This window comes from Chitinophaga sp. G7 BAM 1005 (genome assembly GCF_057126945.1).
In genome coordinates, this window is the sequence record NZ_CP181478.1 from 5,187,092 (window position 1) to 5,244,762 (window position 57,671).

Genomic DNA, 57,671 nt, shown 5'->3' on the forward strand with positions numbered 1-57,671 from the left:
TATTCCCTACCTTCTTGTTCACCGTCAGGATGCCTTTGCTCACCAGCCATTCTGCGGGTTTCTCCCGGTCGTCGGTCATTACCCACTGATCCAGGTTGCTGCCGTCGAACAATATGATGGCATCTGAAGGCGCTTCACCACATTTTTTCCCGGGCTTTACTTCCGGTGGCACCGGGGTATACACCTCTGTATCTTCTGGTTTTGCTTTTTCCTGGGCATTGGCGGCGCCAATTCCTCCGGCCAGCAGCATGGTAACTAAGATTCTCTTTTTCATAATCAATATTTAACTGGAACTAATTTATGGGTCAAAAATGTAACCGGCGTCACAATAATATATAAAATAGTATCGGTAAGCAAGCATTTTTATGTCAGCGGCAGCTGGTTTGGTAACATACAGTTAACACTAAAAAACATTCTTTGCGGATTGATTACACTTAATTAATACGTGCTGTCATTACAAATGAAACGGGTTTTTCAGTTTATCGTACTATGCTTATCTGCCTTTCCGGTAATCGCCACCGCGGCGCAGGACACGCTGCAGATGCAGCTCGCTGCCGCCGGGAAGCTCAGCCAGGAATCACCGGATGCCGCCTTTCTCGCCCTGCGCAAAATGCATGATGCAGCTATCAGTAATAAAGATGAAGCCACTGCCGGCAAATGCCTCCGCCAGATGGGAAAGATCTGCTTCACCCTGGGCCACTACGCCAAATCGCTGGAATATTACCAGCAGGCAGCCACCCTTTTTACCACCACCGGGCATAAAGCGTCCGAAGCAGCCGTGCTCAATGACATGGGTCAGCTGTATTACCGCAATATTAATAAGCCCGGCGCTAAAATGCAGTATGATAAAGCCCTTCAGCTGTACCGGCAGGTAAACGATCCCGGCGGCATAGCCGCTACCTATGGCAACATCGGCCATTATTATGAAAAGCAACAACAATACGACAGCGCCCGGTACTTCCAGCAACTGGCGCTGACACAATACCAGGGCGCACGCGATACCTTCGGGATGGCCGGCATCTATGAAAACCTGGGCACCATTTATGAAGACCTCGAAAAATACGATACCGCCTTATCGTCTTTCCGCATGGCCCTGCAACTCTTTGAGGTAAGCCACGAACGCATAGCAGGCATAGAAGTACTGAATAATATAGGTGACGTACTCCGGAAAACCGGCGATGTTAAAAACAGCCTGCCATATTCCAGGGAAGCGCTGGCCCTTGCACAGCAAACCAATAACAAATACCAGGAAGCCGCAGCCTGTAAAGACATTGCCAAGGCATTCAATCTCCTCGGACGGAACGACAGCGCCTTTTATTATATGGAGTACAGCCGTAAATGCCTGCTCGACATCTACTCTGCCCAAAACAACCAGCAGATGAACTTCCTCCAGATCCTGTATGATACCAATAAAAAGAACGACGAAATCCTCCAGCTGGAAAACAGCCATAAAATAAACCGCATCATTTACACGGCCGTAGTGATTGTGGTGGTATTACTCATCATCCTTTGCCTCCTCACTATCTCCCGCCAGAAGCTGAAAATCAGCCAGGCCCAAACCGTATCTGAACGGAATGCCGAAATAAACCGGGTGCAAAAAGACCAGCTGGAATTGAAAAGTAAACAACTGGCTACCCACACGCTGGATGTAATCCAACGGAACCAGTTCCTCGATGAACTCCGTAACACTCTCTCCGAAATGGTACAGGAAGATAAACGGGACCAGAAAAAACAATTGCAGCAACTGGTGCTAAAAATTAACCAAACGGTAAATCACGAGAAACAATGGAAGGAATTCACCGGCATCTTTGAACAGGTACACCAGGTGTTTTTTGATAAACTCAATGCGCTGTACTGCGATCTTACCAACAACGATATCAAATTACTGGCGCTCCATAAAATGAATATGGACTCAAAAGATATGGCTACCATTCTTGGTATTTCACCCGACAGTTTACGGGTGGCCAGATACCGTCTCCGGAAAAAATTAAACATCCCGGAAGGCGATACGCTCAACACTTTTGTACAAAGCCTGTAATGCATAACACTCCGGTAACGTTGCGGTAACATAATGGTAATGGCGGTTCTTGTTACAAATAAATACCTAATTACCAATCATTTACATCCTGTTTGTATACGCTGATCACGCTTTGTTTACGGTGTTGTTAACGCTGTTTACGTTTTGCTTACGCTGCTTCTTTGTATTTTTTTTTGCAGCAGCCCACATTTGTGATGCAGTTCGCCACTAACACGAACGGCATCAAATTCACCAAAGATGAAGACACTTTTAACAACGCTTTTATGTCTGCTGCTAAGCGTCACATTCGCCAGCGCCGGCAGTCTGAAAGGACATGTGTACGATCAGAAAACAGGGGAACCGCTGGTAGGCGTCACCATTGTAATGGATCAAACCAAACTGGTTGCCCTCACTGGTCTCGACGGCTCCTTTGAATTCAAAAAGATTACGGCAGGAAAATTCACCCTGCACATTTCCCATCTTACCTACAAAACATTAACAAAAGAAGTTACCATACTGGAAAGTGATAACCCGGCACTCAACATCTACCTCAGTGAACGCAGCAGCAAAAACCTGAGTGAAGTAGTGATTGCCGGCGGCTCTAAGGCCTCCTCGGAAAACACCGCCCGTAAACTGGAACAGAAATCCATCCAGGTGATGAACGTAGTATCCGGTCAGGCGATAGAAGTATCTCCCGACCTCACCGTTGCGAACGTGATCCAGCGTGTTTCCGGTATCTCCATAGAACGCAGCAGCAACGGCGACGGACAGTACGCCATTCTCCGCGGCATGGATAAAAGATACAACTACACCCTCATCAATGGGGTGAAAATACCCAGTCCCGATAATAAATTCCGTTACGTGCCGCTCGACATTTTCCCGTCGGAGTTGCTGGACCGCCTGGAAGTATACAAGTCCTTAACCCCCAACATGGAAGGCGACGCCGTAGGCGGCGTAGTGAACATGGTGATGAAAGACGCCCCCGGCAAGTTGTCGCTCAATGCCAACGTAGCCACCGGCTATAGCCAGATGGTACTGGACAAAGGCTTTACTTCTTTTGAAGCCGGCAACATACAATCCAAATCACCTTACGAAGTCCACGGTAAAAGCTATAACGCCACCCCGGCAGATTTTGCCACAGGTACACTGAACTATAAAAACAAGAACTTCGCGCCCAACCTGGTAGCAGGTTTATCTATCGGCCAGCGTTTCCTGCATAATAAGCTGGGCGTGATCCTCGCCGGTAGCTTCCAGAATACTTATCGCGGTACTACCAGCACGTTCTATAAGAATGATATGGACACCGGGCATTACTCTGTGCTTACCAGTATGCAAAACAGGCAGTACAGCGAACAACAACAACGCAGCGGCCTTCATGGAAAGATCGACTATGTGTTTAATGAAAATAATAAGCTGTCGCTTTACAATGCCTACATGAACCTGCAAAGCTTCCAGACCCGTGAAGGCATCACCACCAATTTCTCCGATGGCATATTCGATCCGGCAGCCGGAAACGCACAGCTTACCTATGAGAGCCGTTCCAGGAAAACTACCCAGCAGATTTACAATTCCACGCTGCATGGTGATCATCAGATCGTTCCCGGTAAATTAAAACTGCAATGGTCTGCCGTATTTTCTTCCGCTAAGAATGAAGTACCGGATAATACCAATATTTCTTTAAACGGGGTTCGTAACAACTTCCAGGAAACACGCACTACTATAGATGGAAGCAGCCGTCGCTGGGAACGCAATACTGATGATGATATAGCAGGTTACCTTGATCTGACTTACACTGCCAGGATAGCCGGAACTAAAGTAGATTTCTCCGCAGGTGGCCTGTACCGCGACAAACAACGCAGCAGCTTCTTTAATAACTATACCTTCAGGCCAGCCAATATCGACGCATTATATGGCAAGGATTTCACCAGCTATACAGATATTGTATGGGATATCCAGAACCCCGGCGGCGCAGTAGGCAACCCGCTTACTTACGACGCTTCTGAAAAAACAACCTCCGGATATGGTATGTTTAAATTCGAAGTATCCGAACTGGAAATAACCGGCGGCGTACGTGTGGAACATACCAACCAGGGTTATCATATGTTTTTTCCACAGGGAGAAGACCGTCCTACCGGCAGCCAGATGTATACCGATGTGTTGCCCAGCCTGAACCTGAAATACGAATTATCCGAACACCAGAACTTACGTGGTTCTTATTTCCGCTCACTGAACCGTCCGGGTTTCTTTGAAATTGTTCCTTCTAAAATTGTACTGGAAGACTACCAGGAACGCGGTAACCCGGACCTGAAGCGCGCCATCGCTGATAACTTCGACCTGCGCTATGAACTGTTTCCGAAGCGTTCCGATCAATTATTGGTAGGCGTATTCTACAAAAGGATCCAAGATCCGATTGAAAATACCATCCGCGCAGATGCTACCCGTCCGCAGGACCAGTACTATTCTGCCGGTAACTTCGGTACCGCCCGCAACTACGGCCTGGAAACAGACTATATCAAATTCTTCAGCAAGATAGGTTTCAAAGCTAATTATACTTACACCCATTCTTCTATCACTACTTCCAAAAGTCTGAGGACAAGGGATGAAAAAGGCGACGTTAAAACCATCGCGGTAGATCAAACACGCCCGTTGTACGGACAGTCCGAACATATCGGTAACCTCTCTGTATTGTACAAAGACATTCAGCATGGATGGGATGCACAGCTGGCCGGCGCTTACACCGGTCCGCGTATCGTTACCGTTTCCCAGTACGTCGACAATGATCTCTGGCAGAAAGGATTTATACAGATGGATGTCTCTGTAGAAAAGAGATTCAGGAATAACTTCAGCATCTTCGCCAAAGCAGGTAACCTGCTGAACACGCCCGCAGAAATATTTATCAAAGGAACTGATCCCGCCAACACCAATATGCCGGGACAGGGAAAGGCCAATGAAACCCTGATCAAGAAAGAATACTACAAACAAACTTACCTGCTGGGTGTACGTTACAAATTATAAACTCATTCCAAAATATTCATCATCATGAAATATAAAAATATCCTCTTTTACGCCGCATTAATCCTGACTATTGTCAGCGGCTGTAAAAAAGCAAACAGCGATGTAGACCTCAGCGAAAGCATCATTGGCTCCGGCACTGTTCACGGCGACGTGTGGGGCATCTGGCCCAAAGGCAGTATTCAACGTGTTTCCGGCGATATCACTATTCCTGAAGGTAAAACACTGGTGATCGAAGAAGGGGTGCTGGTGATCATGGATACCCTTGTGAAACCCGAAGTGATTGTAAAAGGAAACCTGTATTCAATGGGAACAGCTGAACAACCGGTGAGATTTACTATTGAAGAAAACTACCGCACCGACAGCCGCAAGTTTGGTAAACAATGGGGAGGTATCCTTGCAGCGCCATCCTGCGCAGAACTGCTGTTGGATAATACCATTCTCGAATATGGAGGCGCTGTTACCACCGAATCGTCTGCCTCTGTAAAACTGGGACTGTATAAAGCCGTAAGCGGCGAAGCACTGCCCGCATTATGGTACAGCAACGTAAATGGTAAACTGGTGGTGACTAACTGTATCTTCCGCAATTTTAATGAGGACTGCACCTACATCGAAGGCGGTAAGCTCATCTTCTCCAATAATAAATTTTACACTACCGGTATCACCGGCGGAGAAGGCATCAACATCAAATCCGGCTGTATTGCAGACGTGAGTTATAATCTCTTTTACTCTACCAATACCAACGCGCTTAAATTATCTAACTCCGGCGAACGCACGCCACAGGCGCATGTAATTGCCTATAACAACACCATGCTCAACACCGGCTGGAGAAGACCTACTGTAAAAGGCGGTTCCATCTGGGTGGAGGCTACCGTATTCGTGGAGCTGCACAATAACCTGTTTGCCAACACACGTTTTGGTATTAAGAGAGATACCAAAAAAGTAGAGGATAGTCGCTCGGTGATCAGCAACAATCTTTATTATGGCTTTAACCAAACAACCGTAGACCAGTTCCAGCCCGCAAAAGATATCGTTAGCGGCGCCAACGATGTTATCGGTACAAAGGCCGGTGAGCATGATCCGAAATTTGTAAATTATCCGTTGAACACACCCACCGATAGCCCGGATTTTAATACCAGCTGGGACTTTCATTTACTGGCCGGTTCACCTGCGCTGGGCGCCGGTACCACCGCCTTTACCCGCAACTTTCCGAACGGACTGGAGCTGAACGGCATTAACTACGCCTCTCCCGCTCCCTCTTCTTTTATTGGCGCCTTTGGCACTAAAAACTAAAACAGCGATCTCACAGTAATGACTACACGCAATATATTATTCTCCGCAGCAGTTCTTCCCGGACTGCTGTGTTTTCTTGCCTGCGCACGACCCGCAAGCCGGGCTAACGGGCAGGTATATACGGACACTACCGCCATTCAGCCCGCAGTTATCACCGAACATGTAAAGTTTGATTCAGACGATCCTGCCATCTGGGTAAACCCGCAAAACCCCGCCCAAAGCCTGGTGATAGGCACAGACAAATCGGCCGATGGCGCCCTGTATGTGTTCGATCTCGAAGGAAAGATTAAACAGGTAGTGCCCAATCTGCAACGTCCCAACAATGTGGACATCGCATATGGACTGCTTCTCAACGGAAAACGTATAGACTACGCCGTTACCACTGAACGCATCACGCATAAGCTCCGGTTCTATTCATTGCCTGATATGCAACCCATCGACGATGGCGGCATCCCGGCATTTGAAGGCGAAACCGGAACACAATACCGTGATCTGATGGGAGTGGCCGTTTATACTAATAAAAAGAACGAACACTATGTAATTGCAGGCCGCAAAACCGGTCCGCAGGATGGTACCTATTTATGGCAATACCGCCTTACCGATAACGGCGCAGGAAAGATAAAAGCCACACTGGTACGTAAGTTTGGCCACTACAGCGGTAAAAAGGAAATAGAATCTATTGCGGTAGATAATGAAGCCGGCTATGTTTATTACTCTGATGAACAGTACGGCGTAAGACAATATTATGCCGACCCGGAAAAAGGTAATGAAGAATTAACAGTTTTCGCCACCACCGGTTTTACAGAAGATCATGAGGGCATCTCCATTTATAAAACCTCTCCCACCAAAGGATATATCCTGGTATCTGACCAGGGTGCCAACAAATTTCATATCTTCAACCGGTCAGGAACAACACATACGTTGCTGAAAGTAGTGAAAGTAAGCGCCGGCCACAGCGATGGCTCCGATATGGTAAATGTGCCACTGAACAATACTTTCAAACATGGATTATTTGTAGTGATGAGCGACGACCGTACCTTCCATTATTATCGCTGGGAAGATATTGCCGGTAAAGAGCTGGAATCAACGCCAACAAAAAAATAGTGTCCCATATATGAAATCTATCTTTCTCGCTTCCCTGTGCCTGTTCGCCGGTTTACACCTGGCGCAGGCACAGGATGCCGCTGCTACGAAAGCGCCCATCGCTGCAAAGCTGATCCGTGGCCCTTACCTGCAGGCAGCAGGTACTCAGCAGATGCTGATCCGCTGGCGCACCGATGCATCTGCCCGCAGCCGTGTGAAATACGGCGCCGCGCCGGATAAGCTGGATCAGCAGGCAGATGATGCCAACCTGGTAACAGAACATAAAGTACTGCTTACAAACCTGCAACCAAACACCCGCTACTACTATTCCATTGGTGGCTATAAGGATGTATTGCAGGGCAGCGCAGACAATTACTTTATGACCCTCCCCGAAGCCGGTAAAACAGACCTGTACCGCATTGCCGCGCTGGGCGATTGCGGCGACGGCTCTCCCAACCAGCAACTCGTAAAGGAGCAACTGGTAAAATACCTCGGCAACAACTACCTGAATGCATGGATATTGTTGGGTGACAACGCCTATCCCAACGGTACGGACGCGGAGTATCAAAGCAAGTTTTTTAATGTTTATAAAGATGACCTGCTGAAGAAATATCCCCTGTTCCCGGCGCCCGGAAATCATGACTATCATGATACCGATATCTCTGCCGCCTTTGCACAGCAGTCGCACCAAACAAATTATTACCAGAACTTCTCCATGCCATCAGAAGGAGAATCCGGCGGGTTGCCTTCCCACACCGCTTCTTTCTACTCTTTTGATATCGGAAATATCCACTTCCTGTCGCTGGACAGCTACGGTAAAGAAGACAGCGCTTACCGCCTGTACGACACTACCGGTCCGCAGGTAACCTGGATAAAGAAAGACCTCGCCGCCAATAAAAACAAGGGCTGGGTAATTGCCTACTGGCACCACCCGCCGTATACAATGGGTTCCCATAATTCTGATGAAGAAGATGAACTGGTACACATCCGCGAAAACTTTATCCGGATACTGGAACGCAACGGGGTAGACCTGGTATTGAATGGGCATAGTCATGATTACGAAAGATCCAGGATGATCAAGGGACATTATGGCCCTGCCAATAGTTTTGATCCTGCCAAACATAACGTGAGCAATTCTTCCGGCCGGTACGACGGCGGCAACAATTCCGCACCGTATATCAAAGACAGCATCCGTACTACCGGTACCGTATACGTAGTGAGCGGCTCCGCCGGGAAACTGGGCGGCAAACAAACCGTTTACCCGCATAATGCCATGTATTTTGCAGATGCAGAACATGGCGGCTCCAGCATACTCGAAATACAGGACAACCGCCTCGAACTGAAATGGATCTGCGCAGATGGCGCCATCCGCGACCAGTTTACCATGATGAAAAATGTGAACCGGCACACGGATATCCGGATCAAAAAAGGAGAAACAGCCACATTAACCGCTTCCTTTATTGGCGCCTATAAATGGAATAACCGTAAGGAAACTACCCGGAGTATTACCGTAACGCCCACCGCGTCCACCACAAAATATACCGTAGTGGATGCGTACAATAATGTAAAAGATACCTTCACCGTATATGTATCGAAATAAGATCATCTGGCTGTTATTCAGCCTGCTGGTAGCTTATAGCTTTACACCCTCCACGGACAACCGTGGTGTTACCCATACCATTGCCATTTTCAGGGAAGGCGCCAACGGGTTTTCGGCGGCTTCCCTGGAACTGGAACAAGCCATACAGGCGATTGATAAAGATGATACAGCCAGCATTGCTGCTGCCAAAGAAGCACTGAAAAAATGCCGGTTACAATATAAAAGGATCGAGTTTTTCCTCGATTACTTTTTCTTCTCTTCCTCTATGGTATATAACCGCCCGGCCAAAACGGAAATAGATGAACCTTACATGGAATACCAGGCGCCATCAGGGTTACAGCAGATAGCGGTACTGCTGTTTGAGAAAGATCCTTTCTCCCGGAAAAAAGAACTGGTGACAGAAGCACTGGTGATCCGTACTGCCGCAGCCGATCTTACGTCGTTGCTCTACCAGTTCACCACCAGCGATAAAGCCATTATGGAAAGTATCCGCCTCGAACTGGTACGCCTATACGCAGGAGGCATCACCGGCTACGATGCACCGGAATTAAAAACAGGTATTGCAGAAACCGCACAATCCATGCGCACCATCCAGGCAGTGATGGAACCCTGGCTCAGCACATCTTCTCCTGAAACAAAATCCGTAGCACATCACCTGGCCCTTTGTATACAATACCTCGACGCGCACCCCGGCTTCGACGACTTCAACCGCCTGGAATTTCTCACCACCTGCGGCCTGCCCCTGCAGGAAAGCACCGGCGTACTCATTCGTGCTTTACAACTGGATCAGCATACCCGTAGTGCGCTCAACTACAACGCAACAAACCTCTTCAGCAAAGACGCTATAGACCTCAAAGCATTTACTAACGGTTCAGTATATACGGAAAAAGAAAAGCTATTAGGAAAGCAATTATTCTTTGAAAAAGCGCTCTCCGGTAACAACACCCGCAACTGTGGTACCTGTCACCGCCCGGAACTATACTTCAGCGATGGCCTGCGCACCAGCATGGCGCTGGATAATAAAACGACGGTGAGAAGAAATGCGCCGGGCCTCACCTATACTGCATTCCAATATGCACAGTTCTGGGACGGCAGAGCCGGTACCTTATCAAAACAGATACTCACCGTGATCAGCAACCCCGAAGAGATGAATGGCCATCCTGCCACAATCATCGGCCGGTTAAAAGACAGCGCCCATTACCGCAACGCCTTTGCTGCGGCCTTTCCTGAAGACACCGCCGCTGTAACCATGCCGCACCTGGCCACCGCCATCGCTGCCTATCTCACTACCCTCGCACCCATGAACAGCGCAATGGATGAATACTTTGCCGGCAACAAAAACGCCCTGACGCCGGCACAGATCCGGGGCTTCAACTTATTTACCGGCAAAGCGCAATGCGCTACCTGTCACTTTGCCCCCCTGTTCAACGGCCTCACGCCACCCTTATACCAGTTCACCGAATTTGAAAACCTGGGCATGCCCGCCAACGATAATCTCCAACATCCGCAACACGATACCGACGCCGGCAGGTTTGAATTTTTCCCGATCGCATATTACCAGCGCGCCTTCAAAACGCCCACGGTGCGCAATAGTGCTATGACCGCCCCTTACATGCACAATGGCGCTTTCCGTGATCTTGAAAAAGTAATGGAATTTTATAACGCCGGTGGCGGCAATGGAGTGGGTATGGCTGATCCTTATCAGACGCTTTCTTCCACGCCGTTGAACCTTCGTGAAGCGGAGATAAAAGACCTGATTGCGTTTATTAATGCGTTGACGGATAAGCCCATCGCAAATTAGCCTGGCATTACGTTTTAATGACAAATATCCTCCTTTCCTTCATTCTTTGATTTATACAACTCTTTCTGTTATTTTCACAATTTCAGGATCAGCCGTTCCCCCTACCTTTGATTCATCAAATCATAAAAAAATGGAAACAACACAAATATCTCCCGCCACCACCTTTCTCTTAGGAGGTGAATTCAATATTAACCGCGTGGGTTATGGCGCCATGCAATTAACCGGTAACGGCGTGTTTGGCGACGCAACCGACCGCCCCAACGCCATCAGGGTATTGCAACAGGCAGTGGCTTCCGGGGTAAACTTTATTGATACCGCAGCGGCTTATGGTCCTGGTACCAATGAACGCCTCATTGCAGATGCCCTGCATCCATATCAAAAAGGGCTCATTATCGCTACCAAAGGTGGCTTCCAGCGCCCCGGACCCAACCAGTGGGTACCTGATGGCCGCCCGGAATGGATTGCCAAAGACATCGATGCCAGTCTCAAAAATCTGAAAACAGAAGTGATAGATCTCTGGCAGCTGCACCGCATAGACCCCAACATCCCGGTGGAAGAAACCCTGGCGCCGGTAGTGGCGGCTGTGAAAGCGGGTAAGATTAAGCATGTGGGACTATCTGAAGTAAGTATTGAACAGATCCAACAGGCGGAAAAAATACTTCCCATTGTATCGGTACAAAACCTGTACAACCTCGGTAACCGCCAGTGGGAATCCGTACTGGATTATACCGCTGAAAAGGGCATTGCCTTTATTCCCTGGTATCCGCTGGCTTCCGGTCCGCATACGCTGGAAGAAAAGATCAGTAAAATTGCCGCCCGCCACAATGCTACCACCGCGCAGATTGCGCTGGCATGGCTGCTGAAACGCGCCGGCAATATCCTGCTGATCCCAGGTACTAAAAGCATTGCCCACCTGGAAGAAAATCTTAAAGCAGGAGCGATTGAATTATCTGAAGAAGATTTTCAATTACTCAGCAAATAACGGTCAGTTGCTTTTAAGAAAGGGGAAGGCGGTTACCAGTGAGTTATAATCATCGTAATCGCCTTTCAGCACTGCTACGCCCTTTACCTGTAAGGCCGCCGCTTTATCAGGATCTCTTACCAAATACGGCAATGTTGGCCACGTCTGTTCTTTTCAGTAATTCTTCCGTTACTACTTTTCCGAGGCGGCCGGTGGCTCCTGTTACCAATATTCCGCACATGTTACATTTCAGTTTTATTTTCCAAAACTACTTACCTTTGGTAACTATCTGTTCAACCTTACCTGGAGGTTACTACTAACCTCCAGGTAAGTTAAAATATATGCAAGTGGATAAAAAACGTCATCCTTCATCGGAAGTATGTGCCGCCTCTCTCGCAGCAGTGGGGGACGCGATGTATGCCATTGGTGGCAAGTGGAAACTGAAGATTATTGTAGCCCTTATTGACCACAGGCGGCGGTTTAATGAACTACAGCGTTTAGTGGAAGGAATTTCGGCAAAGGTGTTGTCGAACGAGCTGAAAGACATGGAGATGAATGGTTTTGTGAGAAGAATACCGGTAGCGGAGGGCAGTACCCTTATGGAGTATGAGCTGACTGATTACAGCGATACCCTGGGAGATGTGCTCCATTCATTAACAGTATGGGGAGCCATGCACCGGAGAAAGATCACAGGGCGCAGCATGGAATTGCCCGCCCTGGAAGTGGCATCAGTTGATTAAAGTGGCTTTAACAGGCAATTGCAGCTGATAGCCTTTGCTGCCCATGTATACATATCTTTTTAACGCCGTAAACCGTATTTTCTAGTTCCCTTAATCCTGTTAACTGATTACCACGATGAACCGCTTCGACCGCTTAACCGCTATCCTCATACATCTGCAATCCAAAAAACTGGTGCTGGCCCAGGAAATTGCCGACCGCTTTGATGTGAGTCTGCGTACTGTTTACCGCGATGTCCGTTCGCTGGAACAGGCCGGGGTGCCTGTTATCGGCGAAAAAGGACTGGGCTACTCCATCATGGAGGGTTACCGCCTGCCACCGGTCATGTTTACCGAAGAAGAAGTAATTGCTTTCCTCATGGCAGAAAAAATGCTGGAACATCATGCCGATCTCCAAAACAGCGAGCGCTTTAAAGGCGCTATGTTCAAAGTTAAAGCCGTGCTGCGTAATGCACAGAAAAAAGTGCTGGAAGACCTGGAAGAAAATATTGCCGTTAAACATAAAGTATCCGAACATAATCATCTACTTAACGACACCCTTCCGCTGCTCATCAGGGCAGTAGGTGAGAAGAAAGTGTTGCATATCCAGTATGCCACCGAAACCGGTATTAATGAAAGGGATATAGAACCCATCGGTATTTTCCGGGAAAATGGCAGCTGGAATGCCATCGCCTTCTGTACCACCTCCAGGAAGTATCATCCTTTCAGAACAGAACGGATGCTTTCTGTAAAAGATACCGGCCGGCCATTTCACCGGCAACACATCTCCCTGACTGAATACCTGGCAAACAAACCAAAAGATAACGGGCAGTCGTTCCCGGTAGTGATCAACGTACATAACGATATGGCCCGGTATCTTACAGAACAGAAATATAACTATGGCTTCACCAGTGAGAAAGCAGGCAAAACGCACACCCGCATGGAGTTTGAGGCGCCCTGTATACAGGCATTTTCCCGATGGTATATCACCTTTGCCGATCAGGCTGACATTATTAGCCCTGCACCCCTTAAAACCCTGGTAAAAGACAGGCTGAAGGAGATGCTTAAAAAAGTTTCCTGACCCGTTTTCCCAACTGACATACCGTTGTCACACCTCGCCGGTAATTTTGGAATATGAACAGTCCGAAGATCATACAACACCGGCTACATCAACAGCAGCTCCTCCATTCCCGTTTTACCCGGTCCGCCGACCTGGTACGCTGGATGGGCTGCATACAGGCCCAGGATTATGCAGGCGCCAAATGGGCCATCGGCAACCGTATTAAAGGCAGTACCGACGCCTCCATTGAAAAGGATTTTAATGAAGGGAAGATCCTGCGCACCCATATCCTGCGCCCCACCTGGCACTTTGTAGCCCCGGAAGATATCCGTTGGATGCTGCAACTGACCGCTCCCAAAATAAAAGCCTTTAATAAAAGGCTGCACATAAAACTGGGCATCTCCGATAAAGACCTGAAACGAAGCAACACCATTATCACCAAAGCGCTCAGCGACCATAAATTCCTCACACGCACGGCCCTCCTTCCGCTGCTCGCCAAAGCAAAGATCAACACCGATGATATCCGGCTGGGATTCCTCCTGATGGATGCGGAGCTGGAAGGACTCATCTGCAGCGGGCCCCGGCAGGGGAAACAATTTACCTATGCGTTACTCTCCGACCGCGTACCCGATACGCCTGCACCCCTCCGCGAAGAAGCTATTGCACGCCTCACAGATTGCTACTTCAGCAGCAGAGGCCCCGCCACCATCCAGGATTTCCAGTGGTGGAGCGGGTTAAATATCGCCGATATCAAAACAGGACTGCACCTCAACAAAGAACATCTCTCCCACACCGTTGCTAACGGGCAAGCCTATTGGTTTGCTGCCGGCACACCGGTAAATAAACGCACAGTTCCCTCCACGTTTCTCCTGCCCTGCTACGATGAATATGCCGTGGCTTATAAAGACCGCTGCGATATCCTTCCTGCTGAACACCAGTCCACCGCCGGTTATGGCATCTTTAAACCTGTAGTGCTGGTTAACGGGCAAGTGAGCGGCATCTGGAGCCGGAAAGAAAGTAGTCGGCATATTACCGTGACCACACAACTGATCTGTCCCGGCAAAAAAGCGGCGGTAAACACCGCAGCTGCTGCCTACGCGGCTTTTATGGGGAAGAAGCTGCAAAGCATAACCTCCATATAAAGCCCAACGGCAAAAAGTGCCTGATATTTGGTTACTTTGTTTGACTATAGACTCATATTAAGAAAACGATAACCAGATTATCAGATGATAGACGATATTCAACTTCAGCTAAGAACGGTGAATGTAACCCGCTACGTAACACCGTTACGTGAAGGTGGTTCGCTGCCGGCCATCGCCGAAGCAGACGACGGATTCCTGTATGCCCTGAAGTTCAGGGGCGCAGGTCAGGGCGTTAAAGCACTCATCGCAGAATTAATCGGCGGCGAACTGGCCAGGATACTCAAACTGAAAATACCGGAACTCGTATTTGCCCATCTCGATGCGGCCTTTGGCCGTACAGAACCCGATGAAGAAATACAGGACCTGCTGAAAAAAAGTGTGGGCCTCAATCTTGCCCTGCACTATTTATCCGGCGCTACCACCTACGACCCTACGGTAAATACCATCGATGCATTAACAGCATCAAAGATCGTGTGGCTCGACTGCCTCCTGACCAATGTAGACCGCACCGCCCGCAATACCAATATGCTGATGTGGCGCAATGAACTGTGGCTCATTGATCATGGCGCCTCGCTCTATTTCCATCACTCCTGGCAAAACTGGCAGGAACAATCCCTCCGGCCCTTTGTACAGGTAAAAGATCATGTGCTGCTGCCACAGGCCGGTGAGCTGGAACAGGTAGATGCCGCCTTCAACCTGATCCTCACACCAGAGCGGATACGCGCTGTTGTAAACATCATCCCTGAAGAATGGCTGCGCAGTGAAGACAGCAACGATGTTACACCCGAAGAAAGACGCCAGGTATATTTTGAATTTTTAACAACCCGGATCAGCCACTCCGGAATTTTTGTAAAAGAAGCACAACATGCAAGACAATCACTTATATGAGTACGCTGTAATACGGGTGGTGCCAAGCGTAGAGCGGGAAGAATTTCTGAATGTTGGTGTTATTCTCTATTGCAGGCAACAAAAATTTTTACGGGCAGTATATACCTTAAACGAAGAAAAATTACACGCACTTTCTCCGGAAACAGATATTAACACCATCCGCCCCTACCTGGATGCTTTCGTGGAAATTTCCAAAGGCAGTAAAGCAGGTGGGCCAATCGGGGCGCTTGATCTTGCCAGCCGCTTCCGCTGGTTAACTGCCACACGCAGCAGTGTGGTGCAAACATCGAGAGTACATCCCGGATTTTGCAGCGCTGATGCGGAAGATACGCTGATGCGGTTGCACCGGCAGCTGGTGCTGTAAACGCGGATTTTGTCTTTCTCAGGATTACGCTGATTTTACTGATTTTATTTTTTGAGATTTTTATAAAAAGATAGGGAAGATAAAAGCGAATTTATCCGCTTCTGTCTTCCCTAATATTTAAAAAATAAAATCAGTAAAATCAGCGTAATCCTGAGAAAGACAAAATCCGCGTTTACTTCTTCACAAAAGTATACGTCTTCCCCGCCTGTGTATCCAGGTCGTACAATATCGTATTCGGCAAAGGCAACTCCTCCACCTTTGCTTTGTCGCTCACCAATGCAGGAGCAGTTGGCGTTATTTCAAAGAAAGGATTGGTTTGATCACCACCAGCCGCTTTCAACTGTCCGTTTTCCTGTAATGCATTGGGTACGCGCAAACGGCAGTTGCCACCAAGCGTGGAGCGGATGGTGATTTTACTCAGCTGACCATTTTCCCACACCATTTCCCGGATCTCAAAACCGCCTCTGGCACGCAAGCCACTCACACGCCCGTTCTTCCAGTCGTCCGGAAGGGCCGGCAACAGGTGGATGGCGCCATCCTGGCTTTGCAGCAGCATTTCACAAATCCCCGCAGTACAGCCATAGTTCCCGTCGATCTGGAAAGGAGGATGCGCATCAAAAAGATTGGGATAAGTACCTCCGCCACTGTTCTCTCCTTTATTTACGCCCGCGGGGGTGAGCTGGTCTTTAATCAGTTTCCATGCATGATTGCCATCCAGCAAACGCGCCCAGAGGTTCACTTTCCAGCCCATCGACCAACCCGTAGACACATCGCCACGTTGCAGCAGCGAGGTACGTGCAGCGCTGAACAAAGCAGGCGTGCGATAGGGAGAGATCTGGTTGGCAGGATACAAACCAAATAAATGCGACACGTGACGGTGCTTATCATTCGGATTGTCCAGATCCTGCAGCCATTCCTGCAACTGGTTGTGCTGGCCCACCTGCATAGGCGGTAACCGCTTACGTGCCGCTTTCATTTTTTCCACCAGCGCTTTGTCTGTTTGTAAGATTTCTGCGGCATGGATGGTATTGGTAAACAGATCAAACACCAGTTGATTATCCATCGTGGCGCCTGCCGCGATAGATATGCCAGGATAAGCTTTCGGACTATTTTCCGGCGACATGGATGGCGATACCACCAGCCATTTATGCACAGGTTCTTCTACCAGAAAATCGAGGTAAAACCGGGCAGCGCCTTTTAATGCCGGATATACGGTTTGCAGGTATTTCTTATCGCCGTTAAACAAATATTTCTCCCACGTATGCCGGCTTAACCACGCGCCTCCCATTGGCCACATAGCGGAGTAAATACCGTCTACCGGACCTGTAATACGCCACAGGTCCGTGTTATGATGCGTTACCCATCCGCCGGCGCCATACATTACCTTTGCTGTTTCCCGGCCGGTAACAGATAGGTCCTTTACCATTTGTATCAATGGCTCATGCATTTCAGAAAGGTTTGTTTCTTCCGCAGGCCAGTAATTCATTTCTGTATTAATGTTGATGGTATACTTACTTCCCCACGGTGGACTCATCAACGGGTTCCAGATGCCCTGCAGGTTTGCCGGCTGGCCACCCGGTTGTGAAGCGGCTATCAGCAGGTACCTGCCAAACTGGAAGTACAGCGTTACCAGCTGCGGATCATTGCCGTTCCTGAAATCCCTGACGCGGATGTCAGTTGGATTTTTGATAGAATCGGTGGTCCCTAAATCCAGCTGTACCCGGTTAAAGAAGTGCTGATAGGCCGCTATATGATCTTTCAAAAGACCTGCGAAATGCTTCGGCCATACCTTCGACATATACGCCGTGGTACGCTTTACTTCATCGCCGCTTACATCGGCATAGTTTACAAAGTTGGTGGCAATTGACACGTAGATAGTTACCGCATCGGCCCCGGTAACGCTGATAGTATTACCACCGGCGGCTGCTTTACCACCGCTGGTTTTAAACTTTACCTGCGACTGGAACTTTACCTTACCTGGTACGCCATCTCTATCCCCGCTGATACCGGATAACACCAGTTCATTATTTCCACTGGCGGCTACATTTGATTTTTGCGGGCTCTTCATGCCGGCGTTGAAAGTAATGCTGCCGGGCTTACTGGCGGTAAGTTGTATAATAATCGCCTGATCCGGTATAGAGGCAAATACCTGCCGGGTATACTTTACCCCGTTCACAGTATAACTGGTAGCGGCTACTGCTGTTTGCAGATCCAGCTCCCGTTCATAACCGGTATATTGCTCATGACCGGGAAATGCCAGTTCCAGGTCGCCTACCGGCTGATAGCACATGCCATTGATCTTTTCTGCCTGGATATTTTTTGCCGCCATCTCGCTGGCTTCTTTCATTTTGCCATCGAAAATCAGCTGGCGGATTTCCGGTAAGGCTGCCAGCGCATGCGGATTATCATTGCGGTTGGGACTGCCGCTCCACACCGTATTTTCGTTTAGCCGTATCAGTTCGCTTCCGGGATTACCATATACCATTGCAGCCAGGCGGCCATTGCCTACCGGCAATGCAGCTTCCCATACTTTGCCCGAAGGGCGGTTGTACCTGAGTTTCAACTCCGTGTGCTGCGCCAATGCGGGCAGCGATGTTAGCAATGCTATAACGCAAACGGCTATAGTGTGTTTGTTCCTTCGCATGAGTTTTTACAGTTAAGTGGAATAAAATTACTCCGGCTGGTTTTCTTTCAAAACGCCGAACTGATTACCGGGCTTATTGCCCATCATTATTTTTAAAACACCTCCTTTTAAGATATCGGTATGTAATCTACCACAAAAGGTTTTCCGCCGCCGGTATGGATCACGGCTTTATCCACCGACCGGCTGCCGATCACATATTTCCCGGAGGCCGGGAACACCGCTTGCCGGATCAAAATACAATTTATAATTGGCTGCGCGCTGTTGAAAATAATGATAGTCGTTCGTATATCCTGATTTCTTTGCCATCAGGGCCGTGCTGCCATCGCTGATGGCATACTCCAGTGCGGTGGCTACAGAGCGGCGGTACAAATCATTCGGAATTACCCTGAAATCCCTTACATACAGTACCTGCCAGCAGCAAGGCAAAGCAGGCATTCAAAACACTTTTCATATCGCTTCTATTAATAGCTAATCCCCTGCGTGATAACAGGGGATTATAATAATATTCTCCGTTGATCTATCTGGCAGATTGCTCCAGTTCTTCCAGCGTCCAGAATTTATCACGGCTGGCGGTAGCCACTCTCATTTTCTTTACACTTTCTACATCCACTACCGGTGACTTTCCCTTTTCATTTTTCCCGAAGTTATAACGCACATAACTTAAGATAGAAGCTATCCATTCGTCGGTGTTGGTAGCGCCAAAGGGCGCCATCACGTCGGTGTAGGTTTTCCCATCAATAGGACCGGATAAACCGTTGAGCAGAATTTTCATCATCAGTTCCTTATCGCCGCTTACCCGTTTGGAACCTACAAAAGGCGGTGCAGCAGCGGTACCGCCGCCAACAACAATACCTTTGCCATCCGGACCGTGACAGGTGGAACAAAGCTGTTTGTAAATATTAGCCCCATTCAGGATAAGATTACGATGTGCTGCCGGCATGTTGGCCAGGCGGCGGCCAAACAGTTTGGTGTTGTTATTTACTTCCAAGCTGTTAGCAACGCTGCCCAACATTTTTGTGTAAGCGGAATTACTCACCATCGCGGTTTGCAATACTTTTGCTTTTTCAGATTTACTTACAGATAAAGACAACGCCAGCTGTATCTGCACAGCGGCTGCCGGATCATTTTGCAGCGAAGCCAGTTTGCTGATCACAGCTTCATCATCCTGTTTCAGGTAGATTTCGCTGATCCATACGGCAGCTTTTCTTACCTGCGCATCTGTATCGCCAAAGGCGGTAAACAATGTTTCTTTATCAATGGCATGCAAACCTTCCAGTGTCCACAGGGCGTGAATACGTGCCAGTGCGCCGTTGGTTTTTCCAATGGTAGCATGTTTACCCGTGGCAATAAGTTTTAATGCAGGTACTACAGACAGGTCGCCATTGGCAATAATTTCCTTCTGTGCGTTTTCTCTCCACCAGCCATTGGCATGATCAAGCCAGGTGATCAGCGTACTGCCGGGCGCATCCAGCAACTGCGGCTTTGCATCCGGTTTATAACCATCATGCACCAGCCGGTAGATCCGGCCGCGGCCAATATTTTTGTCCAGTCCCTTTTGCAGAATGCGCGGGCGCAGGAAGCTGCCTTCAGCTGTCCAGGTGGCTTCCTGGATAATTCCGCGATACATATCCACGATATACAAACAACCATCCGGACCGGTGGCAGTATTCACCGGGCGGAAGTTCATATCATAGGAGGTGATAAATTCTTTCTGACCGTCGTATGCGTTCTTCAGGGTGATCTTACCATCCACTTCGGATACTTTCGCACGGCGGATCAGGCGGCCTACCGGCTCACAGATCAGCAGATCGCCTTTCAGATCGGCGGGTAACGCATCTCCCCTGAACACCGACTGCCCGCAGCTGGCGGTAAAATGATTGAGCGTAGTGTCGGGGCGTAACCTGTTCATACCTCCCTGTACATCCGGGGTGGCAATGATGGGCCATACTGCCAGGAAATCGCGGTCGTACTGATCGTTGGGATTCAGGAAACCGTAAGCAGGATTGATCTGGAAACCCAGTGCCGGAATTTCTGCGCCTGCACTGGAGAAATACAATCTGCCGTAATCATCATTTCCTAATCCCCACTGGCCGCCGGGTGAGTTGGTTAAACTATCCGGTACCAGTTTACCGCTTACATAACGATAACGCACCGGGTCGCAGCTCACATAAATCCAGTTGTCCATATTCCACACGAGGCCGCTTTTCTGGTGTTCCAGGTTACGGGTATCGGGCTTATCGTTTTTATACACCAGCTCGCTGGCATCTGCTACGCCATCGCCGTTGGTATCTTCATAACTACTGATATTATAGGTAAAAGTTTCGTTTACCAGCAGCTTATGGCCTACACACAGCATCATGCGGGGCAGTACCAGGCTGTCGATAAAGGTGGAACTTTTATCCATCGTACCATCGTTGTTGGTATCTTCCAGTAAGGATATGCGGCAAATGGGCTGCCGCTGCCCGGTACCGTTGATATCCTGCATATAGGTGCGCATTTCTGCCACGTACATCCGGCCGTTGCCGTCCCATACAACAGCTACAGGTTCTTTGATCATTGGCTCGCTGGCCACCAGTTGCAGGTGATAACCGGCCGGCGCCTGGATGGATTTCATACTTTCTTTTACCGTTTGATACGCAGGGGAAGGATGCGGGTTCACTATAATATTGCCGGCTGCATCCTTTTTCAGGCTGCTGGTTTTACTGGATACCCTGCATTGATAAACAAAGAGGCTGAAGCCGGCCAGCGCGATTGCCAGTAATGAATTTCTTTTCATGAACGCGGAACTTTATTTAGCATTTAAAGAAAGAATATACGTGACCATTTTCTTTGCATCTGCGGCCGTCAGCGCGGGATGCGCCGCCATAGGCACTGCGCCCCAGGTACCGGAGCCGCCGTTGATGATTTTGGACGACAACAGATCTACGTTCGCAGTAGAGTACGGATACTTCTTTGCCACATCAGCATAAGCCGGCCCTACTACTTTGGTATCCACTTTATGGCAGGCGAGACAATCAGATTTAGTCAGTAACATTTTACCTTCTTCAATATCCTGCGGTTTAATAACCGGTGCAGTGGTTGTTTTGGGAGAAGCTTTGACAGTCGCCTTTTTGGCAGCCGGTTTCGTTTGGGCGTGAACGGCTCCCATGATACACATCAGTAAAAAAAGAGGAATAGCTAAACGTTTCATATCGTAATAAAGAATTATAAATAATGTGGAATAGAATGTTGGTGCAAGTAAAGCGGAAGGGCATAATAAATGATTAATAAAAGCTTAATCCGGATGGTTTCCGGAAAAAAAAGACAAAAAAGACTGTTAACGCATTAACAAACGCATTAATTTCCACAGAGCAGGGTACTCATGATAAGATAAGAATATGCTGACGCTATTCTGCCCGCATGCTTTTTACCGGGTCTGCCAGCGCGGCTTTCAGCGCCTGGTAGCTGATGGTGCCAATGGCAATGATACCGGCAATAATACCGGATACGGCGAATACCCACCAGCCGATACTGATCCGGTAGGCAAATACCAGCAGCCATTTGTGCATAAAGTACCAGGCTACCGGTGTAGCTATAACAAAAGAGATTAATACCAGTTTAAGAAATTCTTTTGATAACAGGTTCACGATATCTGTTACAGATGCCCCCATTACCTTACGGATGCCTATTTCCCGTGTACGTTGCATGGCGCTGTAGGAGGCCAGTCCAAGTAAACCAAGACAGGAAATAATAATAGCCAGCAGGGCAAAGTTGAAGAAGAGTTTTCCAAACCGTTCTTCCGTGCGGTATTGCCTGTCGAAAAATTCATCCAGGAAATAATAGCTGAACGGCCGGTTGGGCAGCAGCGTTTTCCACTTACGTTCAATGGCGGCAATAGTGCCGGATAAATCTCCGGGAGCTACGTTTACCGACACCATATCACAATCCTGCGGTTCCATCCGGATGGTAAGCGGCTTAATATCCTGCTGCAGCGAGCGGAAATGGAAATCCTTTACCACGCCAATGATGGTGCCTTCGTGGCCCCACTGCCGGTAACCCCTGCCTATGGCCTCTTGCGGAGTAGCGTAACCAAATAGCTTTGCGGCCGCCTCATTGATCACCAGGGCATGCGAAGAGTCGCTGCCAAAGTCGCGGGAGAATCCGCGTCCGGCTACTATCTTCATTTTATACTGCTGTAAAAAATTATAATCCACAGAATACAGGTCCAGGTTGGCTACCTGCATATCCCCCTGCTTGTTCTGAATTTCTGAATAAGCGCCATTGGTTGTTCCGCCGGGAATACCTGATGAGATGGTAACGGAATTTACTTTCGGAATATCTTCAATAGATGTTCTGAAAGTGTGTTTTGCCGGATCTCCATGTGTATCGATCACCAACACCTGGTCTTTATTAAAGCCCAGGTCTTTACTATGTATATAGTGCATTTGCAGATATACCACAATGGTACCTGTGATCAGTGCAATGGAAATAGCAAATTGTGTTACCACCAGTCCTTTGCGGAGAAAAATGCCTTTGGTACCCGTAGAAAACCGTCCTTTCAATACCGTTACCGGTTTAAAGGACGACAACACCAGCGCCGGATACACGCCCGCCAGTAAACCAATGCCGATGGCGGCGGCCAGCAATGCTCCAATATACCAGCCATTGGCAAACAAGCCGGTACTAATCGTTTTACCCGCCAACAGGTTAAAGGATGGCAGCAAAACTGCGAATAGTATAATAGTGAATACAAACGCCATCAAACACAACAACACACATTCCCCGATAAACTGCCGGATCAGCTCCACCCGGGTAGCGCCCACCACTTTACGTATGCCGATCTCCTTTGCGCGCTCCACCGATCTTGCAGTAGTAAGATTGATGAAGTTAATACAGGCGATAAACAATATAAAAATGGCAATAATGGAAAAAATGTACACATTTGTCATACTGCCATTCTCAAAAGCAGGTCGTTCGGAATGCAGGTAAATCTGCTCCAGTGGCTGCAACAAAATGGTATAAAACATTTTGGCTTTTCTTCTCTCATCGCCATTATGCCGCTCCACGAAGTCCGGGAATTTTGCTGTCAGCGCAGCAGGATCAGTGTTGGGCTTCAACAGCAGGAAAGTGTTTGCACCAAAATTGCCCCATGATTCATCGAGACGCGGATTCAGTTTAATCAATGAACTCATCGACACCAGCATATCCGCCTTGATCTGTGAATTCTCCGGCATATCTTCCATCACCCCGGTAACGGTATTTGGTATTAAATCACCGGTAAGCATTATGGTTTCTCCCACCGGGTCTTTATCCCCGAAATATTTCTTCACCGCTGTTTTACTCAGCACCACACTATTCACTTCTTTCAGCGCCGTAGCAGGGTTCCCATAAATCAGTTTAAAATCAAATACCCGGAAAACAGATGAATCCGCAAACAACGAATGCTCCTCCTGGAAACTCAGGTTCCCCTTCTTCACCAACAGGTTGGCGCCGCTAAACCGGGTAAAGGCTTCCACCTCCGGAAAATCATGTTGCATATTCGGCGCAAACGGCCAGGGCGTAATTCCGCCCTTTATCATTTCACTGGGCGTTTTTATATCACAGGTAACCTGGTAAATACGATCCCCTTTACTATGAAATTTATCATAGCTCAGTTCAAAACGTACATAGAGGAAAATGAAGAAGCAGGCAGTAAGACCTATAGTGAGGCCCATTACATTGATAAAAGAAAAAACTTTATTTCTCCATAGATTGCGCCAGGCAATTTTGAGATAGTTTTTAAACATTAGCGGGAAAGTTGGATTTTGAAAGATATCAACCTCACGGGACCGCCGGGGTTGCCGCGAAGAAAATGCCAGCGGATAGAGGTATTAGGATCAGGTGGAACTGAATAAGTTAAATTTATAATTTGTCCGGATTTAAGACAGAGGTGTCCGGAAATGGACGGAGCAGTAAAAAGAAACAGGGGTTTTCCACGTGGGAAAACCCCTGTTTGAAATAATGATTACCACACAAAAGTAGCTACACTCCCCGCAGGCAACACAGGTATCACCTGTTTACCCTGATACTTCAGGTTAAAAGAAGTAGTTGCATTGTTATCATTCAATACAATCAGCGCCTTTTTTCCGTCGGGCCGTTTAAAGGCCACTGTGTACAAATTCCCTTCGCTGTTGCTGCCAATCCGAACCGAGCCTGCAGGCACAAATTTAGACGCATGTGCAATGATGTAATACGCAACATTCCGCGTAATGTTGCTGCCACTGATGGTAAGCGCACCTTTGCATTCGGTACATCCACCGGGCGTATGCGGGCCGTAGTTGGGATCGTTGGCCAGGTTCCATTCCAGCGCAGTACGACTGTAATTACGCATGCTTCCGATGATCACATTTTTTATATGCCATTTCAGGTCGCCGTCGAAACCGCCGGTGGCGCTGGTCCATTGTTCGGTAAAATACAACGCTTTACCAGGCGCCGCGGCGTGTACGGTGGATAATGCGCTGATATCGCCTGCGTATAAGTGAAAGGCGCTGCCGTTTACAAACTTCGCGGCCGCTGCATCGGCCAGGATGGTCAACGGGTAATCCGGATGATCACAGTTATGATCGTATACAATAATTTTGGTGGTGAGCCCTGCTGCTGCGAAGGCGGGTCCCAGGTTGTTTTTGATAAAGTCGCGCTGCGCTTCGGCCACCATTTTCAGGCTGGGGTTATTATCAGGATTCAGCGGCTCATTCTGTGGTGTGATGGCATCAATAGTAACACCGGCGGCTTTCATTTGCTGCAGGTATTGTACCAGGTACTGCGCATACACTTCATAATATTTTGTTTGCAGGACACCGCCTTTAAAAGAACCATTGTCCTTCATCCATACCGGTGGACTCCACGGCGTTGCGAGTATTTTCAGCTGTGGATTGATCAGCAGTATTTCTTTCAGCAGGGGGATCAAACCTGTGCCAGTAGCCATGTCGGCATCCAGTGAAAAATGTGTCAGTGATAAATCGGTTTGTCCTGCCGGTATATCATTATAGGTGAAGGGCATGGCATTCAGATCAGAGGCGCCTATGCTGATACGCAGGTAGCTGATGCCGATACTGTTCGCGGTATTACCAAACAGCTCCTGCAACAGTTGTTGTTTCGCGGTGGCATTCATGGCATTGACCAGTTGTGCGCTGCCACCGGTAAGGGTATAGCCAAATCCATCTACTTCCTGGAAAGTGTTGGCGCTGTCCACTTCAATAGTCGTATAACCGTTGGTGTCAGGAGTACCGAATACCGGCTGTGCGTTTGATTGCTTCAACAGGCTTTGCTGATCTCCGGTAGTAATCCAGTAGTTTACTGTGGCGCCATTAGGGCGACTGGTATCTGTTGGTATAATCGGTTGCGTAATGCCTTTACTGCCGGAGCAGGCAAAGAGCGCCAGGCCGCCGGCAAATAATATATGACTGAATATTTTCTGCATGTGGAAAGGGTATTTAAACAAAGAGCCTGGTGTTATCCAGGCTCCCGTTCCGTTTTCATTTTATAATTCCAGTACTTATTTGTTGATGTTTGGATTACTGTCTATTTCGTCCTGTGAAATAGGGAAGTATAACTTATCCGCGGTTACATTGTAGTTCAGGTTGTTACCGTTGCCGTCTTTTTGTGCATTCATTACCGGGATAGCGCGGTTGGTGCGGATGAGATCATACCAGCGGTGGCCTTCAAAAGCCAGTTCCAGTTGTCTTTCCTTTTCCACCGCCAGGCGGAGTTCGGCCTGGGTTCTGGCCGGTGTATCGCCCAGCTTCGCACGATGCCTGATTTTATTGATATAATACTGCGCCCCGTTGGTAGTGTTGTCCAGTTTGTTCAGCTCTGTTAACGCTTCTGCTTTCATCAGCAGGATGTCTGCATAGCGCAGGCGGTAAGTATTACTTTTACCATCTGCATCATTATATTTATAGATCACGGGAACCGGTTGTTTCCAATAGTCATCTGTCCAGGAAACATTCACAAACTTAATGCTGGCAGCTTTTCTCACGGTGTCGCCTTCTGCATCAAACGCAGCTACAATCGTATGTGAAGGAATATTGAATTTCTTCCAGTCGCCCCACATAAACGGTGTATTCATACCCGTTACCCAGTTCTGGTGTAAGATACCATCAAACTGTGTTTCCCAGATAGATTCGATATTATTCTTTCCGGCCACGGTAAACAGGGTAGCAAAATCCGGTACCAGGTCATAACCGCCGGCGGCTACGGCATCGCAATAAGTAATCACTTTGTTCCAGTCGGGGTTTGGTTTCTGCGCATATACTTTTGCGAGCAAGGCATTTACTGCTCCTTTGGCCACTATGCCTTTGTTACCGGCAGGCGGATTATCACGTACACGGGCCAACGCATATTCCAGGTCCTGTATGATCAGCGCATATACTTCTTCCGCAGGCTTTTTAGCCACGTACATGCTTTGCAGATCCGTTGGTATAGCAGTAATGATTGGTATTTCCTTCCAGCTCCTGATCAGGTTAAAATAATGCCATGCACGCAGGAAAGACGCCTCTCCCATGATCTCTTCACGGCGTTCAGGCGTTAGTCCTTTATCATCCGTAGTTGGCGTTATGCTCAGGATCAGGTTACAGTTCTTTATATCAGTGTACAGGTATTTCCAGTCTCTTTTCACGTTGCCATTGATGGAATTAACCGTGAATTTATCAATGGAAAAGTTAGCTGCGTTATCACCGCCTGCATAACCATTATCTGCCGATACATCTCCGTTGGTCAGGAAGTCGGAGGTGTAATACTCATCATACATATTATCATAGGCGCCCAGCAGCAGCGACTCTGCAGTGGCGGTTTCTGACTGGGAAATTGGCTTCTTGTCCAGCAGATCCTTTGTGCAGGACGAAAGCAAAGACACACTGAGAAAACCGGTTGCTATATAAGAAGTGAATTGTTTCATACTTGGAATAATTAATTGTTAAGACTAAAACTCAGCATTCAAACCAAAGATAAAGGCGCGCGACTGTGGATAGGTTCCATAGTCGATACCCATAGCCGGGCCGTTAGCAGCATCTTTGCTTACCTCCGGATCCAGTCCTTTGTACCTGGTAAATGTCAGCAGGTTTTGTCCTGTCACATACACATTCAACCGGCCAACACCGATATGTTTCAGCAGATCATTTGAAAACTTGTAGCTCAGCGTAGCTGATTTCAGGCGCAGGTAAGCACCATTTTCCACAAAGCGGGAAGACGATGCACTGTTGATTGTATTTCCTTTTTCTGCTTTTGGAATATCTGTAACATCGCCTGCCTGTTTCCAGCGGCGCAATACCGCCGTGCTCTGGTTCTTGGAGTCGTACAAACCTTCCAGCTCCATACGGGTAGCATTGAAGATCTCGTTGCCCTGGATACCCTGGAAGAAAAGGTTCAGGTCAAAGCCTTTGTAACTGATACTATTGGTAAGACCATAGATAAAGTCGGGCTGTGCATTGCCGATCCAGGTGCGGTCACCATCAGATAATTTCTTGTCGCCATCCAGATCTGCGTAGATCATGTTACCGGTAGCAGGATCAACACCCTGTGCCACGTAACCATAAAACGCACCGAGGGGATGACCCGGTTCTACGCGGATAGCGTTACCTCTTTCATATACATCTCCATAACCTAAACTCGGTGTAGGGCCGAGGTTCAGTACTTTATTACGGTTCATGGAAATATTACCGTTGGCATTCCATTTCACTTCCTTATCGATGATCAGTGCATTCACACTCAGTTCCACCCCTTTATTTTCTATGCTGCCGACGTTGTAACGTTGTGTTCCAAAACCCGAACTGGCGGGTGGCTGAATATCCACCAGCAGGTCATTGGTTTTCTTGATATAGGCATCCGCTGTAATGTTGATGCGGCTGTTCAGGATACTAAGATCCACGCCCACGTTGCTTTGGGTGGTCTTTTCCCAGGTCAGGTCGTTCTTTGGCAGGTTGGTGAAGTTCAAGCCACCGGTACCATTGCTGGTGAACAGCCGGCGCCAGTCGTAATCGCCGATTCCGTCGTTCCCGGTTTTACCCCAGCCCGCGCGGATTTTCAGGTCATTCACTATACCATCTTTGCTGAAGAAATCTTCGTTGGAAATACGCCATGCTGCCGATACAGACGGGAACCATCCGTAACGCGCATCCGGTGCAAACCTGGATGAACCATCATAACGCATGGTAGCAGTGAACAGGTATTTATCGGCATAGCCATAGTTCAGGCGGCCCAGGTAAGACCGTTTACCCCATTGATTTTTGGTTACTTCCTGTTTCTCACGGATAGTAGAACCTGTCAGCGTCGGGATCTTATCGCTGGTATATCCTTTGGCGATATCATCGGTGAAATTATAATCAGATTCCTGCATGGTATGACCTACCATTGCGCCCACATTGTGTTTACCAAACTGTTTGTTATAGCTCACAGTGTTTTCCCATAACCATACAAAACGTTCGATCGACTGGGACTTGCCATAACCCATTTTTTCCTTTGCGCCATAGTCAGTAGAATAGGGATCGAGGAAATAGTCATAACGGTAGCCTTCCGATTCAGCGCCGAGGTTGGAACGGAAATGCAGTTCCGGTAAGATGGTGAAATCTGCGCTTACATTACCCAGGAAACGGTTGTTGATCGCTTTCTGTTGCGGCGCAAAAGCATAGGCGATAGGATTCTGCCAGCTTTTATTATTTGGGTTAGAGGTATAAGTACCATCTGCATTATAAATACCGATTGTAGGCGGTGATGTTAAGGCCGACAGGATCGTACCTCCTCTTGCCACACCACTGTTATCCGGTACATCTACATATACTGACCTGTTGAACGACAGGTTGGAAGCCAGTGTCAGCCAGTCTTTCACTTTATTATCGATGTTGGCCCTTACAGAATAACGGTCATAATCTGCCGGCGCCACGACGCCTTTTTGTTTCTGATAACCGCCGGACACATAGTAATGTCCTTTCTCGCTACCACCGGAAACCCCTACCTGGATATTCTGCTCTCTGCCGGTTTTGAACGTTTCTTTCTGCCAGTCGGTGTTCAGGTTATTGGGATCAGTGATGCCCAGGTCGGCCATCAGCGCCTGGTACTGCGTAGTATTCAATACATCCATTTTCTTAGCGAAGTTGGACATACCGGTATACGCATTTACAAATACTTTCGACTGGCTGGTTCCTTTTTTAGTGGTAACAAGTACCACTCCATTCGCTCCGCTGGCGCCATAAATAGCTGCGGAAGACGCATCTTTCAGCACAGAAAAACTTTCGATATCACTCGGGTTCAGGAAGTCAATATTCGGAACAATCACCCCATCTACCACAAACAGCGGGTTGTTGCTGGCGTTAAGGGATGTATTACCACGGATGCTCACATTCAATCCTGCACCGGGTTTGCCGGAAGGGGCGGTAACCGTTACACCGGCCGCCTGGCCCTGTAAGCCTGCTGCGGCGCTTACAATGGGTCTGCTTTCAAAGGCATCTGCCTTTACTACAGATACTGCACCGGTAATGTCTTTCTTCCGCTGGGTGCCATAACCCACTACCACCACTTCATTCAGCTTACTGTTTTCTGCGGTCAGCTTCACGGTGATATGAGTTTGCTCTCCTACTATCAGTTCCTGCGGTTGATAACCGATAAACGAGATCACCAGCACTGCCTGTTTATCGGGAACAGACAGCGTGAATTTACCATCTACGGAAGTGGTGGTACCCGTGGTGCGGCCCTTTACTCTCACTGTAGCGCCAGGCACGGGTAAACCGTCTTCACCGGTTACCACACCGGTTACCACTATATTCTGACGGCCATCGGCAGGTGTCAGGTACAGCAGTATCTGCTGGTTATCTATCACCTTAAAGTCGATACCCATAGGCTTTAAAATATCATCAAAAAACTCCTTCAGCTGTCTGGATTTCAGCTCTACAGATATCTTCCGGTTTACATCCACCATATCGCTGCTATAGGTGAAATTCACGCCTGTCTGGGTGCGGATCTGGTTCAGCAGCTTTTTCACGGAAGTTTGCTCTGCCGAAATGGAGATCGGTTTTTCCAGCACAGACTGTGAGTGCACCTTATTGGCGTACAGCGACAGTGAAAAAACGGAAGCAAGAATAAGTTGAACAGCAGTTAATCTCATAACGTAGTAGATTACGGCAGCGAATCGCTTTTTTTTCATAACTTGTGTGGCTTTGTTTCGTTAATTGAAAGTTTGCGGACATAGCGCATTTTAACCGCGGCAAACGGTTAATTTTATTAAACTGGTAATGCCCCACATTACCAGTTTTTTCTTTTAGTGATTTTTATATAACCTTCGTTAATTACATCCTTTTCCTTTTATATAAATGGTGGTACCCTTTACTTCATATGAAGCCTGAACAGATTGGCAAATAATATCCAGCTTCTCGTATAGATGTTGTCTTGTAATATCTCCTGTAAAATGACACCGGCTGAATTGCCCGTTATCCGTTTCAATGGTAATGGCATAAGTGTTCTCCAAAGCCTTTAATACATCTTCCAGGGAAGCATCTTCATAACTGAACGTGGGCTGCTTCTCCGGTACTGTTACCGGTTTTGGGTCGTCTACCAGCGAGGTGGTAAACTGGTTGTTTTCTGTTTTATAAGTAACCTTCTGGTTGGGTGTAATAATAATGCTGTTGGCAGATGCTGTAAATAAAGTATCATTCTTCTTCTTCCGCTCATAAACAGATACTTTCCCGGTTACCACGGCCACTTCTACCTTATGACTCACCTTATCATGGCTCACATAAAAACTCGTTCCCAATACCTCTGCCAGTATGCCTTCGCTGGTGTGTACAATGAAATGCCTGCTGGCATCATGCGCGATCCGGAAGAATGCATTCCCGCTCAGGTACACATCCCGTGTATGGCCGCTGAATGCAGGCGGGTAATACACTATACTGCCGGGCTCCAGTCTCACCTCCGATCCATCACTCAACGCCACTTCCCGGTTGCCCTCCGTTTCATTGAAAACGGATACATACCCACCCGGGATAGGCTCCTGCGTAAATAAATTCTTTGGCGTAACGGCCTTTTGCCGCGACCACCAATACCAGGCGCCTACGGTAATCAGTACGAGGCAGCCCGCAATGGCCAGCCGCGCGATTTGCCGGGGCCACATGCGCACTACCGGCGTTTCCGGTTCCCCGCTGCCAACGGTGGCAGCTACATTAGACCAGATCCGGCTTTCAATCCGCTGCTTTTCTTCTGCAGATATCTCTATTTCACTTTCATTGATAAATGAGCGGTACCAGGCCAATACCAGTTTTTCTTCCTGCGGCGTGCATTGCCCCGAAAGATATTTTTCAAGCAGGTCGTCGAATTCATATTGGCTCATGGAATCAGTTTATCTGATTACATTGACGCACAACTGAATTAAATCCCTAAAAAAAATCAAAAGAATTTTACAGGAAGGAAGACATATAGCCGCGGAGCCGCTGCCGCAGCAGTTTTATAGCCTTTGTGATATGATATTCCACGGCCTTTTCGGTGAGATCGAGGTTGCCGGCGATTTCGCGGACCGACTTATTTTCAAAACGGCTCAGCCGGAAAACAGCCTGGGTTTTCTCCGGCAGCTCCCGCAACGTTTTTTCGATGTCTTTCAGGAGAAGCCCCCTGTTCACATCTTCTTCTGTAGTATTCACCAGTGGATCGGCATCCAGTGTTTCCCTGTATTTTTCTGCTGTCATCTTCCTCCGCTGGGAATCGTGCAGGATGTTTCTGAGTGAAACAGCCAGGTAAGCGCCTATATTATGAATCACCACCTTGCGCCGGTTGGCCCACAACCGCTCAAAAATGGTCTGGATCAGCTCCTCCACCTCGTGCTGGGAAGTAGTACGCTTCACAGCTGCACTATACAGTTTGAACCAGAATCTTTTATAGATTTCTTCAAACGCACGTATATCCTCACTCACCTGGAAAGCTGTCACCAAATCCTCCTCATCATATAGGGAATAATTGCTGCTGTCTTCTTTCATGTTGCTCTACCAAACCTAACCGGCAAAATAAGCACTTTTATCCCGGATGCCCAAAATACCTTTCCACTTATCAGCGCTTTCCCGCCACCACGCGATATATACGCATTTAGCAATTCCCGCACTTATCCTCTTGATAACGAAGGAATTTAGGTAGAGATTTGCTAAAGAAGCAGGCGCCATCATAACAGCACAAACAGTCCCCAAAAATTCTAATGAAGAACACCCCAAAAGCACCTGCTTTAGATTTAAAATAACCCAAAAAAAAATGTCATGAGTTACCAGTTTAAAGGCAATTTAAAGGGCCTCCTGTGCGACAAATACTGCATAGAAGCCATTGCCAATGTTAAGATCAGGCTTTACCGGGCAGCCGTTTCCCGGGAAGTAATCCTGCAGGCCACTGCTGCGGAGAAAGAAACTTTTCACGAAGTATCCGCAGAAGAAGCCAAAAAGAAAGCCGGCAACCTGCTGGCAGAAACCCTCACCGATGCGGAAGGCAACTTCGCCTTTTCTCTCGGAAGAGAAAGTAAATATGAAGGCGAAGCCTTTGAAATCGACTTCGAATGCGGCAATGTACCACGTCCCAAACCCTACCCCGGCACACTGCCTACCCTCCAGTTCCACATCACCACCCTCCAGCCACGGTGGCGCGGACAGGAAAATGATTTCTTTGCCTCCTGGGAACATGTAATCCCCAACCGCTGGTGGTGCCTCATCCGCGCTAAATATGACGCATGGGTGATCTGCGGCCGCGTGATCAACTGCAAAACCCAGAAGCCGCTGGAAGGCTTACGGGTAGCCGCTTTTGATGTAGACTGGCTCCAGGACGACCCTCTCGGCAGCCAGCTCACCGATGCCACCGGGCATTTCCGGATAGATTATACAATGGCCGACTTCAGTCAAACGCTCCTGTCGCCCTGGCTTAATGTGGAATGGCCCGCAGGCCCCGATCTCTATTTCAGCATCACGGAACCCGTATCAGGCGCTGTATTGCTAAAGGAAGACCGCAGCATAGGCCACCGCGCCGACCGCACCAACCGCGGCCCCTGCTTCTGCATAGAACTCTGCGTACCGGACGATATCACCCCTAATAATGAAGTACCCGCCCTCTTTGAAAGAGTAGGCGCCTACGACATAGGCCCTACCGGCGCCCAGTTTGATGCACAGGGTTATACCACTGATGTGCCCCGTCTCTCCTTCTACGGCCCCCTCGATCTCAACGGCACCTTGCCAAGCGGCACCAACTCCAATGAAATGGAATACCGCTTCCGCATCATCAATGCCGACACCAGCTACGAACTCAGCGCCGCACAAGTGCTCAGCGCCCTGCTGCCATTTAAGATAGGTGAGCTGCTGAAACAAACCGGCCCCACCACCTGGACACACGAAGCGGTAATTGTTACCCCCGCCCTCAACAGCGCAGGCGAAGTATGGATTCCGGTACCGCGTGGCAATAACCTGACCACCGGTATCTTCACCCCTACCAACGGTGTACTGGCCATCCTCAATACTGCCCAGCTGGCGCTCAACGCCGCCGGCACGGCCTTCGCAAGGGATAATTTTGATCTCACCGCACCTGCTGTGCTCGTGGCCGGCAACGCCGTACCACCCGCACAAAGAGCAGGCATCCATACTTTCAAAATTATCTTCGAAGCCCGGAAAGTAGGTACCACCACACTCACCGCCATCAATACACTGGAGAAAATTGTAGTATCCAATGTAAATTATAAACAAAGAAGACACCCGGGATGGGGCTACACCGGCGATGAAAATATCCTCGCAGCTGCCATGCTCGAAATCGGGGAAACTACCGGCAGTGGCCACGGCTGCGGAGGTATCACCACCACCGTTACCGCGCAATACACCATTGCCCACCCGCATATCGAAGCATTCACCATCCGCTTTGAAGGCAACCCCGTACTCCCCGCATCCTTCCACGGCGGCCCGCCACCGGCAGCAGCAGAATACCACAACAACAGCCTGGTATTCTCTACCACCGGTATGGAACCCTGCGCGTATATCCTCTGGCTGGATCTGCAATTAGGTCTTACCAACGGCTATCAGAAAATACCACAGGTACACGATCATATTGCTTTCTGCAAAACAGCTTAACACAAAAAGCAGCGAAGAAAATCTTCGCTGCTTTTTTTTATCTTTTAGTTTAATTTTTCAGGCCCGTTTTAAAACATAAAGAATCAGGAGTAAAGTGAAGTCGCCAAACTGTTCACGTAAACTTTCAAGCGCACGGTATACCAGCCTGTACGCGCCAACTATATTCATGTGCATGATGTCAGCGATCTCTTCATAAGAAAGGTCTTCATAATATTTCAGGAATACCGCTTCCCGCTGCCGGTTATTTAAAATGGTGAGCAACAGATCTACTTTGGCAGTAAGTTCCTCCATACGTTCTTTCCTCACCATCGGGTGCCCGCCGATCAGTTCCAGTTGAAAAGGAATATGTTCTCCGCTCAACTCTTCTTCATGCCGCGAAGGGTTGTACTCCAGCTTACGAAGCAGGATACGCCGGAAAGAAAGATACAGGTACTGTTTTACCACCGCCGGACTTTCAATACGCTCCCTGTTTTGCCATAGCCTCAGGAAAAGATCCTGCATGCTTTCTTCTATGCATACATTATCGGGCGTAAATTTAAATCCGTAGTTCGTGAGCGGGGAATAATAGAGTTCATATAATCCTTCCAGGGCTTTTACATCTCCTTCTTTATAGGAGTACCATAATTCATTATCATGCATGATGTTGGAATAATGGGATTAGTTCCATAACGAGGGGGCAAAATACAGTAAAAATCGTTTACGGCAAAATGCGTAACCGCTGCCGGGATGAAATTGACCGTTCTTCTTTTTTTGCCCGGGATGGTATAATAATTTTAGTTAAATTAGCCTTATACACTATGATAATGTACTGATGTAGATAAGATCCCCGGTAAGTTTTTGCTTTTTTTATCAAGTCGGAGCCATCAATAATACTGCCGGGAAGGTATAGTGATATCAACCAGAATATAAGATTAAACCCTTATTACCTCATATGCATTCAACCAAGAGATGTAGAAAGCTGGGTGCGTTTCCCTACCCTACATTGCCCGGATTATATTCAATTAAATCGCTGTTAACTATGAAGCTACTGTCCCTTTTTCTGCTCGCGCTTTCTTTGCAGGCAAGCGCCAGGGATTCCCTGGAAAAACTCCCGCCCGGCCCCTTGCGGCAAACCGTGAAAGCGGCAGCCCCTGTGCATGGCATTATCCGCAACAATAAAGGGGAACCATTACCCGGCGCCTCGGTAAAAGTAAAGGGTACTACAAGAGGCGCTATTACCAATGCGGCAGGTGCATTTGACCTGGATGTGCCGGATGGCGCCACGCTGGTGATATCTGCCGTAGGCTACAAAACCCGGGAAGTAAGAGCCACCGCTAACCTGGTTGTTTCCCTTGAAGAAGATGTAACAGAACTGGGAGGTGTGGTAGTAACCGGTTTCCAGAATATCGACCGCAAGAAATTTGCCGGCGCCGCCGTTACCCTCAAAGGTGATAATGTGAAAATAGACGGCGTACAGGATGTGAGCCGTATGCTGGAAGGCCGCGCTGCCGGTGTGAGCGTACAAAACGTTTCCGGCACCTTCGGCTCCGCCCCTAAAGTACGTATCCGCGGCGCTACCTCTATCTCCGGTGAAAACAAACCACTGTGGGTAGTAGACGGCGTAGTGCTGGAAGATATCGTAAACGTTTCCAACGAACAGCTCTCCAGCGGTAATATCAATACCCTACTGGGTTCTGCCGTAGCCGGACTGAATGCCAACGATATTGAAACCTTCGATATCCTGAAAGATGCCGCCGCTACCGCCCTCTATGGCGCCCGCGCCATGAACGGCGTAATCGTTATCACCACCAAAAAAGGTAAGGCAGGCAGGGCCGCAGTTTCTTACACCGGCAACTTCGGCGTACAACTGAAACCCTCCTACGAAAACTACGATATCATGAACTCCGCCGACCAGATGTCGGTATACGCGGAACTGGAACGTAAACAACTGCTCCAGTATTCCGAACAGATCAACGAACCTACTTCAGGTATCTACGGAAAACTGGGCCGCCTCCTTCAATATCCCGATGGCAGCGATAAATTTTCAGTACTGAATACCCCCGAAGCACGGCAGCAATGGCTCATGCAATACGCCAACGCCAACACCGACTGGTTCGATATCCTGTTCCGGAATTCCCTCACACAGGAACACTCACTGAGCCTGTCTACCGGTAACGAAAAATCACAACTCTATCTCTCCACCAGCTTCTACAACGACGCCGGCTGGACCATCGCAGATAACGTGAAACGATATACGGTAAACATGCGCGCCAACTATACGCCTAATAATAAACTGAGCTACGGCCTCCAGGTTAACGGTAACGTACGCCAGCAACGCGCACCAGGCACGGAAGACCGCGTATCTGACAATGTACAGGGTACCTACACCAGGGACTTCGACATCAACCCCTTCTCCTATGCACTCAGCACCAGCAGGGCGCTCAGAGCATACGACGAAAACGGCCAGCTTGAATACTTCACGCGGAACTTTGCCCCCTTTAATATCATTGACGAAACGAGAAATAACTTTACAGACCTCAACGTCATCGATTTCAGATTACAGGGCAACCTGAATTATAAATTCAATTCCCATTTCAACTACGACTTTACCGGCGCCATCCGCTACGCACGGACCAGTGCGGAACATAAGTCAAATGAAAAATCCAATGAGGCCAATGCCTACCGTGCCAACGGCAACAGCATTATTAACCAGCGGAATTCATTCCTCTACAAAAATCCTGACTTCCCTAACGACCCGGCAGTGGTAGTACTGCCCTACGGAGGGTTTTACCGGAGAAATGATGTGGAACTGAAAAATTATACTTTCCGTAACCAGTTTAACTATAACCAGTCGTTCAACGATGACGAACACCAGGTAGCAGCGCTGATAGGACAGGAAGTAAAATACGCCGACCGCCAAACGTCCAACAACATAGGCGTAGGTTATCAGTATAACAGCGGCGGAACACCCTTTGTAGATTATCTCTTCATCAAAAAAATGACAGAGAAAAATAAAACCTACTACGGTGTAAGCAACGACTACGACCGGTTTACCGCATTTTATGCCAACGCCAGTTATACCTATAAAAGTAAATACACCGTCCAGGCCACCGTCCGCGAAGATGGTTCCAACAGGCTTGGCAGCTCACCCAACGCACGCTGGCTGCCTACCTGGACCGTTGCCGGTAACTGGAACGTTGACCAGGAAAACTTCCTGAAAAACGCCTCAGCAGTCAGTCACCTGATGCTCAAAGCCAGCTATGGCCTGAACGCCAGCACCGGCGCGGCTACCAATACCACCGCCATCCTACGGTCGTTTGTTACTGCCCGGCCATATCTTGCCGATCAGCAAACAGCCATTCTCATACAGGCACTGGAAAACTCGGATCTTACCTGGGAGAAGAAATATGAACTGGACCTCGGCGCTGATATGGGATTTTTTGAAGAAAGACTCGGACTCACCTTCGATTACTACCGGAGAAAAAGCTTTGACCTGATCGGTTTGATTAAAACTTCCGGCGTAGGCGGACAGGTAAACCAATTCGCCAACTACGCCGATATGAAATCACATGGTGTGGATGTAGCGCTCACCGGCAAAATCATCGCACAAAAGAATGTGGGTCTTACCAGTACCTTCATCTTCAGCTATAATAATACCCTCATCACCAACGCCAGGAACAACCCGGTGATCTTCGACCTGGTAGGTGAAGGCGGCGGCGCACTGGAAGGCTATCCTGTACGCGGACTGTTCTCCCTGCAAAATGCAGGACTGGATCCCTACACCGGCGTAGCGCGCTTTATCAACGACACCGGTACCGTATCGTCCGGCGTATACCTGCAAAGCCATAATGTGAAATACCTGAAGTATGAAGGCCCCGCCGATCCAACCATCACCGGCGGATGGAGCAACACCTTCCGGTACAAGGATTTCTCCCTCAGCGCACTCATTACTTACCAGGCGGGAAATAAGATCAGGCTTACACCGGTATACACTACCAACTATACGGATTTTAACTCGCTGCCAAATGAGTTTAAAGGAAGATGGAGCTTACCCGGAGATGATAAGAAAACAAATATCCCCTCCGTGGCCGACATCTACACACAAACAGATCTGCTGTCTAATACTGCCTATCCGTATAACAACTATAACTTTTCCAGCGACCGCGTAGCAGATGGTGGATTTGTAAGATTAAAATCAGTGACGCTCAGTTACCAGATTCCCGCGCCATTGCTGGGTCGCATCGGGTTAAAAGGCGGATCACTCACGGCCACAGGAAACAACTTATGGCTTATCTACGCCGATGAGCGCCTGCACGGGCAGGACCCGGAATTTTATAATACCGGCGGGGTAGCAATGCCTGTCAACAAACAGGTAACCGTTTCACTGAGGGTAAGCCTTTAATCCAAAAAGTATTCATTATGAAAAAACTACTGATCTATATAGGCTTGTTTACCGCCGTACTAACCGCACCTGGCTGTAAGAAGTACCTCGAAACACTGCCCGACAACAGGACGGTGATCACCTCACCGGAGCAGGTGACCCAGCTGCTCACTACTGCGTATCCGCATGCCAGTTATATGCTGTTTTGCGAAGCGATGAGCGATAATGTGGAAGACAAAGGCAACACCGGGGTAGGTATTGATCCGCAAACTTTCCAGATCAATACCCAAACATTTAAGTACCAGGATGCCGATGATATTTCCGCCGATGGCCCTATTGCTTACTGGGATTCCTGTTATGCCGCTATCGCGGTGGCCAACCAGGCATTGTCCTATTGCAACGGTCCGGACTCGGCAAACTATTCCGCACAAAAAGGAGAAGCCCTGGTATGCAGAGCCTATGCCCATTTTATGCTGGTTACCCTGTTTGCCAAAGCATATAACCCGGCTACTGCCGCCACCGACCCGGGTGTGCCCTACATGACCACCATCAGCACTTCCGTTTTCAATAAATACGACAGGGGCACCGTAGCCGCGGTATACCAGAAAATTGAAAGTGACCTGACCACCGGCTTGCCCCTGCTGAAAGATGAACTGTATGCCAACGCGCCAAAATATCACTTCACCCGCCAGGCTGCAAACGCCTTTGCTGCACGGTTCTATTTATTCAAACGGGATTATGCAAAAGTGGTAACACATGCCACCGCTGTTTTCGGCAGCGCCAACCCGGCAAACCTGATCCGCGACCAGGATGCATTCTATGGCATGTCGTACGATGATATGGTGGTATACTACAACCACGCATCTAATCCTGCCAATATTTTATTGCAGGAAGCGCCCGGCACCAAATATCCAGACAACTATTATAGCTACCGCTATGGGATAGGCTCTGAAATTAACCAGGAATATTTCCTGTCAGACAATGTTACCGGCGGTAACCTGGCAGCCAGCATCTATGGTGCAGGTCCGCAGTATTTTAACTTCCCGAAATTTAAGTCGGACGTTACCGTGATGTCGCTCCTGAGCATGGATGAAGTATTGATGAACAGGGTGGAAGCCAATATCCGCCTAAAGAATTACAGCGCCGCTATCACCGACATGAATACCTGGGTAAGCAAAAATATCTCGGGTTACAATCCATCCAGCCACAACGTAACCATCGCAAAAATGATGTCTTTCTATGGGCTGCCACAGGATGAATCCATGATTGAAACCACGCTCTTTATGAAAAGGATCACTTACATGCAGGAAGGTCTGCGCTGGTTCGATATCCTTCGTCTCGATATCCCGATAGTACATACCGGCTCGCCTAATTTTAACACGACCCTGGTACCCGGCGATAAAAGGCGATTGCTGCAGCTGCCGCCGGAAGCGGTTAACGACGGCATGGCATTGAATCCGAGATAATTCATCTGTTGTAAACCTTTTAAAATGAAACCAATGAAACTACATATCATCACCGGCATCTTCCTGCTACTACTAATGGGGAGCGCGTGCAAAAAAGAAAAGGTGAACCTTACCACACCTCCTGTTGGGCTCGGCGGCGACTCTACCGCCACCACACTGGAAGATATCTTTATACATGATAGTCTGACCATACCTTATAACATCGCCGTTTATTATAAATGGCTGCCCGGTCAGCTGGACTTTCCTTATGAAATTGTTCCGCCAAAGGCAGAGAAAATGATCCCGGCACTAAAAGCCTTGCTGGCGGTTACTTTCAGACCATATAACGATCAAACCGGCAGCACCGTTTTCCTGAGAAAGTACCTGCCTAAAACGTTTAAAGTAGCGGGGTCCGCACAATACCTGAGTAACGGATCTATTATTCTCGGCCAGGCGGAAGGCGGTACTTCAATGGTACTGTTTGAATTTAATAATTTTACCACCCAGGCAAAAGACTCCAATACGCTGAAACGGATGGGACATACCATGCACCACGAGTTTGGCCACATCCTGAATCAGAATATCATAGTTCCCCCTTCCTTTAAACAGATCACACCACGGTACACCGGTAACTGGTATAATATCGCCGACCAGGAAGCGCGGATGGATGGGTTTATTACCGCCTACGCAGAATCAGACCCGAATGAAGACTTCGTGGAAATGATCGCCTCCCTCCTGATAGGCGCCGACAATGGCAACGATGGATATGACGACTATGAAAAAATTCTGGCCGATCAGACAGATGGTCCGGGAACATTTGGATATGAAGCCATCAAAGCAAAAGAAGCGGCGGTGGTGGATTATTTTGCCCGGTCGTGGTCCATCGACTTTTACGCCCTGCAACGCAAATGCCGCAGAGCCCTGGCCGCCTATTATCAATAATTGTTGATCACCCTGAATTATTATTTATGAAAAAGATATGGATATATTATTTCCTCGGCATAGCAGTGATGCTCTCTGCGTGCGACAGGAAATCAGACCTTGATATAGATGGGATACCAACGGATGTGAGAATAGCACAGGCCCTGGCCACCTATCAGCAAAAACTTACGGACGCCCCCTATGGATGGGTGGTTACCCAGTACACCAACGGTACTTCCACTAATGGCGGTGTTACCCGCAACGGACCAAAAGCGGCGTTTTCCTACTATATGAAATTCGATAAAAACAGCCAGGTGTCTATGCTATCGGATTTTAACATGGGAGCCGCTACTATTTTTAACAATACCGGCTACCGCATCAAAGCTAACCAGCGCCCAACGCTGATCTTTGATACCTATAGCTATGTTCACCTCCCCTGCGATCCGGATGGTAGCATATCCAACAGTCCCTTTGGATCGGGCTTCGGATGGGGGACCGATTTTGAATTTTCTTTTGCAGACAACGTGGCCGCAGCGGAACTGGGTGACACCATCCGTTTGAAAGGCAACCTGAATCAGGCGGAAGCGGTGATGGTAAAGGCCACGCAGGCAGAACAAACCCTGTTTACTACCAGCGGGTTCGGTTCTTACAGCACCTTCAATAAGATCCTCGAATATTTCAAACGGGTGAACGCCGGCGGCGTTATCTTCGAAATAACTCCCGGCGTAGGCGGCAGGTCGTTTGATATTAAAACAGCGGGTAGTCAAACCATTACCAATGTTGGTTGCCAGTTCGCACCGACCAGCATCATACTGCAGGAACCCGTTACTGTTGGTGGGCTCACGGTTCGCTCCCTCGACAACCTCGTTTGGAATGCAGGCAGCCGCACCATCAGCGCCACTATCAATGGTACTGCAGCTACCATTGCGCCCGCTCTGGCGCCGCTGTCGCCGGAACCAGGTATCGCGCTCGCCTTCTACAATGAAGGACTCGACAACCCCTGGCTTACTATTCCAGGCTTCCACATCAGCGGGGTGGATGACGCTTACAATATCAGGGGACTTACGTTTCCGGGCCGAACCTACTACAGGTATGTATATTACCCGGGCCTGGTAGATGCAGGTGGTGGAGAATTTTACGATGTATTGTCTCCGTTCTTCATAGGAGCCACTAACGGCTACCCCTACCTGTTTGCAGGTGGAGTGGCTTATCCATATTTACAGAGTGGCGGCCGCCTTACCTTCGAAATGCTCGACGGCGGCGACCCCATCGTGAATCCTCCCGCCATTATTTCTACCAATAACGTTTTTAATACCGGTAAAACAGCGCCGCCTTATTTTGCCAACTCCGCTGGCTTTTACATTGTACGTAAAGCAGATGGAGCTTCAATGGACATGGTGACTGCCGGCGATGCACTTGGCTGGATATCATGGAGCCACCAGTAATTTTATTATTAAAATTTTTATCAGATGAAAAAGATATTCTTCATAGCTGTTATAACCGTACTGGGCGGCAAACTGGTATATGCCCAGCAAAGCACCCCGTCGCCGGTTAACCAGGTAAAAGAAGGCTATAAGCAAACAAGAGCCAATACCGATTATAGCATGATTTACCTGAGAAACATTGCGGTAACCGATGCGCAGAAACCACAGGTAAATAAAATAATACTGAACTATCTCGACGCCAAAAGAACATTGGCGCTGGCTAACAAACAAGACCTCAGCGTTTACAGGCAGCAGCAACCTGCCCTGTTCAACGACTTTAAAACAAAACTCGCCGCAGTGCTGAACAGCGAACAGATGTCCGCATTCATGGCGTCAAAGCCACCACTCGACGATAAGAAAAACCTGTTGAGAGGATTATTCTACTAGAATAAAAAAACGGAGGGGATCATTTCCCTCCGTTTTCACTTGTATTTTTCTTTCCGAGAATTTCCGCGCGGTGCTGCTCTCCCCACTCTTTCATTGCACTAAGTACCGGCGCCAGTGTTTTGCAATGAGGCGTAATGTCATATTCCACTGTCACCGGCCGCGTATCGCATACCGTACGACTCACCAGTTTATGCATTTCCAGTTCCTGTAATTCCTTTGAAAGTACCCTCGGGGAAATGTTTAATTCTTTCACCAGCTCACGGAAACGACGCTTGCCTCCTTTATAAAATGTTAAAAGTAGCAACAGCTTCCACTTTCCGCTGATGGTTTCTAAAGTATCTCTTACAGCCATCCCGGCTGATTTGCACTCCTTCTCGTTTAAATGTTCCATGTCAGTATCCTTTTTGTAACTGGTTACACGAGGCAAACATAACCATTCCGGTACTATTTTCGCTCAACGGATGCCATCCAACTGCATACATGAAAATACTTTGCCAGCTACTTTCGGTTTTACTGATTGCCCTCATTCTTATTGCCGCAGGCGTGCCTCATACGGCCCTCATTATTTCACCGGATGCTTTGGACAGCCTCCCTGCCGATACGTTACCCATCGCCTCACCCGATAGCATGGATGCCCCCATCCATTACAAAGCGAAAGACTCTATCGTAATGCAGATACCCAAAAAACGTATACTCCTGTACGGTAGCGGCGATACCAAATACAAAGAAACCAACATCACGGCAGAACGTATCAGCTTCGACCAGGAAAACGGCATGGTGGAAGCCACCAAAGTGAACGACACCGCCGGCAAAGCCATTGGCCGTCCTGTTATGACCGACAACGGACAAAGCTTTGAGTCAGATACCATGCAGTTTAATATTACCACCCGTAAAGCAAAAATTTATAATACCCGGTCGGTATATGGAGAAGGATTTATCACCAGCCAGCAATCCAAACGGATGCCGGATAATACCATCTTCGGCTTTAAAAATACATTTACTACCTGCGACCTTGATACCCCGCACTTCCAGTTCCGCGCCCGCAAAATAAAAGTGATCCCCGATAAACTGGTGATCTCCGGTCCGGCTAACCTCGAAATTGAAGGCATTCCCACCCCCCTGTTCATCCCGTTCGCCATTTTCCCCATCACACAGGGACAACGCTCCGGGATCCTGCCGCCACAATACGTAGTAAACCAGCAAAAGGGAATAGGCCTTGAAAACGGCGGGTACTATCTGGGGCTGGGCGACAACTTCGACCTCACCACCCGGATAGACCTCTATTCGTACGGCAGCTGGGGGATCAAGGCGAGTCCCACCTACCGGAAAAGGTATAAATACAACGGCGGCTTTAACTTCGACTTTGCCAATACCCGCTTCGGCGACCCGGAAGTAAAATCGGAGTTCAGCACCTCGAAAGATTTCCGCGTAACCTGGAACCACAGCATGGACAGCAAGGCCCGCCCAGGTGTGAACTTTGGCGCCGCAGTAAACTTTGGTACATCTTCCTATAACAAATACAATGTATTTGATTACAATACCCGCGTAAACAATAACATCGGGTCATCTATCACGTTCTCCAAAACCTGGCAGGGTAAACCCTATAACCTTACAATGGGGTTGAACCACTCGCAGAACCTCAGCACCCGCGATGTATCTATCTCTTTCCCGGATGCTACCTTCACGGTGAACACCATCTATCCTTTCCAGCCAAAGGAAATGGTGGGCTCACCAAAGTGGTATGAAAAGATCGGGATCTCTTATAATACGATCCTCCGCAACCAGGCTAATTTCAAGGACTCCCTGTTTGGAAAACAAGCGATGTTTGATGCCATGCAAACAGGTATGCAGCACAATATCCCGATCTCGTTTTCTATCCCGGTGTTTAAAACATTTACATTATCACCGGGCATCAACTATACAGAATACTGGTACACCAAGAAACTTATCCGTAAGTGGGATCCCAATAAAAAGAACCTCGGATCAGATACCGCCGGTGGTGCTATTGACACCACTTACGTTCCCGGCTTTTACAGTGCCCGCGACATCAGTGCCAGCATGTCATTGTCCACCGCCATGTACGGCATGTATACGTTTAACAAAAACTCGAAGATAAAAGCTATCCGTCATGTGATGCGACCCACCATGAGCGTGAGCTACCGCCCGGATCTCTCCAGCCAGTATTACCATGAACTGCAGTACAACAAGGAAGGCGATAAACAAATGGTATCCGACTTCGACGGCGCCATCATCGGGGTGCCTTCCCCCGGTGCTTTCGGAGGTATTAACTTCGGCCTGGATAATAACCTGGAGATGAAAGTATTCTCAAAAAACGACACAAGCGGGCGCCATGAAAAGAAAATAAAACTGCTGGATGGTTTTGGAATCAACGGCAGCTACAACCTGGTGGCCGATTCCTTTAAGTTGTCCACTTTCAGCTTATATGCCCGCACCAACCTGTTCGATAAACTGAACATTTCCGCCAGCGGTAACCTTGATCCATACCAGGTAGATGCCCGCGGCCGCCGTCTTGATAAATACGTATGGCAGCAGGGTAAGATCAGCCTGGGGCGTTTAACCAACGCCAGCATCTCCATGAGCACTTCTTTCCAATCAAAAGATAAAAAAGGCGCAGCCAAAGAACAAAAAATGGATTCCCTCCAAAACGTCCAGGGAGGCGACGCCGCCTTTGCTGCGCAACAACGCCAGCTGGCACAGGTACGCAACAATCCTGGCGAGTACGTGGACTTCGATATCCCCTGGCGCATAGATCTTTCTTACAGCTTGTCGTATACCAACACCATCATCCCCGACTCCGGCGGCGTGGTAAAGCGTATTACTCAATATGTGAGTTTTAATGGCGACTTTAGTCTTACGCCCAAATGGAAGATAGGTTTAAACAGCGGCTTCGATTTTACCAATATGCAAATCGCTTACACCAACATGTATATCTCGCGCGACCTGCACGATTTCAATCTCTCCATCAACCTGATTCCGTTTGGCACTTACCGGCAATTCAGTTTCACTATCAGCGCCAAAGCCAGCATCCTGAAGGATTTGCGGCTTAATCGCTCCAGGCAGTTCTATGATCAGTAGAACAACACCTTTTCCCCGGTCAATAAACTCCATTAAAACTAAACAATATGGTACCTGTGAAAACCGTCCGCAACAGGGCGTCATAACCCCGTCCCACCATTTCTCACAACTATTGTAACGGTTGCCGGTAACGATGATACCCGTGTACGGGCACACCGCGTATCACCGTTACTGTTTTTTTGCCTGTACATTCAGTGTTACGGTGAGCTTATCATCGATGGCGTTGTCAGGTCCCACCTGGAAGTCCTTCCGGTTAATGGTAAACTTACCGGTCAGTTGCACCGCCTCAGCAGATACCACTGCCGTAAACGGAAAGGTGATGGTCCGGGTAATTCCCCTGATGGTAAGCGCTGCAGTGAGCTGGTAAGTGGAGGGCTTATCTGTAGCTGCAATACCAGTGGAAACAATCCGCATCACGGGGAACTTCGCCGCATTAAAATACTTCTCTTCCAGCAGGTCCCTGTCGCGTTTACCAATACCGGTGCTGATAGTATTTACAACAACGGTTGCATCTATCGACGACGATTTCAGATCGCGCGGATCAAAATGGATACTCCCTTTCAATCCTTTGAAATAGCCATTCACCGTAGAAGTAAAGATCAGGTGATTGATAATGGTAAACTGTACTTTGGAACCGGCGTCTGTAGGAACATAATGCTGTGCGTGTGCAGAGATACTGCAAAATGCCAGGAGGCATAACAGCCATATACGCCGTGCATTTGCGGGTGCTTTCATACCTGCTAAGTTGACTAATTCCCTGCTTATTACCAAATCATAAAAAAACAGCAGGCAGCTCTTGCAATGCCACCGGCCTTCCCCTTTGCTATTACATACTATGTAAAAAATAGTTATGCTTTCTCCGCTACTTTCTTCAGGCCGGCCAGCACCTGCCGCCAGTTGTTGCGCGAATGATCGCAGGCTTCCTGGTTCTCAAAATTTTCCTGGTTTACTGTAAGGCCGGTAGCGCCATTGCCGTTACTGTTCAGTATATAAACGATAATGGAATAGTTCTCCGGTTTATCTTCTTTACCGGAACTCAGGTAGGTGAAAGATAATTTCTTATCCTGCTCCGCTGCCAGTACTTCGCCTTTTTCTTCGTAGTGTTGTCCTTCCCATTCACCGGACCAGATCACAGGGCTGCCTACTTTCCAGTCGCTGATAACATCTGTTCCAAAAAAATATTCTTTGATCAGTGCTTTATCAGTGATGGCGGCCCATACTTTTGAAACAGGGGCGTTAATAGAGATGGTTTCCGAAAGTTTTAACTGTTTGTCCATAATACATTGTTTTTGATAGCACAATATTAAGCAACCGACCTTCCGGCGGATTGCATTTTACGGATTAATTCTAACGGAATTGGGAGTAACCCCGAATTTCTTTTTAAAAGCATTATTAAAATGTTGCGGTGTGGAATAGCCCAGTTCATAAGCTATTTCAGCAGAGGTTTTCTGGGTGTCCTGCAGGTACTGGTTAGCCAGCTGCAGGCGTTGCCCGGTGAGATAATCAAACACCGTGGAATTAAATGTTTCTTTAAAACCACGTTTGAGTTTATATTCGTTCAGTCCTACCAGTTGCGCTATTTCACTGAGGCCGGGCGGGTTACTGAGCCGGTCGTTGATCAGGTCTCTTACTGCAATGATCTTTTCTTTGTCTGTTTTATTTTTTATAAAGATGTCTTTCTTCGCCGTATAATTATATGCTTCGGCCGATAGCACCAACAATTCAATACTCTTTGACAGGAGGAATAATTTCTTCAGCTGCCCGCTAAAACGGCAGTTCAGTATTTGCCCGATCACCTGTTGGATGCCGGCATCAATAGGACCCCAGTTTTCAGACAGCAATACACTTTTTCCACCCAGCACCGCTTCACAAAACCGTTGCAGATGTTCATTACCGTTTTCGGTAAATTCCAGGAATAGTTTTTTAGAGAACTGGATCCCGAATGTTTCTATCTCTGTGGCTTTGGGTGCTATTTCGATCTCAAAGCCATTTGAATACATGATGTTATGATGCCCGCCGATCAGGTCAAAAGAGCGGTCCAGTTGTTTATAGGAAAATGCATAGTCGCCTTTCATACCGAAATGCAGGCGTACCACATCGGTATCGTTGCTGGCGCGTATTTTATCGGGTTTTGTATAACGGGAAACAGTATGCGTTAAGCGGATATCATCACAAAACCAGTCTGTGATATCGGTAACGCTGAATGCGGTAACTAACTGATGTTGTTTATCATGGTTCATAATGGGTCCTAAAAATACGAATATTACGGGGTATCTTTGATTTGCACAATTAATACTGTAATAACTACAAGTATGCAAGTATTACGCCGCCTATCTTTGCCCCGTTGAATTACCACCAACCCGAAATTACATCATATGAAGTACAGAACACTAGGAACAACAGACGTGCAATTGTCAGCCATTGGACTGGGCTGCATGGGTATGAGCTACGCCTATGGCACACCGGATGACGTGGAATCCATTGCCACCCTGGAAAAGGCCCTGGAAATCGGGATCAATTTCTGGGATACCGCGGATGTGTATGCTGCCGGTAAAAATGAGGAACTGATCGCCAAAGTATTAAAGCCTAACCGCAGCAAGATATTTCTTGCCACCAAATTTGGGTTCACTTCTTCTCCTGCATCCGGTGCAGTACAGTTTGACGCTTCACCCGCCTACATGAGAAAGGCCGTGGAAGCCAGCTTAAAAAGATTACAAACGGATGTGATTGATTTATATTATGCACACCGCATCGACCCGAAAGTGCCGGTGGAAGAAATGGTAGGCGCTATGGCCGAACTGGTGAAGGAAGGAAAGGTACGCTACCTCGGCCTCTCCGAAGCGTCGGCTACCAGCTTGCGTAAAGCACATGCTGTGCATCCTGTCAGCGCCTTGCAAAGTGAATACTCGTTATTAACCAGGGATGTGGAGAAAGAAATCCTGCCGGTGTGCAAAGAGCTGGGCATCAGCTTTGTGCCATTCAGTCCGCTTGCACGTGGCCTGGTAACCAACGACCTTGATATATCCAAGCTTGCTGACAACGACTTCCGGAAATCACTCCCCCGCTACCAGGGCGAACATGCGGAAAACAACCGCCTGCTGGCCGCCGGATTTGCGGAACTGGCTGCCGGCAAAAACTGTACCCCTGCACAACTGGCACTGGCATGGGTGTTGGCACAAGGCGAAAATATCATTCCTATTCCGGGTACTAAAAGAAGAAAATACCTGCTGGATAACGCCGGTGCAGTGGATGTAGATTTAACAACTACTGATCTGCAAAACCTGGAAGAATTACTGCAGAAGTATCCCAACACAGGGGAACGATATACCGAGGCAATGAACAAACTGGTGGATAAGAGCTAAGCATCATTGCGCTACTTTTCCTGGAAGGGGAACAATGCCGTTTCCACATGCGCCTCCTTCATACAGGCAGCCAGCCTGCGCGCAATGTCCGGGCGGGCTGCTGTTATATTCTTTGTTTCTCCCGGGTCTGTGGCAAGATCATAGAGTTCCACAGGCCCGTCAGGGTGTTGTGCTGCGTGCAACCGCACCGCTTTCCAGTTTCCCTGCCGCACTGCCTGACGGCCACCGTCTTCGTGGAATTCCCAATAGAGATAATCATGTTGCTGTTGTCCTTTTCCGTTTGTAAGAGCAGGCAATAGTGACACGCCATCTGTATAAGGTATGGCAGGGGCATTGGTGAGTTGCGCCAGTGTAGGCATAATGTCCCAGAATGCGCCCTGGAAACTATTGGTGCTGCCGGCTTTGATTTTACCGGGCCAGCGGGCAATAAACGGTTCCCGGATACCTCCTTCATACAGGTCGCGTTTAACCCCACGGAAACCTCCGCTGCTGTTGAAGAAGGCCGGATCGGCGCCGCCTTCTTTATGCGGGCCGTTATCGCTGGTGAAAATCACCAGGGTATTTTTATCTAAGCCCAGTTCTTTTAAGCGCGTCATTACCTGCCCTACGTAGGTATCCAGCCGGGTGACCATTGTGGCAAAAGTGGCATGCGGATATTGCTGGGAGGCATAGCCGGGCACGGTGGCGTTTGGACCGTAGTCGTTGCCTTTATAGGGCTTCTCTTCAAATTTGCCTTTAAAATGCTGAAAGAGGCTATCATCCGGCACCTGCAGTTCTGCATGTGGCAGGGTGTAGGTGAGATATAAAAAGAAAGGTTTGTTTTTATTGTCGTCCAGGAAGCGGAGCGCCTGTTGCTGGATGAGGTCCGGTGCATAGGTGTTCATATGTTCCAGCTGGCCGTTTTGTTCCAGCACCACTTTGGTATCGTTGTCCCACAGGTGTGTTGGAAAAAAGCGGTGCGATTCGCGCTGGCAGTTATAACCATAAAACCTGTCGGCTCCCTGCTTCAATGGATCTCCCTCTGAGCCAACCGGCCCCAGTCCCCACTTACCAAAGATACCGGAAGTATACCCGGCTTTTTTCAGTACTTCCATCACCGTTATAACGGTGTCGGCTATAGGTTGTTGTCCTTCCGGCCGGATCTCCTTGTTGCCCCTGATAAAGGTATGTCCTGTATGCAGCCCGGTTACCAGCGATGCGCGGGAGGGGGCGCATACCGATGTACCGGCGTAGAATTGTGTAAACCGCATGCCCTGCTTTGCCAGCTGGTCGATGTGGGGCGTACTGAATTTACGCTGACCATATGCACTCAGATCACCATAACCCAGGTCGTCGGCAAGAATAAAAACAATATTGGGTGGAGTCGTCGTCTTTTGCTGTGCCGCCACTGGTGTGGTTAACAGGGTGAGTCCTGCTGCAACAGGCAGTAGTGTGTTAAAAATTTTCATGTTCATTGTGCTATACTTTGCAATTACTTCACTGGTTCAAAATACAAAAGTATTCCGGTCTTTTTGCAACAACAGGACCGAGAGCAAAGCAGGGTATCCGGCAGGAAGAAATCGCCGTTGGCAGCAGCGGGCAGGGAAACAGTCCGCGAAGGATGGCTATGAAGCGGCAACGAGCCTGGTGTGAAATTGTTTAAGCGGAGGGTATGCACACCCTCCGCTTAACAATATGTTTTTACATTTTAAATACTTTACCTCCTACCATCACTTCCTGTGTAGCTTCATCGAAGGTAGCTTTCATGCCGGTGCGGTAGGCCGCATTGCCCATGATGAGTGCAATAGAGTGTGAGTAGGCTGCTTCTATCGGCGCATTGGGTTGCTTACGTTCACGCACACACGTCATCCAGTTGCGTACATGCGCATTGGTGAGCGGATCGCCGCCGGTGTTGGCGCTGGTAGCAGCAGCTACTTCGTTGCTGAGTGTTTGAGGCGTCAGCAGGTTAGCGTGCATGCCCATTTCCTGTGCTTCTTTTTCTGTGAGGCCACCGGTAGCAGTTATTTTGTTGGTAGACATATCAATAGTGCCGCCGTTGGAATAATAAATTTCTTTGGTACCACCGGCAGAGTTGTGGAAACGGCTGCTGTACATTACCTGGAAGCCATTGGAAGGATCATTTTCCGGGCCGTAGTCGAAAACTGCGGTGAGGGTATCCGGATTTTTGCGGCCATCTTTCCACATATAGATGCCGCCATTGGCTACCGCGCTGCGTGGATGTTTCAATCCGCTGAACCAATGCACCGTATCTATCTGGTGCGTCATCCACTGTCCGAAGATGCCGGAGGAATAAGGCCAGAAGAGACGGTATTCGAGATACTTGCGCGGGTCCCAGCTATCCTGCGGCCGACCGGCCAGGAATCGTTTCCAGTCGGTATCCGATTCTTTGATGGACTTTACCAGGTCCGGGCGGCGCCAGCGGCCTGGCTGATTTACGTTCCAGGTCATTTCCACCATCGTAATAGGACCAAATTTCCCCTGTTGGATAAAGTTGGCGGCGGAGTGGTAGCTCGGACCGCTGCGGCGCTGCGTACCCACCTGCATAATGCGGCCGGAGTCTTTCACGGCTTTGAGGGCGCTGCGGGCGTCTTCCATTGTTTCCGCGAAAGGTTTTTCGCTGTATACATCGCACTTATTCTTCACCGCTTCAATGGTATGGTAAGCATGCTGAAAATCGGCGGAGGCAATGAATACTGCATCCAGTCCTTTGACATTATACAGCTCATCATTATTCATACATGCCTGTACGTTATGCCCCGTTTTTTGCTGCAGAAAAGCTTTCCCTTCATCCCTGCGGCGGTTCCATATATCAGATACAGCGATCAGATCAAAGTTCAGTTCCTTGTTGTTGTTAAAGAAAGATGGCAGCAGGGCCTGGCGTGCACGATCGGAAAATCCTACCAGTCCCACATTTACCCGGTCGTTGGCGCCCATGATGCGGGCATAGCTGCTGGCAGGCATTCCCATAGCACTGATCGTGATACCAGCTCCTGCCAGTAACGACTGTTGCAGGAATTCCCGTCTTGTTTTTTTTGATTCAGACATATAAAGGCGTTTTTTATAGTGTGTGGTTTATTTGGCGTAAGCTTCTTTCAATTGACCTTCCAGGTAATCAAAGGCTGGTTTGTACTGCCTGGCAGGGTCGTCCCAGCGACATTCCATCATAATGCGACCGGTATATCCAATTTTATGCAGGGCGGCAAAATAGGGCCGGAAATCGTCTCCGGCAACACCGGGCGGCGTACGTTTATCCCGTTCCGCAATGTGGCAATGCACCAGTACCGCCTTAGCATTTTCAATGCTGGCGGGAGATTCATGCTCTTTCAGCATATGATAGATATCTGCAGTAAGCCGGAAGTTAGGATGCTGTATCGCTGTAACGATCTCATTTCCTTCGGCCAGCGTATTCACAAAATTGGTTTCCGTGGTATTGAGGTTTTCCATAGCGATGATGATATTGTACTTTGCAGCCACCACCGCCATTTTGCGACACAGTTGAATAAACTGTTGTTTGCATTTTTCCCGGTCGGCGCCTTCCGGTATTTTCCTGGCTTCCCCGCTACCCAGCACAATGAGCTTTACTCCTGCAATTTTTGCCCGTTGCATCACAGCATCCACGTACCCCAGCACGTTGGCTTCGTTTACCCCGCTGCCGGTTAGTTTCATGGTTCCCGGGATAAATACATTGCAACTCTGGATCTTACACTTGCTGCTGCGTATGGCGTGCAGCTGTTCACTGAACTGCGCCTCGCTCAGTGCGGGCGACAGGATCTTGCGGACCGTTTCTTCCAGGAAAGTAAATCCGGTGGCCGCAGCGAGGCTGTCGTTGGAAAAAGAAGTACAGATGCCAATAGCCGGTAACGACTGTGCATTCGATTGCAAAAACGAGGAGAAGATAACAGAAAAAAGCAGTAGCAACCAAGTTTTCATAACGTCTGGTAAGTTTATGTGGAAAAACGGAACAGCATTAAGATAATATCTAATTCCGGAAAAACAAAACAAAAAGACGACAAGCGGAAAAATGGGCGGTACCGTTCAATATTTTTCCCGAACTCAGCCTTAAAGAGAGGATTTGAGCTTTATAAAGGTTACTTCCTGCATACTTCTCCTATACTTCTTGGATACTTCTTGGATACTTAGGAGTCGCGTATGTGTTGTACTCCCTATACGGTTCCTATATAGTCCCCATATAGTCACTATACTCTCCCTATACAGTTCCCATACACTCACTATACACTCTTAATACACTCACTATACACTCTTAATACACTCTTAATACACTCCCAATACACTTAGGCCCCTGAGGCTAATAGTATTTTAACGCCATTTCCTACATCGGCTGGCGAAAATAATAATTTTACTCGTCTAAAACCAACACAGGCTATGACTAGTAAAACACCGGCAGGTACGCAGCGATTAACAAATCATAGCCTGTAGTTAGGTTCATCGGAATAGCCTGACGAAATAAAAGGCATTGTTGAATTTATATGGGAAGGAAAAGCAGAAAGACGCGCAGACTAATTATACTCCTGTTTTAAAAAGGTACTTAATTCCTGTTCAAGTTTTTTCTGTTCTGAATAAAATAATGAACGCCATACATTACCACTACCTGTTGTAACAAGATCCAGTAAAAAGAGAACCGCGGTGAGAACAGATGGTTTAGGAATTCTCTCAATAACAATTTCGTTTCCTTCTCTTGTTACCTGGAGAGATACTAAAGGAGATTTCTCCACAAAAATACTTTGCTTGTGACCAAAATCAAATAATTCATAAGAATATCTGCCGGAGAACTTTTGCTTCAGGGTTTCTGATAGTTCGTTAATGGAAGGAAGTATTTTTGAGGCGGTAATCTTCATCTTTTTTTATATTAATATACCCATAAATTCTGACAAACAGTAAATAAAAAAAATGGCTGTTACAAATTATCTTTCTTCATTTCATTCACTGCAAAGCCTGCAATCCTTGCCCTAGTACATCTGCCTATACTTTATCCCTTCCCCTTTGATCATCCATTCTCCTTTCTTCCACAGGATCATCCGTTGCCCCGGGAGGTAACAACTCTTTTCTGTCTTTGCGGTTTCTTACAATCAAGAACCCGATCAGCGCAATAGCTGCCAGCGCAACGATGATGATAATTCCTATACGCATATTCTTATTTTTTTACTTCTTTTTCATACTGCTTAATCCACGCTTCCGGTGTAATCTTTGCCGCCAGCTCTCCCAGCAGCTCATAAGGTATCTCCGTCGTTTTTTTAAACCGGATACAACCTTTTCCCATATCCGGTTTCTTACCGGTTGCTTCTATCCAACGGGTAGTAAGCCATTCCAGCAACTCCGGATCATACAACCCCATGTGATAAAAAGACACATAATTTTTTTGCGACGCTATATTGATAAAAGGCAAAGGCAATTTGGGGTTTGCATGATACCCGGAAGGATACAGGGAGTGCGGCACCACAAAGCCGGGCATACCATAATTCATTTCCTCCCGGAACCCTGCCGGTATGTGTTCCTGCAACACCCGGCGTAAACGGGTGAGTATTTCTTTGCGGCCGGGAGGCAACGCAGCAAAATATTCATCAGGGGTAGCGGCTCTGGATATCATAAGAAGCTGATTGTGGTATGAAGTTAAATAAAACACCCCGGTAACTTCCGGAAAACAGATTAAATTATCCATATATTTGCTTAGACCAGCATTTGAATAATGGACCCATTATCTACCCTGCATATCCGGATCATCAACCAGGTTTTTGAACTGGATAAGAAAACAAGTGCCAAACCGGAGCTGCTATCCCTGCAACGTAATATAGACCGGATCAAACAACATTTTGAAGAAGCCGGCTATACCATCCTCAACCCGCTGGGCGAACCTTACCGGGAAACACGGGTGGATTACGAAGCCAGCATCACCGGCGAGATGTCGCCGGACATGGAAATAGTAAATGTGATCAAGCCTGTGGTATATTATACAAACGGAGGACAAAAGTCCATTTTACAAAAAGGTGTAGTCATCGCCGCTGCAAAATAAACCTATGAACAACCAAATTAATTTCGGTATCGACCTGGGCACTACCAATTCCCTGATCGCCAGGTTCCAGAACGGCGCCGTGGAAATCTTCAAAAACCCGTTCGGTCAGAAAGAAACATTGCCTTCGGTGGTAGCCTTCCGGAAAGACCGGATCATTGTTGGCGACAAAGCCAGGGAGCTGATAGAGAAAGATCCGGAAAATGTATTCTCTTCTTTCAAAAGAAAAATGGGAACATCGGAATCATTCTTTGTACCTAATACAAGCGACTTTAAAACACCGGTAGAACTTTCTGCCCTGGTACTCCGCGAACTTAAAAACTTTATCTATACCGGCGAAAAACCGGAAGCAGTGATCATCACCATCCCCGCTTCTTTTGATACCATCCAGTCGAACGCTACCAAAAAAGCCGGCAACGATGCGGGCTTCAGCGAAGTAATGCTGCTGCAGGAACCCATTGCCGCCAGCCTCGCTTTTGCCAACAAACAGGCCAACGCCACCTCCCTGCAGGGCCAATGGCTCGTGTATGACCTCGGCGGCGGTACCTTTGATGTGGCCCTTGTGAAAATCGTAGATGGCGAAATGCGCGTTACCGATCATGAAGGAGATAACTATCTCGGTGGTGTGGACTTCGACATTGCCATCATAGAGCAACTGGTGATCCCCGCCCTGCAACAACAACACGCCCTCCCCGACCTGCTCACCGAAATGCGCAGCGCACGCGGGAAATATAATACCCTGTATCATATCCTGCTCAAAAAAGCAGAGGAAGTAAAAGTACAGCTCACTGCCAGTCCTTCGGCAGAAATAGAATTTGAAATCACCGACGCCACCGGCCAGCAGCAGGATATCTATCTCACCATTACCCGCGAGCAATTTGAAACCGTTATATACGACCGCATACAGTATTCCGTTGATCTCGTAAAAAAGATCATCGACCGTAACCACCTCACTGCTGCCGATATCAAAGAAGTAGTCATGATCGGTGGCAGTACGTATATCCCGCTGGTAAAAAACCTCGTCGCGGCGCAACTGGGCATCCCGGTTAACTGCAGCGTAGATCCCACCACCGCCGTAGCTGCAGGCGCAGCATGGTATGCCGGCACCAAAACAATTACTCAGTCCAAACCCGCCGCCAGCAAACATTTGGCCGCAGGCATGCCTGACATCCGGTTTAAAACAGCCTATCAGAAAAATACCGCCGATAAGGAAGAATATTTTACCGCCATTGTAACCGGCCCCGTAGCCGGGTTAAGCTACCGCATTGTGCGTACCGACGGCGGCTACGACAGCGGCATCAAACCGCTGCAGGAACGTATCTCAGAAATGCTGCTGCTGGCCGAAAATACCAGCAACGTATTTAATATCCTGGTATTCGATGCGGCACATAATGAACTGCCGGTACAAGCCCCCGTGATCGCTATTTCGCAGGGCAAGTTTAATATTCATGGTCAGCCATTGCCCAACGATATCTGTATTGAAATAGATGACCTGGAAAATAATACCACCAAACTGGAACTCATCTTTGAAAAAAACGCCATCCTCCCGCTGAGGAAAACGATTATCAAAGAAGTGATGAAAACAATCCTGCGCACCAGCCAGGACAGCCTCCTGATCAACGTGCTGGAAGGTAGCCGCTATGCCATCCCCGGCAGCTGCGTTCCCCTCGGCATGATCGAAATAAAAAGTACCGATCTCATCACCGACCTGGTGAAAGGCTCCGATGTGGAAATTACGTTGCAGATAAGCGAAAGCAGGGACCTTTCCGTGAAGGCAGTACTGCTCATGAACGAACAGGAATTTTCCGAAGTATTTAACCCGATGATCAGGAAAATCAACACCGGTAAACTACTGGACGATATCCGCCAGCTGCGCCTCAGCGCATCTGAAAAAATAAAATCATTCAGAAGAAGCCAGCAGTATGAACTGG

The 57,671-nt window shown here is 48.2% G+C and carries 46 protein-coding genes (2 of these 46 running past the window's edge); 23 read left to right on the plus strand and 23 right to left on the minus strand.

Annotation, left to right across the window (positions count from 1 at the left end):
* Nucleotides 1-274: the beginning of a 3-keto-disaccharide hydrolase gene (locus ACMXI2_RS20560; protein ID WP_483777945.1), read on the minus strand. The gene continues 500 nt to the left of window position 1, outside the view; 274 of the gene's 774 nt are visible here — the first part of the coding sequence; the start codon lies at nucleotides 272-274; the stop codon falls past the left edge of the window.
* 186 nt (nucleotides 275-460) lie between these two features.
* On the opposite strand from ACMXI2_RS20560, the gene ACMXI2_RS20565 reads away from it, so the two are divergent.
* From ACMXI2_RS20565 to ACMXI2_RS20595, 7 genes are all read left to right on the plus strand, one after another.
* Nucleotides 461-2,038 (plus strand): tetratricopeptide repeat protein, encoded by a 1,578-nt coding sequence (locus ACMXI2_RS20565; protein ID WP_483777946.1) that lies wholly within the window; start codon nucleotides 461-463, stop codon nucleotides 2,036-2,038.
* A gap of 237 nt (nucleotides 2,039-2,275) precedes the next feature.
* A complete protein-coding gene (locus ACMXI2_RS20570; RefSeq protein WP_483777947.1) occupies nucleotides 2,276-5,032 on the plus strand; it encodes a TonB-dependent receptor in 2,757 nt (918 codons plus the stop codon).
* Between the two features lie 24 nt (nucleotides 5,033-5,056).
* Nucleotides 5,057-6,322: a hypothetical protein gene (locus ACMXI2_RS20575; protein ID WP_483777948.1), complete on the plus strand. Its 1,266-nt coding sequence runs from the start codon at nucleotides 5,057-5,059 to the stop codon at nucleotides 6,320-6,322.
* 18 nt (nucleotides 6,323-6,340) lie between these two features.
* Nucleotides 6,341-7,426: a phytase gene (locus ACMXI2_RS20580; protein ID WP_483777949.1), complete on the plus strand. Its 1,086-nt coding sequence runs from the start codon at nucleotides 6,341-6,343 to the stop codon at nucleotides 7,424-7,426.
* Nucleotides 7,427-7,436: 10 nt separating this feature from the next.
* Complete coding sequence (locus ACMXI2_RS20585; protein ID WP_483777950.1) at nucleotides 7,437-9,005, plus strand: purple acid phosphatase family protein; 1,569 nt, start codon at nucleotides 7,437-7,439, stop codon at nucleotides 9,003-9,005.
* Nucleotides 8,992-10,806 (plus strand): cytochrome-c peroxidase, encoded by a 1,815-nt coding sequence (locus ACMXI2_RS20590; protein WP_483777951.1) that lies wholly within the window; start codon nucleotides 8,992-8,994, stop codon nucleotides 10,804-10,806. Before ACMXI2_RS20585 ends, ACMXI2_RS20590 begins: the two co-directional genes overlap by 14 nt.
* 130 nt (nucleotides 10,807-10,936) lie before the next feature.
* The gene (locus ACMXI2_RS20595) at nucleotides 10,937-11,788 is read left to right on the plus strand and encodes an aldo/keto reductase (protein ID WP_483777952.1); all 852 of its coding nucleotides are present in this window, start codon (nucleotides 10,937-10,939) and stop codon (nucleotides 11,786-11,788) included.
* 106 nt (nucleotides 11,789-11,894) lie between these two features.
* Here ACMXI2_RS20595 and ACMXI2_RS20600 read toward each other — a convergent pair whose 3' ends face one another.
* The gene (locus tag ACMXI2_RS20600; protein WP_483777953.1) at nucleotides 11,895-12,008 is read right to left on the minus strand and encodes an SDR family oxidoreductase; all 114 of its coding nucleotides are present in this window, start codon (nucleotides 12,006-12,008) and stop codon (nucleotides 11,895-11,897) included.
* A gap of 100 nt (nucleotides 12,009-12,108) precedes the next feature.
* Here ACMXI2_RS20600 and ACMXI2_RS20605 point away from each other — a divergent pair, with 100 nt between their 5' ends.
* From ACMXI2_RS20605 to ACMXI2_RS20625, 5 genes are all read left to right on the plus strand, one after another.
* Nucleotides 12,109-12,507 (plus strand): winged helix-turn-helix transcriptional regulator, encoded by a 399-nt coding sequence (locus tag ACMXI2_RS20605; protein WP_483777954.1) that lies wholly within the window; start codon nucleotides 12,109-12,111, stop codon nucleotides 12,505-12,507.
* Between the two features lie 115 nt (nucleotides 12,508-12,622).
* Nucleotides 12,623-13,564: a helix-turn-helix transcriptional regulator gene (locus ACMXI2_RS20610; RefSeq protein WP_483777955.1), complete on the plus strand. Its 942-nt coding sequence runs from the start codon at nucleotides 12,623-12,625 to the stop codon at nucleotides 13,562-13,564.
* A gap of 53 nt (nucleotides 13,565-13,617) precedes the next feature.
* Nucleotides 13,618-14,685 (plus strand): winged helix DNA-binding domain-containing protein, encoded by a 1,068-nt coding sequence (locus tag ACMXI2_RS20615; protein ID WP_483777956.1) that lies wholly within the window; start codon nucleotides 13,618-13,620, stop codon nucleotides 14,683-14,685.
* Nucleotides 14,686-14,769: 84 nt separating this feature from the next.
* The gene (locus ACMXI2_RS20620) at nucleotides 14,770-15,573 is read left to right on the plus strand and encodes a HipA family kinase (RefSeq protein ID WP_483777957.1); all 804 of its coding nucleotides are present in this window, start codon (nucleotides 14,770-14,772) and stop codon (nucleotides 15,571-15,573) included.
* Complete coding sequence (locus ACMXI2_RS20625) at nucleotides 15,551-15,937, plus strand: DUF3037 domain-containing protein (RefSeq protein WP_483777958.1); 387 nt, start codon at nucleotides 15,551-15,553, stop codon at nucleotides 15,935-15,937. Before ACMXI2_RS20620 ends, ACMXI2_RS20625 begins: the two co-directional genes overlap by 23 nt.
* A gap of 172 nt (nucleotides 15,938-16,109) precedes the next feature.
* On the opposite strand, the gene ACMXI2_RS20630 is transcribed toward ACMXI2_RS20625, so the two are convergent.
* From ACMXI2_RS20630 to ACMXI2_RS20675, 10 genes are all read right to left on the minus strand, one after another.
* Nucleotides 16,110-18,581: a glycoside hydrolase family 95 protein gene (locus ACMXI2_RS20630; RefSeq protein WP_483777959.1), complete on the minus strand. Its 2,472-nt coding sequence runs from the start codon at nucleotides 18,579-18,581 to the stop codon at nucleotides 16,110-16,112.
* A gap of 168 nt (nucleotides 18,582-18,749) precedes the next feature.
* The gene (locus ACMXI2_RS20635; protein ID WP_483777960.1) at nucleotides 18,750-19,016 is read right to left on the minus strand and encodes a glycoside hydrolase domain-containing protein; all 267 of its coding nucleotides are present in this window, start codon (nucleotides 19,014-19,016) and stop codon (nucleotides 18,750-18,752) included.
* 82 nt (nucleotides 19,017-19,098) lie between these two features.
* Entirely contained in the window at nucleotides 19,099-21,357 is a 2,259-nt protein-coding gene (locus ACMXI2_RS20640; RefSeq protein WP_483777961.1) for a DUF7133 domain-containing protein, read from the minus strand.
* 12 nt (nucleotides 21,358-21,369) lie between these two features.
* Nucleotides 21,370-21,771 carry a c-type cytochrome gene (locus tag ACMXI2_RS20645; protein WP_483777962.1) on the minus strand — a complete coding sequence of 134 codons (402 nt, stop codon included), beginning with the start codon at nucleotides 21,769-21,771 and terminating at the stop codon, nucleotides 21,370-21,372.
* Nucleotides 21,772-21,967: 196 nt separating this feature from the next.
* The gene (locus ACMXI2_RS20650; RefSeq protein WP_483777963.1) at nucleotides 21,968-24,346 is read right to left on the minus strand and encodes an ABC transporter permease; all 2,379 of its coding nucleotides are present in this window, start codon (nucleotides 24,344-24,346) and stop codon (nucleotides 21,968-21,970) included.
* Between the two features lie 218 nt (nucleotides 24,347-24,564).
* Nucleotides 24,565-26,019 carry a glycoside hydrolase family 30 protein gene (locus ACMXI2_RS20655; RefSeq protein WP_483777964.1) on the minus strand — a complete coding sequence of 485 codons (1,455 nt, stop codon included), beginning with the start codon at nucleotides 26,017-26,019 and terminating at the stop codon, nucleotides 24,565-24,567.
* A 75-nt stretch (nucleotides 26,020-26,094) separates the two neighbouring features.
* Nucleotides 26,095-27,495, minus strand: a complete 1,401-nt coding sequence (locus ACMXI2_RS20660; RefSeq protein ID WP_483777965.1) for a RagB/SusD family nutrient uptake outer membrane protein — start codon at nucleotides 27,493-27,495, stop codon at nucleotides 26,095-26,097.
* A 24-nt stretch (nucleotides 27,496-27,519) separates the two neighbouring features.
* Nucleotides 27,520-30,693 (minus strand): TonB-dependent receptor, encoded by a 3,174-nt coding sequence (locus ACMXI2_RS20665; RefSeq protein WP_483777966.1) that lies wholly within the window; start codon nucleotides 30,691-30,693, stop codon nucleotides 27,520-27,522.
* A gap of 177 nt (nucleotides 30,694-30,870) precedes the next feature.
* Complete coding sequence (locus ACMXI2_RS20670) at nucleotides 30,871-31,911, minus strand: FecR family protein (RefSeq protein ID WP_483777967.1); 1,041 nt, start codon at nucleotides 31,909-31,911, stop codon at nucleotides 30,871-30,873.
* A gap of 67 nt (nucleotides 31,912-31,978) precedes the next feature.
* On the minus strand, nucleotides 31,979-32,551 hold the full coding sequence (locus ACMXI2_RS20675) for a sigma-70 family RNA polymerase sigma factor (RefSeq protein WP_483777968.1): 573 nt from the start codon (nucleotides 32,549-32,551) through the stop codon (nucleotides 31,979-31,981).
* A gap of 270 nt (nucleotides 32,552-32,821) precedes the next feature.
* Here ACMXI2_RS20675 and ACMXI2_RS20680 point away from each other — a divergent pair, with 270 nt between their 5' ends.
* Nucleotides 32,822-34,660 carry a hypothetical protein gene (locus ACMXI2_RS20680; protein ID WP_483777969.1) on the plus strand — a complete coding sequence of 613 codons (1,839 nt, stop codon included), beginning with the start codon at nucleotides 32,822-32,824 and terminating at the stop codon, nucleotides 34,658-34,660.
* A 57-nt stretch (nucleotides 34,661-34,717) separates the two neighbouring features.
* On the opposite strand, the gene ACMXI2_RS20685 is transcribed toward ACMXI2_RS20680, so the two are convergent.
* Nucleotides 34,718-35,299, minus strand: a complete 582-nt coding sequence (locus ACMXI2_RS20685) for an RNA polymerase sigma factor (RefSeq protein ID WP_483777970.1) — start codon at nucleotides 35,297-35,299, stop codon at nucleotides 34,718-34,720.
* 379 nt (nucleotides 35,300-35,678) lie between these two features.
* On the opposite strand from ACMXI2_RS20685, the gene ACMXI2_RS20690 reads away from it, so the two are divergent.
* Genes ACMXI2_RS20690 through ACMXI2_RS20710 form a run of 5 tightly spaced genes read left to right on the plus strand, consistent with a single transcriptional unit; the run spans nucleotide 35,679 to nucleotide 43,257 of the window.
* Nucleotides 35,679-39,041, plus strand: a complete 3,363-nt coding sequence (locus tag ACMXI2_RS20690; RefSeq protein WP_483777971.1) for a SusC/RagA family TonB-linked outer membrane protein — start codon at nucleotides 35,679-35,681, stop codon at nucleotides 39,039-39,041.
* 17 nt (nucleotides 39,042-39,058) lie between these two features.
* Nucleotides 39,059-40,486, plus strand: a complete 1,428-nt coding sequence (locus ACMXI2_RS20695) for a RagB/SusD family nutrient uptake outer membrane protein (RefSeq protein ID WP_483777972.1) — start codon at nucleotides 39,059-39,061, stop codon at nucleotides 40,484-40,486.
* 33 nt (nucleotides 40,487-40,519) lie between these two features.
* On the plus strand, nucleotides 40,520-41,407 hold the full coding sequence (locus tag ACMXI2_RS20700) for a substrate import-associated zinc metallohydrolase lipoprotein (protein ID WP_483777973.1): 888 nt from the start codon (nucleotides 40,520-40,522) through the stop codon (nucleotides 41,405-41,407).
* Between the two features lie 26 nt (nucleotides 41,408-41,433).
* Nucleotides 41,434-42,831: a DUF4302 domain-containing protein gene (locus ACMXI2_RS20705; protein ID WP_483777974.1), complete on the plus strand. Its 1,398-nt coding sequence runs from the start codon at nucleotides 41,434-41,436 to the stop codon at nucleotides 42,829-42,831.
* A 24-nt stretch (nucleotides 42,832-42,855) separates the two neighbouring features.
* Nucleotides 42,856-43,257: a hypothetical protein gene (locus ACMXI2_RS20710; RefSeq protein WP_483777975.1), complete on the plus strand. Its 402-nt coding sequence runs from the start codon at nucleotides 42,856-42,858 to the stop codon at nucleotides 43,255-43,257.
* Nucleotides 43,258-43,276: 19 nt separating this feature from the next.
* Here ACMXI2_RS20710 and ACMXI2_RS20715 read toward each other — a convergent pair whose 3' ends face one another.
* Nucleotides 43,277-43,648 carry a winged helix-turn-helix transcriptional regulator gene (locus tag ACMXI2_RS20715; protein ID WP_483777976.1) on the minus strand — a complete coding sequence of 124 codons (372 nt, stop codon included), beginning with the start codon at nucleotides 43,646-43,648 and terminating at the stop codon, nucleotides 43,277-43,279.
* Between the two features lie 89 nt (nucleotides 43,649-43,737).
* On the opposite strand from ACMXI2_RS20715, the gene ACMXI2_RS20720 reads away from it, so the two are divergent.
* Complete coding sequence (locus ACMXI2_RS20720) at nucleotides 43,738-46,353, plus strand: putative LPS assembly protein LptD (RefSeq protein ID WP_483777977.1); 2,616 nt, start codon at nucleotides 43,738-43,740, stop codon at nucleotides 46,351-46,353.
* Nucleotides 46,354-46,521: 168 nt separating this feature from the next.
* Here the strand turns inward: ACMXI2_RS20720 and ACMXI2_RS20725 are convergent, their stop codons facing one another.
* The 3 genes from ACMXI2_RS20725 to ACMXI2_RS20735 form a co-directional block, all read right to left on the minus strand.
* On the minus strand, nucleotides 46,522-47,088 hold the full coding sequence (locus tag ACMXI2_RS20725) for a YceI family protein (protein ID WP_483777978.1): 567 nt from the start codon (nucleotides 47,086-47,088) through the stop codon (nucleotides 46,522-46,524).
* 113 nt (nucleotides 47,089-47,201) lie between these two features.
* Nucleotides 47,202-47,630 (minus strand): SRPBCC domain-containing protein, encoded by a 429-nt coding sequence (locus ACMXI2_RS20730; RefSeq protein WP_483777979.1) that lies wholly within the window; start codon nucleotides 47,628-47,630, stop codon nucleotides 47,202-47,204.
* Between the two features lie 57 nt (nucleotides 47,631-47,687).
* Nucleotides 47,688-48,593, minus strand: a complete 906-nt coding sequence (locus ACMXI2_RS20735; protein ID WP_483777980.1) for a helix-turn-helix domain-containing protein — start codon at nucleotides 48,591-48,593, stop codon at nucleotides 47,688-47,690.
* Between the two features lie 135 nt (nucleotides 48,594-48,728).
* On the opposite strand from ACMXI2_RS20735, the gene ACMXI2_RS20740 reads away from it, so the two are divergent.
* Nucleotides 48,729-49,715: an aldo/keto reductase gene (locus tag ACMXI2_RS20740; protein ID WP_483777981.1), complete on the plus strand. Its 987-nt coding sequence runs from the start codon at nucleotides 48,729-48,731 to the stop codon at nucleotides 49,713-49,715.
* An 11-nt stretch (nucleotides 49,716-49,726) separates the two neighbouring features.
* Here ACMXI2_RS20740 and ACMXI2_RS20745 read toward each other — a convergent pair whose 3' ends face one another.
* Entirely contained in the window at nucleotides 49,727-51,169 is a 1,443-nt protein-coding gene (locus ACMXI2_RS20745) for an arylsulfatase (RefSeq protein ID WP_483777982.1), read from the minus strand.
* A gap of 11 nt (nucleotides 51,170-51,180) precedes the next feature.
* Between ACMXI2_RS20745 and ACMXI2_RS20750 the strand changes: the two genes are divergently transcribed.
* The gene (locus ACMXI2_RS20750) at nucleotides 51,181-51,357 is read left to right on the plus strand and encodes a hypothetical protein (RefSeq protein WP_483777983.1); all 177 of its coding nucleotides are present in this window, start codon (nucleotides 51,181-51,183) and stop codon (nucleotides 51,355-51,357) included.
* Nucleotides 51,358-51,395: 38 nt separating this feature from the next.
* Here ACMXI2_RS20750 and ACMXI2_RS20755 read toward each other — a convergent pair whose 3' ends face one another.
* The 5 genes from ACMXI2_RS20755 to ACMXI2_RS20775 form a co-directional block, all read right to left on the minus strand.
* Nucleotides 51,396-52,760 carry a Gfo/Idh/MocA family protein gene (locus ACMXI2_RS20755; RefSeq protein WP_483777984.1) on the minus strand — a complete coding sequence of 455 codons (1,365 nt, stop codon included), beginning with the start codon at nucleotides 52,758-52,760 and terminating at the stop codon, nucleotides 51,396-51,398.
* Between the two features lie 27 nt (nucleotides 52,761-52,787).
* Nucleotides 52,788-53,645: a sugar phosphate isomerase/epimerase family protein gene (locus tag ACMXI2_RS20760; protein ID WP_483777985.1), complete on the minus strand. Its 858-nt coding sequence runs from the start codon at nucleotides 53,643-53,645 to the stop codon at nucleotides 52,788-52,790.
* A 587-nt stretch (nucleotides 53,646-54,232) separates the two neighbouring features.
* Entirely contained in the window at nucleotides 54,233-54,571 is a 339-nt protein-coding gene (locus ACMXI2_RS20765; RefSeq protein WP_483777986.1) for a hypothetical protein, read from the minus strand.
* A 124-nt stretch (nucleotides 54,572-54,695) separates the two neighbouring features.
* The gene (locus ACMXI2_RS20770; protein WP_159454310.1) at nucleotides 54,696-54,863 is read right to left on the minus strand and encodes a hypothetical protein; all 168 of its coding nucleotides are present in this window, start codon (nucleotides 54,861-54,863) and stop codon (nucleotides 54,696-54,698) included.
* Nucleotides 54,864-54,867: 4 nt separating this feature from the next.
* Nucleotides 54,868-55,320, minus strand: coding sequence for a DUF1801 domain-containing protein (locus ACMXI2_RS20775; protein WP_483777987.1), 453 nt, complete (start codon nucleotides 55,318-55,320; stop codon nucleotides 54,868-54,870).
* Nucleotides 55,321-55,419: 99 nt separating this feature from the next.
* Between ACMXI2_RS20775 and ACMXI2_RS20780 the strand changes: the two genes are divergently transcribed.
* Both ACMXI2_RS20780 and ACMXI2_RS20785 read left to right on the plus strand, forming a co-directional pair.
* Entirely contained in the window at nucleotides 55,420-55,743 is a 324-nt protein-coding gene (locus tag ACMXI2_RS20780) for a hypothetical protein (protein WP_079470196.1), read from the plus strand.
* Nucleotides 55,744-55,747: 4 nt separating this feature from the next.
* On the plus strand, nucleotides 55,748-57,671 hold the 5' portion of the coding sequence (locus tag ACMXI2_RS20785) for an Hsp70 family protein (RefSeq protein ID WP_483777988.1). It continues 575 nt past the right edge of the window; 1,924 of the gene's 2,499 nt are visible here — the first part of the coding sequence; its start codon is at nucleotides 55,748-55,750; the stop codon falls past the right edge of the window.

Bases quoted from the DNA above. Each gene is read 5' to 3' on its own strand.
- ACMXI2_RS20565 (WP_483777946.1), top strand. From the start codon at position 461: ATGAAACGGGTTTTTCAGTTTATCGTACTATGCTTATCTGCCTTTCCG.
- ACMXI2_RS20570 (WP_483777947.1), top strand. From the start codon at position 2,276: ATGAAGACACTTTTAACAACGCTTTTATGTCTGCTGCTAAGCGTCACA.
- ACMXI2_RS20575 (WP_483777948.1), top strand. From the start codon at position 5,057: ATGAAATATAAAAATATCCTCTTTTACGCCGCATTAATCCTGACTATT.
- ACMXI2_RS20580 (WP_483777949.1), top strand. From the start codon at position 6,341: ATGACTACACGCAATATATTATTCTCCGCAGCAGTTCTTCCCGGACTG.
- ACMXI2_RS20585 (WP_483777950.1), top strand. From the start codon at position 7,437: ATGAAATCTATCTTTCTCGCTTCCCTGTGCCTGTTCGCCGGTTTACAC.
- ACMXI2_RS20590 (WP_483777951.1), top strand. From the start codon at position 8,992: ATGTATCGAAATAAGATCATCTGGCTGTTATTCAGCCTGCTGGTAGCT.
- ACMXI2_RS20595 (WP_483777952.1), top strand. From the start codon at position 10,937: ATGGAAACAACACAAATATCTCCCGCCACCACCTTTCTCTTAGGAGGT.
- ACMXI2_RS20600 (WP_483777953.1), bottom strand. From the start codon at position 12,008: ATGTGCGGAATATTGGTAACAGGAGCCACCGGCCGCCTCGGAAAAGTA.
- ACMXI2_RS20605 (WP_483777954.1), top strand. From the start codon at position 12,109: ATGCAAGTGGATAAAAAACGTCATCCTTCATCGGAAGTATGTGCCGCC.
- ACMXI2_RS20610 (WP_483777955.1), top strand. From the start codon at position 12,623: ATGAACCGCTTCGACCGCTTAACCGCTATCCTCATACATCTGCAATCC.
- ACMXI2_RS20615 (WP_483777956.1), top strand. From the start codon at position 13,618: ATGAACAGTCCGAAGATCATACAACACCGGCTACATCAACAGCAGCTC.
- ACMXI2_RS20620 (WP_483777957.1), top strand. From the start codon at position 14,770: ATGATAGACGATATTCAACTTCAGCTAAGAACGGTGAATGTAACCCGC.
- ACMXI2_RS20625 (WP_483777958.1), top strand. From the start codon at position 15,551: ATGCAAGACAATCACTTATATGAGTACGCTGTAATACGGGTGGTGCCA.
- ACMXI2_RS20630 (WP_483777959.1), bottom strand. From the start codon at position 18,581: ATGCGAAGGAACAAACACACTATAGCCGTTTGCGTTATAGCATTGCTA.
- ACMXI2_RS20635 (WP_483777960.1), bottom strand. From the start codon at position 19,016: ATGCCTGCTTTGCCTTGCTGCTGGCAGGTACTGTATGTAAGGGATTTC.
- ACMXI2_RS20640 (WP_483777961.1), bottom strand. From the start codon at position 21,357: ATGAAAAGAAATTCATTACTGGCAATCGCGCTGGCCGGCTTCAGCCTC.
- ACMXI2_RS20645 (WP_483777962.1), bottom strand. From the start codon at position 21,771: ATGAAACGTTTAGCTATTCCTCTTTTTTTACTGATGTGTATCATGGGA.
- ACMXI2_RS20650 (WP_483777963.1), bottom strand. From the start codon at position 24,346: ATGTTTAAAAACTATCTCAAAATTGCCTGGCGCAATCTATGGAGAAAT.
- ACMXI2_RS20655 (WP_483777964.1), bottom strand. From the start codon at position 26,019: ATGCAGAAAATATTCAGTCATATATTATTTGCCGGCGGCCTGGCGCTC.
- ACMXI2_RS20660 (WP_483777965.1), bottom strand. From the start codon at position 27,495: ATGAAACAATTCACTTCTTATATAGCAACCGGTTTTCTCAGTGTGTCT.
- ACMXI2_RS20665 (WP_483777966.1), bottom strand. From the start codon at position 30,693: ATGAGATTAACTGCTGTTCAACTTATTCTTGCTTCCGTTTTTTCACTG.
- ACMXI2_RS20670 (WP_483777967.1), bottom strand. From the start codon at position 31,911: ATGAGCCAATATGAATTCGACGACCTGCTTGAAAAATATCTTTCGGGG.
- ACMXI2_RS20675 (WP_483777968.1), bottom strand. From the start codon at position 32,551: ATGAAAGAAGACAGCAGCAATTATTCCCTATATGATGAGGAGGATTTG.
- ACMXI2_RS20680 (WP_483777969.1), top strand. From the start codon at position 32,822: ATGAGTTACCAGTTTAAAGGCAATTTAAAGGGCCTCCTGTGCGACAAA.
- ACMXI2_RS20685 (WP_483777970.1), bottom strand. From the start codon at position 35,299: ATGCATGATAATGAATTATGGTACTCCTATAAAGAAGGAGATGTAAAA.
- ACMXI2_RS20690 (WP_483777971.1), top strand. From the start codon at position 35,679: ATGAAGCTACTGTCCCTTTTTCTGCTCGCGCTTTCTTTGCAGGCAAGC.
- ACMXI2_RS20695 (WP_483777972.1), top strand. From the start codon at position 39,059: ATGAAAAAACTACTGATCTATATAGGCTTGTTTACCGCCGTACTAACC.
- ACMXI2_RS20700 (WP_483777973.1), top strand. From the start codon at position 40,520: ATGAAACTACATATCATCACCGGCATCTTCCTGCTACTACTAATGGGG.
- ACMXI2_RS20705 (WP_483777974.1), top strand. From the start codon at position 41,434: ATGAAAAAGATATGGATATATTATTTCCTCGGCATAGCAGTGATGCTC.
- ACMXI2_RS20710 (WP_483777975.1), top strand. From the start codon at position 42,856: ATGAAAAAGATATTCTTCATAGCTGTTATAACCGTACTGGGCGGCAAA.
- ACMXI2_RS20715 (WP_483777976.1), bottom strand. From the start codon at position 43,648: ATGGAACATTTAAACGAGAAGGAGTGCAAATCAGCCGGGATGGCTGTA.
- ACMXI2_RS20720 (WP_483777977.1), top strand. From the start codon at position 43,738: ATGAAAATACTTTGCCAGCTACTTTCGGTTTTACTGATTGCCCTCATT.
- ACMXI2_RS20725 (WP_483777978.1), bottom strand. From the start codon at position 47,088: ATGAAAGCACCCGCAAATGCACGGCGTATATGGCTGTTATGCCTCCTG.
- ACMXI2_RS20730 (WP_483777979.1), bottom strand. From the start codon at position 47,630: ATGGACAAACAGTTAAAACTTTCGGAAACCATCTCTATTAACGCCCCT.
- ACMXI2_RS20735 (WP_483777980.1), bottom strand. From the start codon at position 48,593: ATGAACCATGATAAACAACATCAGTTAGTTACCGCATTCAGCGTTACC.
- ACMXI2_RS20740 (WP_483777981.1), top strand. From the start codon at position 48,729: ATGAAGTACAGAACACTAGGAACAACAGACGTGCAATTGTCAGCCATT.
- ACMXI2_RS20745 (WP_483777982.1), bottom strand. From the start codon at position 51,169: ATGAACATGAAAATTTTTAACACACTACTGCCTGTTGCAGCAGGACTC.
- ACMXI2_RS20755 (WP_483777984.1), bottom strand. From the start codon at position 52,760: ATGTCTGAATCAAAAAAAACAAGACGGGAATTCCTGCAACAGTCGTTA.
- ACMXI2_RS20760 (WP_483777985.1), bottom strand. From the start codon at position 53,645: ATGAAAACTTGGTTGCTACTGCTTTTTTCTGTTATCTTCTCCTCGTTT.
- ACMXI2_RS20765 (WP_483777986.1), bottom strand. From the start codon at position 54,571: ATGAAGATTACCGCCTCAAAAATACTTCCTTCCATTAACGAACTATCA.
- ACMXI2_RS20770 (WP_159454310.1), bottom strand. From the start codon at position 54,863: ATGCGTATAGGAATTATCATCATCGTTGCGCTGGCAGCTATTGCGCTG.
- ACMXI2_RS20775 (WP_483777987.1), bottom strand. From the start codon at position 55,320: ATGATATCCAGAGCCGCTACCCCTGATGAATATTTTGCTGCGTTGCCT.
- ACMXI2_RS20780 (WP_079470196.1), top strand. From the start codon at position 55,420: ATGGACCCATTATCTACCCTGCATATCCGGATCATCAACCAGGTTTTT.